53 protein-coding genes (2 of these 53 only partly in view) are annotated in these 56974 nt (G+C 61.5%); 32 read left to right on the top strand and 21 right to left on the bottom strand.

The window, feature by feature from the left end:
* A protein-coding gene (locus H7995_RS09115; protein ID WP_185818261.1) for a valine--tRNA ligase crosses the window boundary here: on the bottom strand, positions 1 to 205 show its 5' end (the start). It extends 2642 nt beyond the left edge of the window; 205 of the gene's 2847 nt are visible here — the first part of the coding sequence; it begins with the start codon at positions 203 to 205; its stop codon lies beyond the left edge, outside the window.
* Positions 206 to 564: 359 nt separating this feature from the next.
* Between H7995_RS09115 and H7995_RS09120 the strand changes: the two genes are divergently transcribed.
* On the top strand, positions 565 to 1005 hold the full coding sequence (locus H7995_RS09120) for a DUF3757 domain-containing protein (protein WP_166588645.1): 441 nt from the start codon (positions 565 to 567) through the stop codon (positions 1003 to 1005).
* A gap of 140 nt (positions 1006 to 1145) precedes the next feature.
* Here the strand turns inward: H7995_RS09120 and H7995_RS09125 are convergent, their stop codons facing one another.
* Genes H7995_RS09125 through H7995_RS09135 form a run of 3 tightly spaced genes read right to left on the bottom strand, consistent with a single transcriptional unit; the run spans position 1146 to position 3560 of the window.
* Positions 1146 to 1574, bottom strand: coding sequence for a DNA polymerase III subunit chi (locus H7995_RS09125; RefSeq protein WP_185818262.1), 429 nt, complete (start codon positions 1572 to 1574; stop codon positions 1146 to 1148).
* A gap of 7 nt (positions 1575 to 1581) precedes the next feature.
* Positions 1582 to 2010 (bottom strand): DNA polymerase III subunit chi, encoded by a 429-nt coding sequence (locus H7995_RS09130; RefSeq protein WP_166588643.1) that lies wholly within the window; start codon positions 2008 to 2010, stop codon positions 1582 to 1584.
* A 59-nt stretch (positions 2011 to 2069) separates the two neighbouring features.
* Positions 2070 to 3560, bottom strand: coding sequence for a leucyl aminopeptidase (locus H7995_RS09135; protein ID WP_166588642.1), 1491 nt, complete (start codon positions 3558 to 3560; stop codon positions 2070 to 2072).
* Between the two features lie 310 nt (positions 3561 to 3870).
* Between H7995_RS09135 and lptF the strand changes: the two genes are divergently transcribed.
* The 8 genes from lptF (at position 3871) to pdxJ (ending at position 12287) form a co-directional block, all read left to right on the top strand.
* Positions 3871 to 4989: an LPS export ABC transporter permease LptF gene (lptF, locus tag H7995_RS09140; protein WP_182343621.1), complete on the top strand. Its 1119-nt coding sequence runs from the start codon at positions 3871 to 3873 to the stop codon at positions 4987 to 4989.
* Complete coding sequence (lptG, locus tag H7995_RS09145; RefSeq protein ID WP_166588640.1) at positions 4982 to 6043, top strand: LPS export ABC transporter permease LptG; 1062 nt, start codon at positions 4982 to 4984, stop codon at positions 6041 to 6043. The genes lptF and lptG overlap by 8 nt, the downstream gene beginning before the upstream one ends.
* Before the next feature lie 171 nt (positions 6044 to 6214).
* A complete protein-coding gene (gene lepA, locus H7995_RS09150; RefSeq protein ID WP_166588639.1) occupies positions 6215 to 8014 on the top strand; it encodes a translation elongation factor 4 in 1800 nt (599 codons plus the stop codon).
* Between the two features lie 5 nt (positions 8015 to 8019).
* On the top strand, positions 8020 to 8874 hold the full coding sequence (gene lepB, locus H7995_RS09155; protein ID WP_166588638.1) for a signal peptidase I: 855 nt from the start codon (positions 8020 to 8022) through the stop codon (positions 8872 to 8874).
* Positions 8875 to 9053: 179 nt separating this feature from the next.
* On the top strand, positions 9054 to 9743 hold the full coding sequence (rnc, locus tag H7995_RS09160; protein WP_095171185.1) for a ribonuclease III: 690 nt from the start codon (positions 9054 to 9056) through the stop codon (positions 9741 to 9743).
* A complete protein-coding gene (gene era / locus H7995_RS09165; protein WP_007944847.1) occupies positions 9736 to 10638 on the top strand; it encodes a GTPase Era in 903 nt (300 codons plus the stop codon). Before rnc ends, era begins: the two co-directional genes overlap by 8 nt.
* 165 nt (positions 10639 to 10803) lie before the next feature.
* Positions 10804 to 11490, top strand: a complete 687-nt coding sequence (recO, locus tag H7995_RS09170) for a DNA repair protein RecO (RefSeq protein WP_166588637.1) — start codon at positions 10804 to 10806, stop codon at positions 11488 to 11490.
* Positions 11491 to 11540: 50 nt separating this feature from the next.
* A complete protein-coding gene (gene pdxJ, locus H7995_RS09175) occupies positions 11541 to 12287 on the top strand; it encodes a pyridoxine 5'-phosphate synthase (protein WP_182343625.1) in 747 nt (248 codons plus the stop codon).
* Positions 12288 to 12338: 51 nt separating this feature from the next.
* On the opposite strand, the gene mltF is transcribed toward pdxJ, so the two are convergent.
* Positions 12339 to 13799 carry a membrane-bound lytic murein transglycosylase MltF gene (gene mltF / locus H7995_RS09180; protein ID WP_166588635.1) on the bottom strand — a complete coding sequence of 487 codons (1461 nt, stop codon included), beginning with the start codon at positions 13797 to 13799 and terminating at the stop codon, positions 12339 to 12341.
* Between the two features lie 286 nt (positions 13800 to 14085).
* On the opposite strand from mltF, the gene purL reads away from it, so the two are divergent.
* On the top strand, positions 14086 to 17982 hold the full coding sequence (gene purL / locus H7995_RS09185; RefSeq protein ID WP_166588634.1) for a phosphoribosylformylglycinamidine synthase: 3897 nt from the start codon (positions 14086 to 14088) through the stop codon (positions 17980 to 17982).
* 5 nt (positions 17983 to 17987) lie between these two features.
* Positions 17988 to 18299 carry a YqfO family protein gene (locus tag H7995_RS09190; RefSeq protein ID WP_182343627.1) on the top strand — a complete coding sequence of 104 codons (312 nt, stop codon included), beginning with the start codon at positions 17988 to 17990 and terminating at the stop codon, positions 18297 to 18299.
* Positions 18300 to 18419: 120 nt separating this feature from the next.
* Here H7995_RS09190 and H7995_RS09195 read toward each other — a convergent pair whose 3' ends face one another.
* Positions 18420 to 18923 (bottom strand): L,D-transpeptidase family protein, encoded by a 504-nt coding sequence (locus H7995_RS09195; protein WP_166588632.1) that lies wholly within the window; start codon positions 18921 to 18923, stop codon positions 18420 to 18422.
* A gap of 40 nt (positions 18924 to 18963) precedes the next feature.
* The gene (locus tag H7995_RS09200) at positions 18964 to 19515 is read right to left on the bottom strand and encodes an NUDIX hydrolase (RefSeq protein WP_166588631.1); all 552 of its coding nucleotides are present in this window, start codon (positions 19513 to 19515) and stop codon (positions 18964 to 18966) included.
* Between the two features lie 148 nt (positions 19516 to 19663).
* On the opposite strand from H7995_RS09200, the gene H7995_RS09205 reads away from it, so the two are divergent.
* The 5 genes from H7995_RS09205 to purT all read left to right on the top strand — a co-directional run bounded on the left by H7995_RS09205 (position 19664) and on the right by purT (position 22992).
* Positions 19664 to 20263 (top strand): CoA pyrophosphatase, encoded by a 600-nt coding sequence (locus H7995_RS09205; RefSeq protein ID WP_166588630.1) that lies wholly within the window; start codon positions 19664 to 19666, stop codon positions 20261 to 20263.
* A gap of 49 nt (positions 20264 to 20312) precedes the next feature.
* Positions 20313 to 20837, top strand: a complete 525-nt coding sequence (locus H7995_RS09210; protein ID WP_166588629.1) for a gamma carbonic anhydrase family protein — start codon at positions 20313 to 20315, stop codon at positions 20835 to 20837.
* A complete protein-coding gene (locus H7995_RS09215) occupies positions 20834 to 21049 on the top strand; it encodes a DUF1289 domain-containing protein (protein ID WP_166588628.1) in 216 nt (71 codons plus the stop codon). Before H7995_RS09210 ends, H7995_RS09215 begins: the two co-directional genes overlap by 4 nt.
* Before the next feature lie 192 nt (positions 21050 to 21241).
* Complete coding sequence (locus H7995_RS09220) at positions 21242 to 21709, top strand: VUT family protein (protein WP_166588627.1); 468 nt, start codon at positions 21242 to 21244, stop codon at positions 21707 to 21709.
* Positions 21710 to 21810: 101 nt separating this feature from the next.
* Complete coding sequence (purT, locus tag H7995_RS09225; protein WP_166588626.1) at positions 21811 to 22992, top strand: formate-dependent phosphoribosylglycinamide formyltransferase; 1182 nt, start codon at positions 21811 to 21813, stop codon at positions 22990 to 22992.
* Positions 22993 to 23172: 180 nt separating this feature from the next.
* Here the strand turns inward: purT and H7995_RS09230 are convergent, their stop codons facing one another.
* Both H7995_RS09230 and H7995_RS09235 read right to left on the bottom strand, forming a co-directional pair.
* Positions 23173 to 24414: a transporter associated domain-containing protein gene (locus tag H7995_RS09230; protein ID WP_166588625.1), complete on the bottom strand. Its 1242-nt coding sequence runs from the start codon at positions 24412 to 24414 to the stop codon at positions 23173 to 23175.
* A gap of 12 nt (positions 24415 to 24426) precedes the next feature.
* Positions 24427 to 25239, bottom strand: a complete 813-nt coding sequence (locus tag H7995_RS09235) for a cytochrome C assembly family protein (protein WP_166588624.1) — start codon at positions 25237 to 25239, stop codon at positions 24427 to 24429.
* Between the two features lie 208 nt (positions 25240 to 25447).
* Here H7995_RS09235 and ffh point away from each other — a divergent pair, with 208 nt between their 5' ends.
* From ffh to rplS, 5 genes are all read left to right on the top strand, one after another.
* Positions 25448 to 26824 (top strand): signal recognition particle protein, encoded by a 1377-nt coding sequence (gene ffh / locus H7995_RS09240; protein ID WP_095166644.1) that lies wholly within the window; start codon positions 25448 to 25450, stop codon positions 26822 to 26824.
* 249 nt (positions 26825 to 27073) lie between these two features.
* Positions 27074 to 27325, top strand: a complete 252-nt coding sequence (rpsP, locus tag H7995_RS09245; RefSeq protein ID WP_003198088.1) for a 30S ribosomal protein S16 — start codon at positions 27074 to 27076, stop codon at positions 27323 to 27325.
* Between the two features lie 5 nt (positions 27326 to 27330).
* Positions 27331 to 27867 (top strand): ribosome maturation factor RimM, encoded by a 537-nt coding sequence (gene rimM / locus H7995_RS09250; RefSeq protein ID WP_185818263.1) that lies wholly within the window; start codon positions 27331 to 27333, stop codon positions 27865 to 27867.
* Positions 27849 to 28622, top strand: coding sequence for a tRNA (guanosine(37)-N1)-methyltransferase TrmD (trmD, locus tag H7995_RS09255; RefSeq protein ID WP_174244565.1), 774 nt, complete (start codon positions 27849 to 27851; stop codon positions 28620 to 28622). Before rimM ends, trmD begins: the two co-directional genes overlap by 19 nt.
* 45 nt (positions 28623 to 28667) lie before the next feature.
* Positions 28668 to 29018, top strand: a complete 351-nt coding sequence (gene rplS, locus H7995_RS09260; protein WP_003175895.1) for a 50S ribosomal protein L19 — start codon at positions 28668 to 28670, stop codon at positions 29016 to 29018.
* A 73-nt stretch (positions 29019 to 29091) separates the two neighbouring features.
* Here rplS and H7995_RS09265 read toward each other — a convergent pair whose 3' ends face one another.
* On the bottom strand, positions 29092 to 30900 hold the full coding sequence (locus H7995_RS09265; protein ID WP_166588623.1) for a cation:proton antiporter: 1809 nt from the start codon (positions 30898 to 30900) through the stop codon (positions 29092 to 29094).
* A 107-nt stretch (positions 30901 to 31007) separates the two neighbouring features.
* Between H7995_RS09265 and xerD the strand changes: the two genes are divergently transcribed.
* From xerD to H7995_RS09295, 6 genes are all read left to right on the top strand, one after another.
* Entirely contained in the window at positions 31008 to 31904 is an 897-nt protein-coding gene (xerD, locus tag H7995_RS09270) for a site-specific tyrosine recombinase XerD (protein WP_185818264.1), read from the top strand.
* A gap of 163 nt (positions 31905 to 32067) precedes the next feature.
* Positions 32068 to 32799: a DsbC family protein gene (locus H7995_RS09275; protein WP_166588621.1), complete on the top strand. Its 732-nt coding sequence runs from the start codon at positions 32068 to 32070 to the stop codon at positions 32797 to 32799.
* A 136-nt stretch (positions 32800 to 32935) separates the two neighbouring features.
* Positions 32936 to 34240 carry a homoserine dehydrogenase gene (locus H7995_RS09280; protein ID WP_166588620.1) on the top strand — a complete coding sequence of 435 codons (1305 nt, stop codon included), beginning with the start codon at positions 32936 to 32938 and terminating at the stop codon, positions 34238 to 34240.
* Between the two features lie 104 nt (positions 34241 to 34344).
* Positions 34345 to 35754 (top strand): threonine synthase, encoded by a 1410-nt coding sequence (thrC, locus tag H7995_RS09285; protein ID WP_166588619.1) that lies wholly within the window; start codon positions 34345 to 34347, stop codon positions 35752 to 35754.
* A gap of 110 nt (positions 35755 to 35864) precedes the next feature.
* Positions 35865 to 37226 carry a transporter substrate-binding domain-containing protein gene (locus H7995_RS09290; protein WP_185818265.1) on the top strand — a complete coding sequence of 454 codons (1362 nt, stop codon included), beginning with the start codon at positions 35865 to 35867 and terminating at the stop codon, positions 37224 to 37226.
* Positions 37227 to 37393: 167 nt separating this feature from the next.
* Complete coding sequence (locus H7995_RS09295) at positions 37394 to 37681, top strand: DUF3509 domain-containing protein (protein WP_166588617.1); 288 nt, start codon at positions 37394 to 37396, stop codon at positions 37679 to 37681.
* A 168-nt stretch (positions 37682 to 37849) separates the two neighbouring features.
* Here the strand turns inward: H7995_RS09295 and H7995_RS09300 are convergent, their stop codons facing one another.
* Together H7995_RS09300 and H7995_RS09305 are read right to left on the bottom strand one after the other, a co-directional pair.
* A complete protein-coding gene (locus H7995_RS09300; RefSeq protein ID WP_166588616.1) occupies positions 37850 to 38803 on the bottom strand; it encodes a TIGR02285 family protein in 954 nt (317 codons plus the stop codon).
* The gene (locus H7995_RS09305; RefSeq protein WP_166588615.1) at positions 38757 to 39956 is read right to left on the bottom strand and encodes a CaiB/BaiF CoA transferase family protein; all 1200 of its coding nucleotides are present in this window, start codon (positions 39954 to 39956) and stop codon (positions 38757 to 38759) included. Before H7995_RS09305 ends, H7995_RS09300 begins: the two co-directional genes overlap by 47 nt.
* A 149-nt stretch (positions 39957 to 40105) precedes the next feature.
* Between H7995_RS09305 and H7995_RS09310 the strand changes: the two genes are divergently transcribed.
* The 3 genes from H7995_RS09310 to H7995_RS09320 all read left to right on the top strand — a co-directional run bounded on the left by H7995_RS09310 (position 40106) and on the right by H7995_RS09320 (position 43712).
* Positions 40106 to 40648: a YaeQ family protein gene (locus H7995_RS09310; protein ID WP_095166662.1), complete on the top strand. Its 543-nt coding sequence runs from the start codon at positions 40106 to 40108 to the stop codon at positions 40646 to 40648.
* Between the two features lie 79 nt (positions 40649 to 40727).
* On the top strand, positions 40728 to 42437 hold the full coding sequence (gene recJ / locus H7995_RS09315; RefSeq protein ID WP_166588614.1) for a single-stranded-DNA-specific exonuclease RecJ: 1710 nt from the start codon (positions 40728 to 40730) through the stop codon (positions 42435 to 42437).
* Positions 42438 to 42605: 168 nt separating this feature from the next.
* A complete protein-coding gene (locus H7995_RS09320) occupies positions 42606 to 43712 on the top strand; it encodes an NADH:flavin oxidoreductase/NADH oxidase (RefSeq protein WP_185818266.1) in 1107 nt (368 codons plus the stop codon).
* A gap of 82 nt (positions 43713 to 43794) precedes the next feature.
* Here the strand turns inward: H7995_RS09320 and H7995_RS09325 are convergent, their stop codons facing one another.
* Entirely contained in the window at positions 43795 to 45429 is a 1635-nt protein-coding gene (locus H7995_RS09325; RefSeq protein ID WP_166588612.1) for a glucan biosynthesis protein D, read from the bottom strand.
* A 394-nt stretch (positions 45430 to 45823) separates the two neighbouring features.
* Between H7995_RS09325 and H7995_RS09330 the strand changes: the two genes are divergently transcribed.
* Entirely contained in the window at positions 45824 to 46009 is a 186-nt protein-coding gene (locus H7995_RS09330; RefSeq protein WP_166588611.1) for a hypothetical protein, read from the top strand.
* A gap of 54 nt (positions 46010 to 46063) precedes the next feature.
* On the opposite strand, the gene H7995_RS09335 is transcribed toward H7995_RS09330, so the two are convergent.
* The 8 genes from H7995_RS09335 to H7995_RS09370 form a co-directional block, all read right to left on the bottom strand.
* A complete protein-coding gene (locus H7995_RS09335) occupies positions 46064 to 47926 on the bottom strand; it encodes an NAD(P)-binding protein (protein WP_185818267.1) in 1863 nt (620 codons plus the stop codon).
* A gap of 193 nt (positions 47927 to 48119) precedes the next feature.
* Entirely contained in the window at positions 48120 to 49544 is a 1425-nt protein-coding gene (locus tag H7995_RS09340) for a gamma-aminobutyraldehyde dehydrogenase (protein ID WP_166588609.1), read from the bottom strand.
* A 94-nt stretch (positions 49545 to 49638) separates the two neighbouring features.
* Positions 49639 to 50448: an ABC transporter permease gene (locus tag H7995_RS09345; RefSeq protein ID WP_166588608.1), complete on the bottom strand. Its 810-nt coding sequence runs from the start codon at positions 50446 to 50448 to the stop codon at positions 49639 to 49641.
* A complete protein-coding gene (locus H7995_RS09350) occupies positions 50438 to 51385 on the bottom strand; it encodes an ABC transporter permease (RefSeq protein WP_166588607.1) in 948 nt (315 codons plus the stop codon). The genes H7995_RS09345 and H7995_RS09350 overlap by 11 nt, the downstream gene beginning before the upstream one ends.
* A 1-nt stretch (position 51386) precedes the next feature.
* On the bottom strand, positions 51387 to 52424 hold the full coding sequence (locus H7995_RS09355) for an ABC transporter ATP-binding protein (RefSeq protein WP_166588606.1): 1038 nt from the start codon (positions 52422 to 52424) through the stop codon (positions 51387 to 51389).
* A gap of 249 nt (positions 52425 to 52673) precedes the next feature.
* Positions 52674 to 53825: a putative ABC transporter substrate-binding protein YdcS gene (ydcS, locus tag H7995_RS09360; protein WP_095166687.1), complete on the bottom strand. Its 1152-nt coding sequence runs from the start codon at positions 53823 to 53825 to the stop codon at positions 52674 to 52676.
* Between the two features lie 87 nt (positions 53826 to 53912).
* The gene (locus H7995_RS09365; protein WP_166588605.1) at positions 53913 to 55403 is read right to left on the bottom strand and encodes a gamma-aminobutyraldehyde dehydrogenase; all 1491 of its coding nucleotides are present in this window, start codon (positions 55401 to 55403) and stop codon (positions 53913 to 53915) included.
* Positions 55404 to 55504: 101 nt separating this feature from the next.
* A complete protein-coding gene (locus H7995_RS09370) occupies positions 55505 to 56419 on the bottom strand; it encodes a LysR family transcriptional regulator (RefSeq protein WP_166588604.1) in 915 nt (304 codons plus the stop codon).
* A gap of 198 nt (positions 56420 to 56617) precedes the next feature.
* Here H7995_RS09370 and H7995_RS09375 point away from each other — a divergent pair, with 198 nt between their 5' ends.
* Positions 56618 to 56974, top strand: partial view of a tellurite resistance TerB family protein gene (locus H7995_RS09375; protein WP_166588603.1) — the 5' portion only. It continues 318 nt past the right edge of the window; the window shows 357 of its 675 coding nt (coding positions 1-357); the start codon lies at positions 56618 to 56620; its stop codon lies beyond the right edge, outside the window.

The following is a 56974-nucleotide window of genomic DNA, read 5'->3' on the forward strand; positions in this document are numbered from 1 at the left end:
GGCCCTGCATGCGGCGGAAACGGATCAGCGCGTCCATGATCGCGTTGTTGAAACCGTGACCCATGTGCAGGCTGCCGGTGACGTTCGGCGGCGGAATCATGATGGTGTAGGAATCGCCCGCGCCTTGCGGGGCGAAGTAGTTCTCGGACTCCCAGGTGTTGTACCAGGAAGTTTCAATGGCGTGCGGCTGGTAGGTCTTATCCATGCGCGGCGGGACCCTATTGGCATTTATTCAGGAAAAGCCGGCAAGTATAGCGGGGATGTCGCCTGGGGCGTAGAGCGAGCTGATGGCAGGAGGGAGAAATCTCCGTTTTTTTCCAGGGGCGGTCGAGGTGCGCCGCGTTCATGCGCAGAGACTAATGGCCATTTTGCGTGAGTGTTCAGTGAGCGTTCAGTGAGTGTCAGATATAGGAAGAAGTTTCCGTTGTAGATAAGGAAATTCCCTACACGCTTGCCTGTTTTAGTCGGGGCGGCATGTAAGTAGTATCCGCGCAGGTTCACGGAAGTTGGTTGTTGTGTACCTCGGTTGTAATCTCTAAGTTTATATAGCCACATGGAGTGTTTATGTTTATTAAACAAATTTCGTTGTTGATCCCTCTATTGATGTCGGCCAACGCGTGGGCCGGAACAATGGAGCACTGTCCGAAGGTTGCAGATATCAAGGAGGTCGGTAGTACGGGTAGCTATACCGCAGCGACGCTCAGCGGCGAAGGTGAGTGGAGCGGCACCTCGCAGACTGGGCGCGGCCCGGTGGGTGGGTTCGATGAGGCGATATTCAAGGCTCGCGGGGAGGTGGTCGAGGGAGTTGTGGTGGGTGAACTCCTGCGTTGCGGCTATAGCTTGCGCGACGGTGGGAAACTGGACATGCGCTTCAAGCGTGAAGGCACTGTTGTCAGCATCCAGGCAGGTGGAGTATGGGAACCGTGGTATGACCAGTATTACTGCGAAGATAAAACCGACGGGGCTTGCACCTTCAAGGAGCTGTCTCGTCCAAGTAAGGGTTAGTTGAAAGGCGTGTTGCCCTCCAAGTAAGGAGTAGTGGCTGAAGTTGCTGCTCTTGATGGGGGAGTTGTTGTTCGAAATACTCGGTCGCCAACTTCACGGGCGACCGATCCTTCTTTCAGCGGTGGCTCAGGAACAGCGGCTCAATTGTCGTACTGACTCAATAACCGTTCCATTCGCGCGTCGAGGCGGCGCTTGATTTCCGTCTCGATGTGCGGAGCAAAGTCATCGATCACGTCTTGCATGATCAACTGCGCGGCGGCGCGCAACTCGCCGTCCAGATGCAGCATGACGTCGGCCGCTTGCTGGGCGGTTGTCGTGGCGGCGGGTGCAGGTGCAGGTGCTGGTGCAGGTGCAGGCGCTGGAGTAGGGGCAGGTTGTTCGACGGCTGCGACCAGGGGTTTACCGCTGACCTGGTCGAACAGCAAGGGAATCTGGCCTTCATCACTTGCGGTCTCGACGGTGTCGGTCAGCAGTGGTGGTTGCAGGTTGTCATCGCCGAGCAACTGGCGGATCGACTCAAGGTCATCCAGCAGGTGTGCGGCCTTTTGCAGCGGTTTTGGCGTGTCCATCTTGTACTCAGAGTCGCTGTAGCCGGTGATCTTGCAGAGGATAGCCCTGTTCGCGGTAGAAGCGGAAACTCTCCCGCGCGGCCTGACGAATAGCGGGGTCTTCGACGACCACTTCCGCCACGCGGGCAAACCGTTGGGCAAACGGTGGGACCTTGACGTCGAGGTTGACCAGCAGGTCCTGGTGTTCACCGGGATCATCACCCAGGCCCAACACAATCAAGCCATCCGGTTCGCTCTCGGCTGGGCCGTGGGGCACGAAACTTTCGCCCTTGAACGCCCACAGGCGAGCATCAAGGTCGTCGCGTTGGGCGGCATCGCTGCAATGCAGGTAGATGCGGTGGCCCATGCGCCAGGCCTTTTCGCTGAGCTTGCAGGCGAAATCCAGCCGCGCCTGAGGGTCGGCGCTGGGCAGGATGTAGAAATCGACTTTGGTCATTGCGGTTCCTGAGCCTGAGGCGGGGCCACCGAGGGTGGCGCCGCCTCAGGTCATCGGTTTCAGGCCTTGGCGCGATCCAGCAGGTATTGGGTCAGCAACGGTACCGGGCGGCCAGTGGCGCCTTTGTCCTTGCCGCCGCTGGTCCAGGCGGTACCTGCGATGTCCAGGTGGGCCCAGTTGAGGTTCTTGGTAAAGCGCGACAGGAAGCACGCAGCCGTGATGGTGCCGGCTTTCGGCCCACCGATGTTGGCGATGTCGGCGAACGGGCTGTCCAGTTGCTCCTGGTACTCATCGAACAGCGGCAGTTGCCAGGCGCGGTCGTCGGCAGCCTTGCCGGCGCTCAGCAGTTGTTCGATCAGTTCGTCGTTGTTGCCCAGCAGGCCGGAGGTGTGGGAACCCAGTGCGACGATGCAGGCGCCAGTCAGCGTGGCGATGTCGATCACTGCCTGCGGCTTGAAGCGCTCGGCGTAGGTCAGGGCGTCACACAGCACCAGGCGGCCTTCGGCGTCGGTGTTGAGGATTTCCACGGTCTGGCCGCTCATGGTGGTGACGATGTCGCCCGGGCGCGCAGCGTTGCCGCTTGGCATGTTTTCGGCGCAGGCCAGGATGCACACCAGGTTGATCGGCAGCTTCAGCTCGAGCACCGCGCGCAGGGTGCCGAACACACTGGCCGCACCGCCCATGTCGTACTTCATTTCATCCATGCCGGCGCCCGGCTTGAGGCTGATGCCGCCGGTGTCGAAGGTGATGCCCTTGCCGACCAGGGCGTACGGCTTCTCGGATTTCTTGCCGCCGTTGTATTGCATGACGATCAGGCGCGGCGGCTGGGCGCTGCCCTGGCCGACGGCGTAGAACGAGCCCATGCCCAGTTCCTTGATCTTTTTCTCATCCAGGACTTCGACCTTCAGGCTCTTGAAGGTTTTGCCCAGGTTTTTCGCTTGTTCGCCGAGGAAGGTCGGGTGGCAGATGTTCGGCGGCAGGTTGCCCAGGTCGCGGGTGAAGGCCATGCCATTGGCAATTGCGCTAGCGTGGGCCACCGCGCGTTGCACTTCGGCCTGGGCGGCCTTGATGGTCAACAGGGTGATTTTCTTCAGGGCGCGCGGTTCGGCCTTCTGGCTCTTGAACTGGTCGAAGCTGTATTCGCCGTCCACCAGGGTTTCGGCCAGCAAGCGGGTCTTGCCATAGCTGTCACGACCCTTGACCACCACTTCGTCCAGCGCCAGTGCGGCATCGCTGCCACCCAGGCCCTTGAGGGTGTTGAGGATGCCGGCGACGATTTTGCGGAACGGACGGTCGCCCAGTTCGGCGTCCTTGCCCACGCCCACCAGCAGCACACGCTCGGCCTTGAGGTTCGGCAGGCTGTGCAGCAACAGGCTCTGGCCAACTTTGCCGGCCAGGTCGCCACGCTTGAGGATGGCGCTGATGGCACCGCCGCTGAGCTCATCGACCTGCTTGGCGACGTTGCCGAGTGTCCGGCCTTCGCCGACTGCGATGACCAGCGTGGCGGTTTTCAAGGTTTCTGGGCTAACGCTTTTTACAACCAGTTCCATGTCCGGGTCCTTGAATAAATGGTCAAAGTACAGCGTGCCGCACCCTGTGCGCACACGTTTGCCTTCTATATAGAAAAGGTGCGGGCCAGGCCCGCGACAAAGGCCGCAGTTTGAACCTCGCTGGCTGCGCCTGACAACCCTTGCGCAAGTGATCTTTAATGCATTGCATAGCGGCGTGAGCATGCGCAGTGACAGGCGCGGTCAATCACAGGATAATGCCGCATCTTTTGCGGTGGCTCATGGTTCCACGAGTCACCCGACCTGTTTGCTTGTTTGGCCGCCTTAGCCTGACAACCCTGGAGTGTCTGGTTTGATTGTCTTCCGTTATCTGTCCCGTGAAGTCCTGGTGACCCTGAGCGCCGTCAGTGCCGTGCTGCTGGTCATCATCATGAGTGGGCGCTTTATCAAGTACCTCGCCCAAGCCGCTGCCGGCCTACTGGATCCGGGCTCGCTGTTCCTGATCATGGGCTTCCGCCTGCCGGGCTTCTTGCAGTTGATCCTGCCACTGGGGTTGTTCCTGGGGATTCTGCTGGCTTATGGCCGGCTCTATCTCGAAAGCGAAATGACCGTGCTGTCGGCCACCGGCATGAGCCAGCAACGCCTGTTCGTCTACACCTTGTTCCCGGCCACGCTGGTGGCGTTGCTGGTGGCCTGGTTGAGCCTGGGCCTGGCCCCGCAAGGTGCCAACCAGTTCCAGTTGCTGCTGAACAAGCAGGATGCCCTGACCGAGTTCGACACCCTGGAGCCAGGACGCTTCCAGTCGTTGCGCGACGGCACGCGGGTGACCTACACCGAGAAACTTTCGGACGATCGCGTCAACCTGGCCGGCGTGTTCATCTCGCAGAAGAACGAAGCCACGGGAAACAAGGATCGCGGCATTTCTGTGCTGGTGGCCGAGAAGGGCCGCCAGGAGATCAAGCCGGATGGCAACCGCTACCTGATTCTCGACAATGGCTATCGTTATGACGGCAACCCGGGGCAGGCCAACTATCGGATCATCAAGTACGACACCTATGGCGTGCTGTTGCCCAAGCCTGACGTCAGCGACGAAGTGACCGATCGCGACGCCATCAGTACCGCCAATCTGATGGGCAGCGATGACGTGCGTTCCCATGCCGAGCTGCAATGGCGTTTGTCCCTGCCGTTGCTGGTGTTCATCGTGACCCTGATGGCCGTGCCGCTGTCGCGGGTCAATCCGCGTCAGGGCCGATTCCTCAAGCTGTTGCCGGCGATCCTGCTGTACATGGCCTACCTGACCATCCTGATCGCTGCCCGCGGTGCCCTGGAGAAGGGCAAGTTGCCGCCAGCGCTGGGGCTGTGGTGGGTCCACGGGATTTTCCTGGCCATTGGCCTGGGGTTGCTCTACTGGGAGCCGTTGCGCTTGAAGATGGCGAGTCGCCGCTATGCGTTGGAGGTGACCCGTGGTTAAGCTCGATCGCTACATTGGTAGCAGTGTATTCATGGCAATCCTGGCCGTGCTGGGGATCATCCTCGGCCTGGCGACCCTGTTCGCCTTCATCGATGAAATGGGCGATGCCAGCGATACCTACACGGTGATGGATGTCCTGGGCTACGTGCTCCTGACCGCGCCGCGCCGCCTGTACGACATGCTGCCCATGGCCGCTCTGATCGGTTGCCTGATCGGCCTCGGCAGCCTGGCCAGCAACAGCGAATTGACCATCATGCGCGCGGCCGGTGTATCCATTGGGCGCATCGTCTGGGCGGTGATGAAGCCGATGCTGTTCCTGATGGTGGCCGGGGTGCTGATTGGCGAGTATGTGGCGCCCGCCACGGAAAACATCGCTCAGGCCAACCGTTCGCTGGCCCAGGGCAGTGGCGATTCGCAAAGCGCCAAGCACGGCTTGTGGCATCGCCAGGGGGACGAGTTCATTCACGTCAACTCGGTGCAGCCCAATGGCCGCCTGTATGGCGTGACCCGTTATCGCTTCGATAATGACCACCACCTGCTGTCCGCAAGCTTCGCCAAACGCGCCGAGTTCGACACCGATCACTGGCAGTTGAGTGACGTCACCACCACCCTGTTCCACGGCAAGAGCACCGAAGTGGTGAACGCGCCGGTCGAGCGCTGGGATGTGGCCCTCAGCCCGCAACTGCTGAGCACCGTGGTGATGGCCCCGGAATCGCTGTCCATCAGCGGCCTGTGGGGTTATATCCATTACCTGGCTGATCAGGGCCTGAACAACGGCCGCTACTGGCTGGCATTTTGGGTCAAAGTGTTGCAGCCGCTGGTCACCGCCGCCCTGGTGCTGATGGCGATCTCCTTCATCTTTGGTCCGCTGCGTTCGGTAACCCTCGGTCAGCGGGTGTTCACCGGCGTGCTGGTGGGCTTCACCTTCCGCATCGTCCAGGATTTGCTCGGGCCATCGAGCCTGGTGTTCGGTTTCTCGCCGCTGTTTGCGGTGCTGATCCCGGCTGCGGTCTGTGCTTTGGCAGGCCTCTGGCTGATGCGTCGAGCCGGCTGATCAGCGGTATTTGAACTCGCGTTTGCCCCCGAAAACGCCCCGTTCGCCAGAGCGGGGCGTTTTTGCAGGTGATGGCTTTACCTGCAAACGTGACGCTTGCCTGGTGTTTCAGGTACAATTCCCGGCTATTTTTCGGCGGGCTATGCCTGCAGCCTTTTTGAGTGTTGATCCGTGAGTGATTTGAGTCATATCCGCAATTTCTCCATCATCGCCCACATTGACCATGGCAAGTCGACGCTGGCCGATCGCTTCATCCAGATGTGCGGCGGCCTGGCCGAGCGTGAAATGGAAGCCCAGGTACTGGACTCCATGGACCTTGAGCGCGAACGCGGGATCACCATCAAGGCCCACAGCGTTACCCTGTATTACACCGCCAAAGACGGCATCAAGTACCAGCTGAACTTCATCGACACCCCCGGCCACGTTGACTTCACCTATGAAGTCAGCCGCTCGTTGGCGGCCTGTGAAGGTGCGTTGCTGGTGGTCGATGCTGGCCAGGGCGTGGAAGCGCAGTCGGTTGCCAACTGCTACACGGCGATCGAGCAGGGCCTGGAAGTCATGCCGGTGCTGAACAAGATCGACCTGCCGCAGGCCGATCCGGACCGCGTGAAAGAAGAAATCGAGAAAATCATCGGCATCGACGCTACCGATGCAGTCGAGTGCAGTGCCAAGACTGGCCTGGGCGTCGATGAGGTGCTCGAGCGCCTGGTCAAGACCATTCCCGCGCCTACCGGCAATATCGAAGATCCGCTGCAAGCGTTGATCATCGACTCCTGGTTCGACAACTACCTGGGCGTTGTCTCCCTGGTTCGCGTGCGCCATGGCCGCGTGAAGAAGGGCGACAAGATCCTGGTCAAATCCACCGGCAAGATCCACCTGGTGGACAGCGTCGGTGTGTTCAACCCGAAACACACTGCCACCGTCGATCTGAAAGCCGGTGAAGTAGGCTTCATCATTGCCGGTATCAAGGACATTCACGGTGCGCCAGTGGGCGACACCCTGACCTTGAGTTCGACCCCGGACGTCGACGTGCTGCCAGGCTTCAAGCGCATTCAGCCGCAGGTGTACGCCGGTCTGTTCCCGGTCAGCTCCGACGACTTCGAAGATTTCCGTGAAGCCCTGCAAAAGCTCACCCTCAACGACTCGTCCCTGCAGTACACCCCGGAAAGCTCCGACGCCCTGGGCTTCGGCTTCCGTTGCGGGTTCCTTGGCATGCTGCACATGGAAATCATCCAGGAGCGCCTGGAGCGCGAGTACGACCTGGACCTGATCACCACGGCGCCAACGGTAATTTTCGAGCTGCAGCTGAAAACCGGTGAAACGATTTACGTCGACAACCCGTCCAAGCTCCCGGACCTGTCTTCGATCGAAGACATGCGTGAGCCGATCGTGCGGGCCAATATTCTTGTGCCGCAAGAGCACCTGGGCAACGTCATTACCCTGTGTATCGAAAAGCGTGGCGTGCAGCACGACATGCTGTTCCTGGGTACCCAGGTCCAGGTGACCTACGATTTGCCGATGAACGAAGTGGTCCTGGACTTCTTCGATCGCCTGAAGTCCACCAGTCGCGGCTATGCTTCGCTGGATTACCACTTCGATCGCTACCAGTCGGCTAATCTGGTCAAGTTGGACGTGCTGATCAACGGCGACAAGGTCGATGCCCTGGCGCTGATCGTGCACAAGGACAACGCGCACTACAAAGGTCGCCAGTTGACCGAGAAGATGAAGGAACTGATTCCGCGCCAGATGTTCGACGTTGCGATCCAGGCCGCCATTGGCGGGCAGATCATCGCGCGGACCTCCGTCAAGGCACTCAGAAAGAACGTATTGGCCAAATGCTACGGCGGTGACGTTAGCCGTAAGCGCAAGCTGTTGGAAAAGCAGAAGGCCGGTAAAAAACGCATGAAGCAGGTCGGCAACGTGGAAATTCCACAGGAAGCCTTCCTTGCTGTGCTCAGGTTGGATAGTTAGGTCCTATGTCACTAAATTTCCCGCTGTTGCTGGTCATCGCTGTCTTCGTCTGCGGTCTGCTGGCGTTGCTCGATCTGGTGTTTCTGGCGCCGCGTCGGCGTGCTGCCATTGCCTCGTATCAGGGCACTGTCAGCGAACCCGACATGGTCGTCGTGGAGAAACTGAACAAAGAACCGTTGCTGGTGGAATACGGCAAGTCGTTCTTTCCGGTGCTGTTCATCGTACTGGTGCTGCGTTCGTTTCTGGTGGAGCCGTTCCAGATTCCGTCTGGTTCGATGAAACCGACCCTGGACGTGGGCGACTTCATTCTGGTGAACAAGTTTTCCTACGGGATCCGTTTGCCAGTGCTCGACAAGAAAGTCATCGAGGTCGGTGATCCGCAACGCGGCGATGTGATGGTGTTCCGCTACCCAAGCGACCCGAACGTCAACTACATCAAGCGTGTGGTCGGCCTGCCGGGCGACCAGATCCGCTACACCGCCGACAAGCGCCTGTTCGTCAACGGTGAGTCGATTGCCGAGCAACTGGTGGGTACCGAGCCGGGTACCTTGGGCAGCGCCGAGCTGTACAAGGAAAAACTCGGTGTGGCCGAGCACATGATCCGCAAGGAAATGAGCCGCTACCGGGCCACTCCGGACCGTCAATGGACTGTGCCTGCGGGCCACTACTTCATGATGGGCGACAACCGCGACAACTCCAACGACAGTCGCTACTGGGATGACCCAAGCATTCCCAAGAACCTGCTGGGCATGGTTCCCGACCAGAACATCGTCGGCAAGGCCTTTGCGGTCTGGATGAGCTGGCCTGAACCGAAACTCAGCCACCTGCCGAATTTCTCGCGGGTTGGCCTGATCAAGTAATCCCACACGGCGCTGTTGAACACAGCGCCGAATGCATTTCTGGAGCCTGCAGAAGGTTGCCGCACTGCATTGAAGCCAACGATATTCAGGAAGTAATTTTTGAACACAGCGTTATTTGTCCCAGGCCTTCGCAGCGATGCTGTGGGGGAAGTCGACCACGAACTCAGCGTGGGTAAACCGTGAGCGTCTCCTTAAGTCGTCTCGAGCGTCAGCTCGGCTACACCTTCAAGGATCAGGAACTGATGGTCCTGGCCCTGACTCACCGCAGCTTTGCCGGGCGCAACAACGAGCGCCTGGAATTTCTCGGTGACGCCATTCTCAACTTCGTGGCCGGTGAAGCGCTGTTCGATCGCTTTCCGCTGGCCCGCGAAGGTCAGTTGTCGCGTTTGCGCGCACGCCTGGTCAAAGGCGAGACCCTGGCGGTGCTGGCCCGTGGTTTTGACCTGGGTGACTACCTGCGCCTGGGCTCCGGTGAGTTGAAGAGCGGCGGTTTCCGGCGCGAGTCGATTCTGGCCGATGCCCTGGAAGCGCTGATCGGCGCGATCTACCTGGATGCCGGCATGGACATGGCGCGCGAGCGCGTGCTGGCCTGGCTGGCTTCCGAGTTCGAGAGCCTGACGCTGGTCGATACCAATAAAGATCCAAAGACCCGCCTGCAGGAGTTCCTGCAGTCGCGTGCCTGTGAGCTGCCGCGTTACGAAGTGGTGGATATCCAGGGTGAGCCGCATTGCCGGACGTTCTTCGTCGAATGTGAAATCACCTTACTGAATGAAAAAAGCCGAGGTCAGGGTGTGAGCCGTCGTATTGCCGAACAGGTAGCGGCCGCCGCAGCACTGATAGCCCTGGGCGTGGAGAATGGCCATGACTGATTCAACTGCAACTCGCTGTGGCTATGTCGCCATCGTCGGCCGCCCGAACGTGGGCAAATCCACGTTGCTGAACCACATCCTGGGTCAGAAGCTGGCAATCACCTCGCGTAAACCGCAGACCACTCGCCACAACATGCTCGGGATCAAGACCGAAGGCGCGGTGCAGGCGATCTACGTCGACACCCCCGGCATGCACAAGGGCGGCGAGAAGGCCCTGAACCGCTACATGAACAAGACCGCCTCGGCGGCGTTGAAAGACGTCGACGTGGTGATCTTCGTGGTCGATCGCACCAAGTGGACCGACGAAGACCAGATGGTCCTCGAGCGTGTGCAGTACGTGACCGGTCCTTTGATCGTGGCGCTGAACAAGACCGACCGCATCGAAGACAAAGCCGAGCTGATGCCGCACCTGACCTGGTTGCAAGAGCAACTGCCGAACGCGCAGATCATGCCGATCTCGGCCCAGCACGGGCATAACCTCGAAGCGCTGGAGCGTGTGATTGCCGGTTACCTGCCGGAAAACGATCACTTCTTCCCGGAAGATCAGATCACCGACCGCAGCAGCCGCTTCCTTGCCGCTGAACTGGTGCGCGAGAAGATCATGCGCCAGATGGGGGCGGAGCTGCCGTACCAGATCACCGTGGAAATCGAAGAGTTCAAGCAGCAGGGCAAGACCCTGCACATCCACGCCCTGATCCTCGTTGAGCGTGACGGTCAGAAGAAGATCATCATTGGTGACAAGGGCGAGCGGATCAAGCGCATCGGCACCGAGGCGCGCAAGGACATGGAGCTGCTGTTCGACTCCAAGATCATGCTCAACCTGTGGGTGAAGGTCAAAGGCGGCTGGTCCGACGACGAGCGCGCCCTGCGTTCGCTGGGTTACGGCGACCTGTAAACCCGGTTGGCGCTGTATCGTAGAACCCTGTGGGAGCGGGCTTGCCCGCGATGAGGATGGAGCATTCAGCAGCGATGTTGACTGTAAGTCCGCCATCGCGGGCAAGCCCGCTCCCACATTTGGTTTGTGTTGATTTCAAAACAGCACTCCTTCAGTGAGACACCCATGTCCTCTCCGCCACCCAGCCAACCCGCCTACGTCCTGCATTCGCGCGCCTACCGCGAGAACAGTGCATTGGTCGACTTTCTCACGCCGCAAGGGCGTTTGCGGGCGGTGTTGCGCAGTGCGCGAGGCAAGGCCGGGACACTGGCGCGGCCATTCGTGCCTCTGGACGTGGAGTTTCGCGGGCGCGGTGAGCTGAAGAACGTTGGGCGCATGGAAAGTGCCGGCGTCTCGACCTGGCTCAGTGGCGAGGCGCTGTTCAGCGGCCTGTACCTCAATGAGTTGCTGATCCGCCTGTTACCTGCCGAAGATCCCCATCCCGCCGTATTCGAACACTACGCCGCGACCTTGCTGGCCCTCGCTGAAGGTCGTGCGCTGGAACCGTTGCTGCGTTCATTCGAATGGCGCTTGCTGGATGACCTGGGCTATGGCTTTGCATTGACCCAGGATGTCCACGCCGAGCCGATTGCCGCCGACGGTCTGTACCGCCTGCAGGTGGATGCCGGGTTGGAGCGGGTGTATCTGTTGCAGCCGGGGTTATTCAATGGCGCCGAACTGTTGGCCATGGCCGAAGCGGACTGGAGCGCCCCCGGTGCGTTGTCCGCTGCCAAGCGCCTGATGCGCCAGGCATTGGCCGTTCACCTGGGCGGTCGTCCCCTGGTCAGTCGCGAGCTGTTTCGCAAGCCCTGATCACCCCGTATGCTGTGCACCGAACTTTCTCTTCTTCTGGAGCGCTTTCCGTGACCACCAGCACCCGCATTCTTCTTGGCGTGAACATCGACCACGTTGCCACCCTGCGTCAGGCCCGGGGCACCCGTTACCCTGACCCCGTCAAGGCCGCGCTGGACGCTGAAGAGGCGGGGGCCGATGGCATCACCGTGCATTTGCGCGAAGACCGCCGGCACATCCAGGAGCGCGATGTGCTGCTGCTCAAGGATGTGCTGCAGACCCGCATGAACTTCGAGATGGGCGTGACCGAGGAAATGATGGCGTTCGCCGAACACATCCGCCCGGCGCACATCTGCCTGGTTCCGGAAACCCGTCAGGAGCTGACCACCGAAGGCGGTCTGGACGTGGCAGGGCAGGAGGCGCGGATCAAGGCTGCGGTCGAGCGCCTGGCCAGGATCGGCTGTGAAGTGTCGTTGTTCATCGACGCCGATGAGCGGCAGATCGAGGCCTCCAAGCGCGTCGGCGCCCCGGCCATCGAATTGCACACTGGCCGTTATGCCGATGCCCAGACCCCCACCGAAGTCGCCGAAGAGCTGCAGCGCGTGGCCGACGGCGTAGCCTGTGGCTTGGCTCAGGGCCTGATCGTCAATGCCGGTCACGGCCTGCATTACCACAACGTCGAAGCCGTGGCAGCGATCAAGGGCATCAATGAACTGAACATCGGCCACGCGCTGGTGGCGCACGCCTTGTTCGTCGGCTTCAAGTCGGCGGTGTCGGAGATGAAGGCGCTGATTCTGGCGGCAGCGGCAAAGGCCTGATATCCAGAAATCGCAGCCTGCGGGCTGCGATTTCTTGGCAGCCCCGGGGATTTAAAGCGGTGGGTTGTCTTCCGGCGGCTTGGTCTTGTCGATGCCCGGCACGTGCAGGTTGCCCTCGGCCACCTGGTCGCCTTCCAGTTGCGGCTGCGTGACCCAGGTCAGGATGTCGTAGTAACGACGGATGTTCGCCACGAAGTGCACCGGCTCGCCGCCGCGGGCATAGCCATAGCGGGTCTTGCTGTACCACTGTTTCTGCGACAGGCGGGGCAGGATCTTCTTCACGTCCAGCCACTTGTCCGGATTCAACCCTTCCTTGGCCGCCAGCTTGCGTGCGTCATCCAGGTGGCCGCTGCCGACGTTGTAGGCGGCGAGGGCGAACCAGGTGCGATCCGGCTCCTGGATTGAACTGTCCAGTTGCTCCTTCATGTACGCCAGGTACTTGGCGCCGCCCATGATGCTCTGGCGGGCATCCAGGCGGTTGGACACGCCCATGGCCTGGGCGGTGTTCTGGGTCAGCATCATCAGCCCGCGCACGCCGGTCTTGGAGGTGACTGTCGGCTGCCACAGTGACTCTTGATAGCCGATCGCTGCCAGCAGGCGCCAATCGACTTTTTCTTTCTTGGCGTAGTTCTTGAAGTGCTGTTCGTACTTGGGCAGGCGCTGCTGCAGGTGCTGGGCAAAGGTGTAGGCGCCGACATAGCCGAGCACGTCGACGTGCCCGTAGTAGCGGTCCTTGAGGCGCTGCAAGGTGCCGTTTTTCTCGACCTTGTCGAGGAAGTCATTGATCTCGTTGAGCAGGCTGTTGTCTTCACCGGCGGCCACCGCCCAGCTTTGGTTGCTGGCGTCACCGAGGTCGAAGGCCACCCGGACGTTGGGGAAATACACCTGGTTCATGGCCACTTCGTTGGAGTCGACCAGGGTCAGGTCAATTTGCCCTTCGTCGACCATGCGCAGCAGGTCGACCACCTCGACTGCGTCAGACTCTTCGTACTCGATGCGCGGATTTTTCTGTTTCAGAACTGCCAATTGCTCGGCATGGGTGCTGCCCTTGAGCACCATGATCTTCTTGCCCACCAGGTCCGCCGCGTTGGTTGGGCGTGACTGGCCATTGCGGTAGATGATTTGCGGGGTGACTTCCAGATAGGAGTGGGAGAACCGGACCTGCGCCTTGCGTTTCTCGCTGCTGACCAGACCGGCAGCAGCGAGCACGGGGCCGTTGGGCTTGCCCACCTGATCAAAGAGGTCGTCGAGGTTGTCCGCGGTTTCGATCTTCAGTTTCACCCCCAGATCGTCGGCAAAGCGCTTCACCAGCTCGTATTCGAAGCCGGTTTCACCGTTGCGATCCTGGAAGTAGGTGGCGGGGCTGTTACGCGTGACCACGCGCAGCACGCCATCCTCCTTTACGCGCTCCAGGGTGTTGGGTTTATCAACACAGCCGCTGAGCATCAGGAAGAGTCCGGTGGCGAGAAGCCATTTGGCCAATCGCGGACGCAAAACCATTGGGGAAAACATCTGCGCAGTATACGCAAAGGACCACGGCCGCCATATCTCGACAGCGAAGGGCTTGTCTGCTAGATGTTTGGAAACTGGCCCCAAGCCCTCAGGAATGGGCACTTGAAGCCGATTTAGCGCCCTAAAATAACCGCCGGTACTGACCTTAATGAGCATTGGTTATAGGCCCGCCAGCCCTGGCCGACGTTCGGGCGATACCGGGTGTAGCGTTTCGGGTGCTGTCGCGGGCGGTTTAGGCTAGAATGCACGGCCTCAAAGCACACCCCCTTCCGAGGCTGTCCCGAAGATGTTGATCCTGCGCGGCGCTCCTGCCCTTTCTGCCTTTCGCCACAGCAAACTCCTTGAGCAACTGAGCCAAAAGGTTCCAGCTGTCACTGGCCTGTATGCTGAATTCGCTCACTTCGCCGAAGTCACCGGCGTCCTGACCGGCGACGAACAGCAGGTGCTTGCGCGCCTTCTGAAGTACGGTCCTAGCGTTCCGGTACAAGAGCCGACCGGTCGTCTGTTCCTGGTGTTGCCGCGGTTCGGCACCATCTCTCCCTGGTCGAGCAAGGCCAGCGACATTGCCCGTAACTGTGGCCTGGCGAAAATCCAGCGCCTGGAGCGCGGTATCGCCTTCTATGTCGCCGGTGAGTTCACCGACGCCCAGGCCCAGTTGATTGCCGACGGCCTGCACGACCGCATGACCCAGATCGTCCTGGAGAACCTTGAGCAGGCTGCCGGTCTGTTCAGTCACTCCGAGCCTAAGCCGCTGACGGCGATCGATGTCCTGGGTGGCGGTCGCGCCGCGCTGGAAACCGCCAACGTCGAGCTGGGCCTGGCCCTGGCCGAAGACGAGATCGACTACCTGGTCAACGCCTTCGTCGGCCTCAAGCGCAACCCCCATGACATCGAGCTGATGATGTTCGCCCAGGCGAACTCCGAGCACTGCCGCCACAAAATCTTCAACGCCAGTTGGGATATTGACGGTGAAAGCCAGGAAAAAAGCCTGTTCGGCATGATCAAGAACACCTACGTGATGCACAGCGAAGGTGTCCTGTCGGCCTACAAGGACAACGCCTCGGTGATCGTCGGTTCCGTTGCCGGGCGTTTTTTCCCGGACCCTGAGACCCGCCAGTACGGCGCGGTGCAGGAACCGGTACACATCCTGATGAAAGTCGAGACGCACAACCACCCGACGGCGATTGCCCCGTTCCCGGGCGCGTCCACCGGCTCCGGTGGCGAGATCCGCGACGAAGGTGCAACCGGTCGCGGCGCCAAGCCGAAGGCTGGCCTGACCGGCTTTACCGTATCCAATCTGCAGATCCCGGGCTTCGAACAGCCGTGGGAAGTGCCCTACGGCAAGCCTGAGCGCATCGTCACCGCCCTCGACATCATGATCGAAGGCCCATTGGGCGGCGCTGCGTTCAACAACGAATTCGGCCGCCCGGCCCTGACCGGTTACTTCCGTACCTTCGAACAATCCATCACCACGCCGCACGGTGATGAAGTGCGTGGTTACCACAAGCCGATCATGTTGGCCGGCGGGATGGGCAACATTCGTGAAGAGCACGTACAAAAAGGCGAGATCCTTGTCGGCTCCAAGCTGATCGTGCTGGGTGGCCCGGCGATGCTGATCGGCCTGGGCGGCGGTGCCGCTTCCTCGATGGCCACCGGCACCAGCTCGGCGGACCTGGACTTCGCTTCGGTACAACGCGAAAACCCGGAAATGGAACGCCGTTGCCAGGAAGTCATCGACCGTTGCTGGCAGTTGGGTGAACACAACCCGATCAGCTTCATCCACGACGTGGGTGCGGGCGGCCTGTCCAACGCCTTCCCGGAACTGGTCAACGACGGCGACCGCGGTGGCCGTTTCGAACTGCGTAACATTCCAAACGACGAGCCGGGCATGGCCCCGCACGAAATCTGGAGCAACGAATCCCAGGAGCGTTACGTCCTGGCAGTCGGCCCGGCCGACTTCGAGCGCTTCAAGGCGATCTGCGAACGTGAGCGCTGCCCGTTTGCCGTGGTCGGCGAAGCCACTGCCGAACCACAACTGACCGTGACCGACAGCCACTTCGGCAACAGCCCGGTGGACATGCCGCTGGAAGTGCTGCTGGGCAAGGCTCCGCGCATGCACCGCTCCGTGGTTCGGGAAAACGAACTGGGCGACGACTTCGATCCGTCGACCCTGAACATCGCCGACTGCGTCGAGCGTGTTCTGCATCACCCGGCCGTGGCCAGCAAGAGCTTCCTGATCACCATCGGCGACCGCACCATCACCGGCCTCGTGGCCCGTGACCAGATGGTTGGCCCATGGCAGGTACCCGTGGCTGACGTGGCCGTGACCGCCACCAGCTTCGACGTCTACACCGGTGAAGCCATGGCGATGGGCGAGCGTACTCCGCTGGCCCTGCTGGACGCTCCGGCGTCGGGCCGCATGGCCATCGGCGAAACCCTGACCAACATCGCCGCTTCGCGCATCGCCAAGCTCTCCGACATCAAGTTGTCGGCGAACTGGATGTCGGCCGCTGGTCACCCGGGCGAAGACGCGCGTCTGTACGACACCGTGAAAGCGGTCGGTATGGAACTGTGCCCTGAGCTGGGCATCACCATCCCGGTGGGCAAGGACTCGATGTCCATGGCCACTCGCTGGAATGACGAGGGCGTCGACAAGACCGTGACCTCGCCGATGTCGCTGATCGTCACCGGCTTTGCCCCAGTGACCGACATCCGTCAGACCCTGACCCCGCAACTGCGCATGGACAAGGGCACCACCGACCTGATCCTGATCGACCTGGGTCGTGGCCAGAACCGCATGGGCGCCTCGATTCTCGCCCAGGTGCACGGCAAGCTCGGCAGCCAGGCTCCGGACGTCGACGACGCCGAAGACCTGAAGGCCTTCTTCGCCGTGATCCAGGGCCTCAACGCCGACGGTCACCTGCTGGCTTACCACGACCGTTCCGACGGTGGTCTGTTGACCAGCACCGTGGAAATGGCTTTTGCCGGCCACTGCGGTCTGAGCCTGAACCTCGACGGCCTGGCGGAAACCTCGGCCGACATCGCCGCGATCCTGTTCAACGAAGAGCTGGGCGCAGTGATCCAGGTACGCCAGGACGCCACCCCGGACATCCTCGCGCAGTTCAGCGCTGCGGGCCTGGGCGACTGCGTGTCGGTGATCGGCCAGCCAATGAACAACGGCGAGATCAACATCACCTTCAACGGTGACACCGTGTTCGAAGGCCAGCGTCGTCTGCTGCAACGCCAGTGGGCCGAGACCAGCTACCAGATCCAGCGCCTGCGTGACAACGCCGACTGCGCCGAGCAAGAGTTCGACGTGTTGCTGGAAGAAGACAACCCGGGCCTGAGCGTCAAGCTCAGCTTCGACGTCAACCAGGACATCGCCGCGCCTTACATCAAGAAAGGCATTCGCCCACAGGTTGCCGTGCTGCGTGAGCAGGGCGTCAACGGTCAGGTGGAAATGGCCGCAGCGTTCGACCGTGCCGGTTTCAGCGCGATCGACGTGCACATGAGCGACATTCTGGCGGGTCGCGTCGACCTGAACGAGTTCAAGGGTCTGGTGGCTTGCGGTGGTTTCTCCTACGGCGATGTCTTGGGTGCCGGTGAAGGCTGGGCCAAGTCGGCCCTGTTCAACAGCCGTGCCCGCGATGCGTTCCAGGGCTTCTTCGAGCGTAACGACAGCTTCACCCTCGGGGTGTGCAACGGTTGCCAGATGATGTCCAACCTGCACGAGCTGATCCCGGGCAGCGAATTCTGGCCGCACTTCGTGCGTAACCGCTCCGAGCAGTTCGAAGCCCGCGTGGCCATGGTCCAGGTGCAGGAGTCGAACTCGATCTTCCTGCAGGGCATGGCCGGTTCGCGTATGCCGATCGCCATTGCCCACGGCGAAGGTCATGCCGAGTTCTCCAGCGAAGAGGCGTTGCTGGAAGCCGATCTGTCGGGTTGCGTGGCGATGCGTTTCGTCGACAACCACGGCAAGGTGACCGAGAGCTACCCGGCCAACCCGAACGGTTCGCCGCGCGGGATTACCGGACTGACCAGTCGTGACGGTCGCGTGACCATCATGATGCCGCACCCGGAGCGGGTCTTCCGCGCAGTGCAGAACTCGTGGCGCTCGGAAGAGTGGAGCGAGGACGCACCGTGGATGCGCATGTTCCGTAATGCGCGCGTGTGGGTGAACTAACAGCCGTGTACAAGCTCAGCTTTTTTGTTCCGGCCAGTCACGTCGAGGTGGTCAAGAGTGCGGTGTTCGCTGCCGGTGGCGGGCGGATCGGCACTTATGACCAGTGCTCGTGGCAGGTGCTTGGCCTGGGTCAGTTTCGCCCGTTGGACGGCAGCCAGCCGTTCCTCGGGCAGACCGGTCAGGTGGAGCAGGTCGAGGAATGGAAGGTTGAGCTGGTGGTGGCTGATGAGTTGATTCGTTCGGTGGTGATGGCCCTGAAGCAGAGCCATCCCTACGAGACGCCGGCTTATGAGGTATGGCGGTTGGAGGTGTTCTGAGCTTCCCGTCGCTCAAACAAAAAACCCGCTGAAAGCGATTTCAGCGGGTTTTTTGTTGCCCGGCAGGAGATGCCGTAGGCTGCGATCTTTTGATCTTGGCTTTGTGGGCATATAGGCCCTTCAGGGCCGGATTTCGATCATCGTGCCATCGGGCACCAGGCCCCAGACTTCGCGCATGTCGACGTTACGCATGGCGATGCAGCCGTCGGTCCAGTCCAGGGTGTGGAACAGGTCTTCGGGGTTTTCTTCGGTGTCCGGGGTGCCGTGAATCATGATCATGCCGCCTGGGGCCACGCCCTCGCGGCGCGAGCGCGCAGCGTCGCTGATGTTCGGGTAGGAGATGTGCATGGCCAGGTTGAAGCGCTCGCTGACCTTGCGCCAGTCCAGCCAGTACAGGCCTTCGGGGGTGCGTCGGTCGCCTTCCATGAGCTTCTGGCCCTTGGGGTTGCGGCCGAGTGAAATGCGGTAGGTCTTGATGGGCTTGCCGTCATTGATCAGTTGCAACTGACGGGCGGATTTGAGCACCAGGACTTTTTCGACGATTTTGCCGTCCAGGGTTTCCACGCTGGAAGCCTGGGAAACGACGGCGAATGACAGACAGAGGAACGCGAGCAACCAGCGCATTAAAACGATATCCCTGAGAGTACGGCGTACTTTTTGTTGTTTAAGTGATCGCAGGCTGAGCAAGCGGAGGAATGGATTCGCTACGCACCGGGTAAGCCCCGCGCAGGCGGTCAGCGAAGAAGCATTCTAGGGTACGGCCCACTGTGCGGAAAGCCAGCTCTGACCAAGGGATGTCTGCTTCCTCGAAAAGCTGCACTTCCAGGCTTTCCGGGCCGGCGGCAAAGTCCAGGTCGGCCATTTCGGCGCGAAAGAATACGTGGACCTGGCTGATGTGCGGTACATCGATCAGCGTGTAGATACTCAGGTTGCGTACCCGAGCGCAGGCTTCCTCGGCGGTTTCACGCACGGCGGCCTGTTCGACGGTCTCGCCGTTCTCCATGAAACCGGCTGGCAGGGTCCAGTAACCCCGGCGCGGTTCGATGGCGCGACGGCACAGCAGCACCTGGGTGCCCCAGGTTGGCAGGCAGCCGGCGACGATGTTGGGGTTCTGGTAGTGAATGGTCTGACAGCTGTCGCAGACAAAACGCAGGCGCGAATCGCCTTCGGGAATACGTTGCGTGACCGGGTTACCGCACTGGCTACAGAATTTCATGCTGGGTTTTCCGAATAGGCCGCGCCTATCTTCGCGTGCCGCGGTGTCTGTCGGCAAGTTGTCGTTTAGCGACATGCCGCAGCCCGGGGGTTGGGCGGCCTCCAGGATTGGTGCATGATGCAAGGTAGCCAACAGATCGAGAGCACTCATGCTGGACGAGCTACTGTACCGGGTAAGTAATCACACACCACGTACGCTGGAAACTGACCGACGTTTCCCCGAAGCCGCGGTGCTCGTGCCCATCACCCGCAGTGACGAACCGGAACTGGTTCTGACTCTGCGCGCCAGCGGGCTCTCGACCCATGGCGGTGAGGTCGCCTTCCCTGGCGGGCGACGCGACCCCGAAGACCCTGACCTGGTGTTCACCGCGCTGCGCGAGGCCGAAGAGGAAATCGGCCTGCCGCCGGGGCTGGTGGAAGTGATCGGGCCCCTGAGTCCGCTGATCTCGCTGCACGGGATCAAGGTCACGCCTTATGTGGCGGTGATCCCGGACTTCGTCGAGTACCGCGCCAACGACGCGGAAATTGCCGCAGTGTTCAGTGTGCCGCTGGAGTTTTTCCGCACGGACCCGCGTGAACACACGCACCGCATCGATTATCAGGGCCGCAGCTGGTATGTGCCGAGCTACCGTTATGGCGAATACAAGATTTGGGGCCTGACCGCGATCATGGTTGTCGAGTTGATCAATCTGCTCTATGACGCGAAGATCAGCCTGCACCAACCTCCCAAGAGCTTTATCAATACCTGAAGCCATCCGGCATTTACCCGCGGCTGCCTGAGCCATGAGGATAACAACGATGAAATACCGCCTGGGCGACGCCCGTGTCGAGACCCACCCGCAGAGCTGGGTTGCACCGAACGCCGTGCTGATTGGCAAGGTCAAGCTGGAAGAGGGCGCCAGTGTCTGGTTCAACGCGGTCCTGCGCGGGGACAACGAACTGATCCTGATCGGCAAGAACAGCAATGTGCAGGACGGCACCGTGATGCACACCGACATGGGCTACCCGTTGACCATTGGTACCGGAGTGACCATCGGCCACAACGCCATGCTCCACGGCTGCACGGTGGGCGATAACAGCCTGATCGGGATTAATGCGGTGATCCTCAATGGGGCGAAGATCGGCAAGAACTGCATTATCGGCGCCAACTCGCTGATTGGTGAAAACAAGCAGATCCCCGACGGCTCGCTGGTCATGGGGTCGCCCGGTAAAGTGGTGCGCGAGCTGACCGAGCCGCAGATCAAGATGCTCGAAGCCTCTGCCGCACACTATGTGCATCGCTCCCAGCGATACGCCGTGGACCTGGTCGAGCAGGAGCCATGACTACCCCTGAAAGACCCGTGTTGTCGCCCTGCGTGAATATTTGTGCGCTGGACGAGCAGGACATCTGTACCGGATGCCAGCGTACCGTCGGGGAAATTACCCGCTGGAGCCGAATGGACAACGACGAGCGCCGCCAGGTGCTGGGGTTGTGCCATGAGCGCGCCAAGGCCAGCGGGCTGGTGTGGATGCTGGGCAAAACCCCGGCACCCTGAGCGCAGCACGTTGTAGGCGCGTGCTCGCGATGGATGCTGACGATGACGCGTGTCACCAGAGTCACCGCGTTGTTTTTGAGTTCGTCGCGAGCCCGCTCGCGCCTTCAGATAGCAGATAGCCGCATCGGGATTTGGCGGCTTCGCGCCGCTGCAGTACCCTATGCGCCAATCTGCCAGGTATCCCCGCGCCCCATGCTCTTCCTGATCGCCTACATCAGCAGCGTCGTGCTGATCAACTACGCCTTTTCTACTGCCCCGCACCTGGACATCATCTGGTCGGCCTGGGGTGGCCTGGTGTTCGTGCTGCGTGACATGGTGCAGATCCGCTTCGGCCATGGCGCGATCATTGCCATGCTGGCGGCGCTGGTGCTGTCGTACCTGACGTCCGACCCCTCCATCGCCCTGGCCAGCGCCACCGCGTTTGCGGTGTCGGAGTGCATCGACTGGCTGGTGTTCAGCATCACCAAGCGGCCCTTGCATGACCGGTTGTGGATCAGTTCGGCACTGAGCATTCCCCTGGATACCTTCATTTTCTTCGGCATGATCGACGCCCTGACCCCGGGCGTGTTGCTGACCGCCCTGGGCTCGAAGTTCGCCGGCGTGACGGCCGTGTGGCTGATTATGGCCTGGCGCTTGCGCAAACAGGCGGTCGCCAGCTAAGGCCAAAGCCGCTGGTTCATGTAAAATGCCGCGCTTTCTCCCCATGGGAAGTGCGCGCTGCGCCATATCCCTCGATGATCCGCTCCTTTGAGGAACTTCAGATGACTCGTATCGGAACTCCATTGTCGCCAACCGCGACCCGCGTATTGCTGTGTGGCTGTGGTGAGTTGGGCAAGGAGGTGGTGATCGAACTGCAACGCCTGGGCGTTGAAGTGATTGCCGTGGATCGTTACGCCAACGCGCCGGCGATGCAGGTGGCGCACCGCAGCCACGTGATCAACATGCTCGACGGCGCTGCACTGCGGGCCGTGATCGAAGCCGAGAAACCGCACTTCATCGTGCCGGAAATCGAAGCCATCGCCACCGCCACCCTGGTGGAGCTGGAGGCTGAAGGTTTCACCGTGATCCCTACCGCCCGTGCCGCGCAACTGACCATGAACCGTGAGGGCATCCGTCGCCTGGCCGCCGAAGAGCTGGACCTGCCGACGTCCCCGTACCACTTCGCCGATACCGTCGAAGACTACCGCAAGGCAGTCGAAGACCTGGGCTTCCCGTGTGTGGTCAAGCCGGTGATGAGTTCCTCGGGCAAGGGCCAGAGCCTGCTGCGCAGCGCCGATGACGTGCAGAGCGCCTGGGACTACGCGCAGGAAGGCGGGCGTGCCGGTAAAGGTCGGGTGATCGTCGAGGGGTTCATCGATTTCGACTACGAAATCACCCTGCTGACCGTGCGCCATGTGGGCGGCACCACCTTCTGTGCACCTGTCGGTCACCGTCAGGAGAAGGGCGATTATCAGGAATCCTGGCAGCCACAAGCCATGAGCCCGATTGCCCTGGCGGAATCCGAGCGGGTGGCCAAGGCCGTGACCGAGGCCCTGGGTGGTCGTGGTCTGTTTGGCGTCGAGTTGTTCATCAAGGGTGATCAGGTGTGGTTCAGCGAAGTCTCGCCGCGCCCCCATGACACCGGCCTGGTGACCCTGATTTCCCAGGATCTGTCGCAGTTCGCGCTGCATGCCCGGGCAATTCTCGGCCTGCCGATCCCGTTGATCCGTCAGTTCGGTCCTTCGGCTTCGGCAGTGATTCTGGTGGAAGGGCAGTCGACCCAGACGGCGTTCGCCAACCTGGGAGCTGCGTTGAGCGAGCCGGATACCGCGCTGCGTTTGTTCGGCAAGCCAGAGGTGAACGGTCAGCGTCGCATGGGTGTGGCGCTGGCGCGGGATGAGTCGATTGAGTTGGCCCGGGCTAAAGCGACCCGTGCTTCTCAGGCCGTGGTTGTAGAGCTGTAACCGAGGCGCGGCCTTCGCGAGCAGGCTCGCTCCCACAGGATCTTCGGTTGATTACACCGGTTGTGTACAGCCCAATCCAATGTGGGAGCGAGCCTGCTCGCGATGGCGATCTATCACGCCACCGACGCTCAGCACCGGGGCTTGGTCGAGCGATTTTACAAGGGGCTGCGCGGTGCTCTTTCAGCCAATTGCAGGCACGGACGTGGTGTGCCAGATCAGCACCTGGCTGACGCGGTTGTCCTCGGTTTCGAGGATTTCCAGCCGATAACGACCGATTTTCAGGCACACCGGGCAATCCGGGATGGTTTCCAGGGCCTCGGTGACCAGGCCGTTCAGGGTTTTCGGGCCATCGCTGGGCAGGTGCCAGCCCAGGCTCTTGTTCAGTTCGCGGATGGAAGCTGCGCCGTCGATCACCAGGCGCCCATCGGCTTGCGGGTGAATGTGCGGGTTGTCGAGGCTGTGCTGGCTTTCGAACTCGCCGACGATTTCTTCGAGGATGTCCTCCAGGGTCACGATGCCCTGCACTTCGCCGTACTCGTCGACCACCATGCCCAGGCGACGCTGCTGTTTGTGGAAGTTCAGCAGCTGCAGTTGCAGGGGAGTGCTTTCCGGCACGAAGTAGGGTTCGTGGCAGGCGGCCAGCAGGGCTTCTTTGGTCAGGCTGGCATCGGGCAGCAAGTGGCGGATCTGCCGGGTGTTGAGTACGGCTTCGACCTGGTTGATATCGCTGTGGAACACCGGCAGGCGCGTGCGCTTGTTGGTGCGCAGCTGTTGGATGATGTCCTCCAGCGGATCGTCGAGGTTGATCCCGTCCACTTCACTGCGCGGTACCAGGATGTCGTTGACGGTAATGTTGTCCAGCGCATGAATGCCGGCCAGGGCATGGGGGCGACAAGCGGCATGTTCGTGTTCGTTGTCGGTTATCGGTGTCGGCAGTGGCTCATCTTCGCTCTGTTGCACCACCTTGGGCTTGCGTGCCAGGGGCTTGAGCAGCAGCAGGCTGATGCTGCTGAGCAGCCAGGCGAGCGGGTAGAGGAGCTTCAATGGCACGCCAAGCAGGGTGTTGCCCAGCGCCAGGATGGTATCCGGATAGCGGCTGGCTAGGGTGCGCGGCAGGTAATCGGCGAATATCAGCAAGGCCGCCGTGGCGCTCAGGCAGGCGAGCCAGGGGCCATTGTCGGCCCAGCCGAATACCGCGAGCAGGGTGCTGATAACCACCACCAGTGCCCGGCACAAGGTATTGCAGAGAATCAGGCTGCTGAGCGGGAAGTTGAGTCTGGCCACCGGCTTGTCGCTCGCACGTGAGGCCGTACGTTGGGCCAGCAGTTGCTGTTGCGCCGCCTCGATGGCGGTGAACAGGCCCGACCAGAGGATCAGCAGGGCCAGGACGGCGAGCAAGGGCCCGATGGGCAGGTTATCCATAACGAATGCCCGTCAGATGTGCAGGATGAATTCGCGGACCAGCTTGCTGCCGAAATAGGCCAGCATCAGCAGGCAGAAGCCGGCCAGGGTCCAGCGAATGGCCTTGTGCCCGCGCCAGCCGAGGCGATTGCGGCCCCACAGCAACACGCTGAAGACAATCCAGGCCAGGCACGCCAGCAGGGTCTTGTGTACCAGGTGCTGGGCAAACAGGTTCTCGACGAACAGCCAGCCAGAGATCAGTGACAGCGACAGCAGGGTCCAGCCGGCCCAGAGGAAACCGAACAGCAGGCTTTCCATGGTTTGCAGCGGCGGGAAGTTCTTGATCAGCCCCGAGGGGTGCTTGTGCTTGAGCTGGTGGTCTTGCACCAGCACCAGCAGCGCCTGGAACACGGCAATGGTGAACATGCCGTAGGCCAGGATCGACAGCAGGATATGGGCGAGAATCCCGGGCTCCTCGTCGATCACCTGCACCGTGCCCGTCGGCGCGAACTGCGCCAGCAGCACGGTGGCCAGTCCCAGTGGGAACAGCAGCAACAGCAGGTTTTCCACCGGGATGCGTGAACACGCCAGCAGGGTCAGGGCGATTACCGCGGCGGCAATCAGGCTGGCGGCGCTGAAAAAATCCAGGCCCAGGCCGATCGGCGTCACCAGGTGGGTGAACAGGCTCGCGCTGTGGGCCAGGACGGCAAAGATGCCGAGCGTGACCAGCAGGCGTTTGTTCGCCTTGGCGCCTGTGGCCAGGCGAGAGCCTTGGTAGAAAGTCGCAGCGGCGTATAAGCAGGCGGCGGCGAGTGTCGTGAGCAAACTGGGTGACAAGGGGAGCATAAATCCTGTTAGGCAAGCCCGAAAGAGAATGAGTTTGGCATACAACCCTTGTCGCATGAAAGACCGCACAACCAGACGGCGGGTGTGCGCCAGACGCAGTCTTCGCTATAATCCGCGACCTGCCCACGCCGCAGGCTCGCCGAGCACATGTTTTTCACGGTCTGGGCCGCCATTACCTCGGTCTCCTTAGGGCCTGAAAGGATCGCGCATGTTTGAAAACTTAACCGACCGTCTATCGCAGACGCTGCGCCATGTCACCGGCAAAGCCAAGCTGACCGAAGACAATATCAAAGACACCCTGCGTGAAGTGCGCATGGCGTTGCTCGAAGCCGACGTCGCCCTGCCGGTGGTCAAGGACTTCGTCAATTCGGTCAAGGAGCGCGCTGTCGGCACCGAGGTGTCGCGCAGCCTGACGCCGGGCCAGGCCTTCGTGAAGATCGTCCAGGCCGAACTCGAAAGCCTGATGGGCGAGGCCAACGAAGACCTGAACCTGAGTGCCGTGCCGCCAGCCGTCATCCTGATGGCCGGTCTGCAGGGTGCCGGTAAAACCACCACGGCCGGCAAACTGGCGCGCTTCCTCAAGGAGCGCAAGAAGAAGTCGGTGATGGTGGTGTCCGCGGACGTCTACCGTCCGGCGGCGATTAAACAGCTGGAAACCCTGGCCAACGACATCGGCGTGACGTTCTTCCCGTCCGACCTGAGCCAGAAGCCGGTCGATATCGCCGAAGCCGCTATTAAAGAAGCACGCCTGAAATTCATCGACGTGGTCATCGTCGATACCGCCGGTCGCCTGCACATCGACGAAGAGATGATGGGCGAGATCAAGGCCCTTCATGCCGCGATCAAGCCGGTCGAGACCCTGTTCGTGGTCGACGCCATGACCGGCCAGGACGCCGCCAACACGGCCAAGGCCTTTGGCGATGCGCTGCCGCTGACCGGGGTGATCCTGACCAAGGTCGACGGTGATGCCCGTGGCGGTGCCGCGTTGTCGGTACGTTCCATCACCGGCAAGCCGATCAAGTTCATCGGTATGGGCGAGAAGACCGAAGCCCTCGAGCCGTTCCACCCCGAGCGTATTGCTTCGCGCATCCTCGGCATGGGCGACGTGCTCAGCCTGATCGAACAGGCTGAACAGACCCTCGACAAGGACAAGGCCGACAAACTGGCGAAAAAGCTGAAGAAGGGCAAAGGCTTCGACCTCGAAGACTTCCGCGATCAGCTGCAACAGATGAAAAACATGGGCGGCCTCGGCGGCCTGATGGACAAGCTGCCGAATATCGGCGGTGTCAACCTGGCGCAAATGGGCAATGCCCAGGGCGCGGCAGAGAAACAGTTCAAGCAGATGGAAGCCATCATCAACTCCATGACCCCGGCCGAGCGCCGCGACCCTGAGCTGATCAGCGGTTCGCGCAAGCGTCGGATCGCCATGGGTTCCGGCACCCAGGTGCAGGACATCGGCCGCTTGATCAAGCAGCACAAGCAGATGCAGAAGATGATGAAGAAATTCTCCGCCAAGGGCGGCATGGCAAAAATGATGCGCGGCATGGGCGGTATGTTGCCCGGCGGCGGTATGCCAAAAATGTAAAGAATTCGCGCCGACAGTCTTGTCGGCGCGGTCCCCACACGGACGTGGGGCCAGCAGTAGCCCGCCTTGGCGGGCGCTGACTCGCCGTTGGAGACAACGGCTCTACCGCAAATCTGGATGGCACGCCGATAGGCGCCAGAAAAAGACATTTGCAAAAGTCCGGATATTCCTTAGAATATGCGGCCTTTCGGGCACCTATGCCCGCTGTGCATTTAGATTTGCAGCACCGACTACAGGAACTATGTTCACATGCTAACAATCCGTCTTGCCCTTGGCGGCTCCAAAAAGCGCCCGTTCTACCACTTGACCGTAACCGACAGCCGCAACCCGCGCGACGGTTCGCACAAAGAACAGGTTGGTTTCTTCAACCCTGTTGCTCGTGGTCAAGAAGTCCGTCTGTCCGTGAACCAAGAGCGCGTAGCCTACTGGCTGAGCGTTGGTGCACAACCTTCTGAGCGTGTTGCTCAGTTGCTGAAGGAATCTGCTAAGGCTGCGGCCTGAGCAATATGAACGCGACGCCAGCCAATGCTGATGATTTGATCGTTATCGGCAAAATTTATTCTGTTCATGGCGTTCGCGGCGAAGTGAAGGTGTATTCCTTTACTGATCCGACTGAAAACCTCTTGCAGTACAAAACCTGGACGCTCAAGCGCGAAGGCAGCGTAAAGCAGGTTGAGCTGGTCAGCGGACGTGGGAACGACAAGTTCCTGGTCGCAAAGCTCAAGGGTCTTGATGATCGTGAAGAAGCCCGTCTTCTGGCCGGTTATGAGATCTGCGTGCCGCGCAACCTGTTCCCTGAACTGACCGACGGCGAGTACTACTGGTACCAGCTCGAAGGTCTGAAGGTCATTGACCAACTCGGGCAATTGCTCGGGAAGATCGATCATCTTCTGGAAACCGGCGCCAATGATGTAATGGTGGTCAAGTCTTGCGCTGGCAGCCTGGATGATCGCGAACGCCTCTTGCCCTATACGGAGCAATGTGTGTTGGCAGTCGACCTGGCAGCAGGCGAGATGAAGGTGGAATGGGATGCGGACTTCTAAGCGTGGCTAACTTGCGCGTAGAAGTGATCAGTTTGTTTCCCGAGATGTTCTCCGCCATCAGCGAGTACGGCATCACCAGTCGGGCGGTGAAACAGGGGCTCTTGCAGCTGACCTGTTGGAATCCGCGAGACTACACGACGGATCGACATCACACTGTGGACGATCGCCCATTTGGCGGTGGCCCGGGCATGGTGATGAAGATCAAGCCCCTGGAAGATGCTCTGGTTCAGGCCAAGGCAGCAGCCGGGGAGGCGGCGAAGGTCATTTACCTGTCGCCCCAAGGCCGTCAACTGACTCAGTCGGCGGTACGCGAGTTGGCGAATGAGGAAGCATTAATCCTGATTGCCGGCCGCTATGAAGGCATTGACGAGCGATTTATTGAAGCTCATGTCGATGAAGAGTGGTCGATTGGTGACTATGTACTGTCTGGCGGCGAGCTGCCGGCGATGGTCCTGATTGACGCGGTTACGCGACTGCTGCCTGGAGCTTTAGGGCATGCGGACTCCGCCGAGGAAGATTCCTTTACGGATGGTCTGCTGGATTGCCCGCACTACACCCGACCGGAGGTGTATGCGGATCAGCGTGTTCCCGACGTGTTGCTAAGTGGCAATCACGCGCATATCCGGCGTTGGCGTTTACAGCAGTCCCTTGGTAGGACCTTTGAACGACGCGCCGATCTTCTGGAAAGCCGCTCGCTTTCTGGAGAAGAGAAGAAGCTGCTCGAGGAATACATCCGCGAGCGGGACGATAGTTAACAACGTATCGATGGTAGATCCGACGATTTACCTTAGGAGCACAGCATGACTAACAAAATCATCCTTGCACTCGAAGCAGAGCAGATGACCAAAGAGATCCCTACCTTTGCCCCGGGCGACACCATTGTCGTTCAGGTGAAAGTGAAGGAAGGCGACCGTTCGCGTCTGCAAGCGTTCGAAGGTGTTGTTATCGCCAAGCGTAACCGCGGCGTAAACAGTGCTTTCACCGTACGTAAGATCTCCAACGGTGTTGGCGTAGAGCGTACTTTCCAGACCTACAGCCCGCAAATCGACAGCATGGCTGTCAAGCGTCGCGGTGACGTACGTAAAGCCAAGCTGTACTACCTGCGTGACCTGTCGGGTAAAGCAGCTCGCATCAAGGAAAAACTGGCTTAAGTCCAGCTTCCGATGCAGAAAAAAGCAGCCTACGGGCTGCTTTTTTGTGCCTGGAATTTAACCCTGGCGCTGGTCAGGCGTCATTGGCCCCGGGCTGGATCAGCGCCACCAGGGTCCAGCCAGCGGCGGGTTTGATCACGCTGTCGGGTGTCAGCACGTAGACCCAGCCACTGGGGTCCTGGGCAAACAGCAGCGTCGCACGATCACCGTGCAGCGCCTGATAGTCCTCCCAGCCAAAACCGTCGGTCAGGTGAGTGGTATAGAGTTCGGCGCCCTGGCTGAGCAGGCTGGCCAGCTTGGTGTAGGTCAGCACCTGGCTGCCCAGCAGTTGCCCACGGTGCTCGTGGCTGGCGCGGTGCTTGTCGGTGCGCCGGCTTTCCTGGCCGCTGGCCAGGGAGAACATGCGCTGATGCCCGAACTCATGGCGAAAGCGCATGGTGGCCAGGGTATTGAGCTCCCCCGAAGGGGAGAGCGCCAGCAGGTGGCCGAGGCCGACCAGGTCCAGGTGAGCGTCCGCGTGTTGCGAGGCCGGATTACCGAAGTAAGTAGGCAGCCCCTCCATGCGCGCTGCACGGATGTTTTCCCAGCTCGAATCGGTCAGCAGCACGCGGCTGCCCAGTTGCTGCAGGGCCTTGCCCAGTGCCCGTGAAGGACCGTTGGCGCCCACGATGAGGAATCCGCTGGGGGCGGGCTCGGCGACTTTCAGCAGGCGCGCCAGGGGGCGGGCAGTGGCGCTTTGCAACACCACCGTGCCGATAATGACCGCAAAGGTCAGGGGCACCAGCAGCAGCGCTCCTTCGTGACCGGCCTCATGCAGGCGGATCGCAAAGATGGCCGACACCGCCGCCGCGACGATGCCCCGTGGTGCGATCCAGGCCAGCAGCGCGCGCTCGCGCCAGTTGAGGCTGGAACCCAGGGTCGAGAGCACCACGTTCAGTGGTCGGGCAATGAACTGAATCACCAGCAATAGCAGTAGGACCAGCGGCCCGAGGGCGATCATCGCGTTCAGGTCCAGGCGGGCCGCCAGCAGAATGAACAGGCCGGAGATCAACAGCACGCTGAGGTTTTCCTTGAAGTGCAGGATGTGCCGCACATCCACCCCCTTCATGTTGGCCAGCCACATGCCCATCAGGGTCACCGCCAGCAGCCCGGACTCGTGCATCACCTGGTTGGCGGCGATGAAGATCGCCAGTACGGCGGCCAGTGACGCCAGGTTGTGCAGGTATTCCGGCAGCCATTGGCGCCGAATCAGGGTGCCGAGCGCCCAGCCACCGGCGATGCCGAACAGGCTGCCGCAGAGGATGACCCCAGCGAATGTCAGCAGGCTGTGCTTGATGCCGTGGCCTTCGGCGCTGGCGATGATGAAGCTGTAGACAACCACCGCGAGCAACGCGCCAATCGGGTCAATGACAATGCCTTCCCAGCGCAGGATATTGGCAATCGAGGCCTTCGGGCGCACCACCCGCAGCATGGGCACGATGACCGTGGGGCCGGTGACCAGGGTCAGGCTGCCAAACAGAATCGCCAGCAGCCAGTCGAAACCCAGTAGCCAGTGGGTGGCGACCGCGATCACCACCCAGGTCGCCAGGGCGCCGATGGTCACGAGGCGATGCACCACGCTGCCGATCTCGCGCCATTCGGACAGGTGCAAGGTCAGGCTGCCCTCGAACAGGATCAGCGCCACGGCCAGTGACACCAGGGGCATCAGCAGCGGGCCGAACATTTCCTGCGGGTCGAGCCAGCCCAGTACCGGCCCCACCACAATCCCGGTCAGCAGCAGAAACAAAATCGCGGGCAACTTCAGGCGCCAGGCCAGCCATTGGCAGCCTAAAGCTGCCGCACCAATGCCACCGAAGGCCAAGAGGATTTGCTGTTCGTTCATCGATGCTCCCTGTTCCTTGAAATAGCTGGCTATGAAAGACTAGCGGGCATCCTTACCGTTCCCTGTTTTTTTACGCGCAGCGCCTGGCCTGCGTGTCTTGAGTATCCATGCCTGCTATCGAACATCCTCTGATCGACCAGTTTCTCGACGCCTTGTGGTTGGAAAAAGGCCTCGCGGACAATACGCGCGACGCCTACCGCAGTGATCTGGCGCTGTTCAACGGCTGGCTCCAGGAGCAGGGGCTGGAGTTGCTCAACGCCGGTCGCGAGCTGATCCTCGACCACCTGGCCTGGCGCCTGGAGCAGAATTACAAACCACGCTCCACTGCTCGGTTTCTCTCGGGTGTGCGTGGGTTCTATCGTTATCTGCTGCGGGAAAAGCTGATCAGCGTCGACCCAACGCTGCGGGTCGACATGCCGCAATTGGGTCGGCCGTTGCCTAAATCCTTGTCGGAAGCCGACGTCGAGGCCTTGCTGGCGGCGCCGGACCTCAGTGAGGCCATCGGCCAGCGGGACCGGGCGATGCTCGAGGTGTTGTACGCCTGCGGTCTGCGGGTCACCGAGCTGATCAGCCTGACCCTGGAGCAGGTCAACCTGCGCCAGGGGGTGCTGCGGGTCATGGGCAAGGGCAGCAAGGAACGCCTGGTGCCGATGGGGGAGGAGGCGATTGTCTGGGTCGAACGCTATATGCGTGATGCCCGTGGCGAACTGTTGGGCGGACGACCCAGTGATGTGCTGTTCCCCAGCCAGCGCGGTGAGCAGATGACCCGCCAGACGTTCTGGCACCGGATCAAGCACCAGGCCAAGGTCGCCGGTATCGGCAAGTCCCTGTCGCCCCACACCTTGCGCCACGCCTTCGCCACCCATTTGCTCAACCACGGCGCTGACCTGCGGGTGGTGCAGATGTTGCTCGGCCATAGCGACCTGTCGACCACCCAGATCTACACCCACGTGGCCCGGGCCCGCCTGCAGGACTTGCATGCCAAGCACCACCCAAGAGGCTGAATCGAAGGCCCGTGGGTAGGCGCTTCGTTGCCTCGCGTTACCGGGAGTCGGCCACAGGGACCTTATGTGATAGGCTTTGCCGGTTTGCACGATGGACGGTTATGACCCGGTGTTTCGGTACGGGCGTTCTGGCCGATCCATTTGTCCGCCTTCAGGAGTTCTCATGCGTCTGACCCAGATTTTCGCCGCCGCAGCCATTGCGTTGGTCAGCACTTTCGCCGTCGCCGATGATGCGGCTGACAAAGCCATCCGCAAGAGCCTGGAAACCCTCCAGCTCGACACGCCGATCGAAACCATCAGCGCCAGCCCGCTGGCCGGTCTTTACGAAGTCAAGCTCAAGGGCAGCCGCGTGCTGTACGCCAGCGCCGACGGTCAGTACATCGTCCAGGGCTATCTGTTTCAGCTCAAGGACGGCAAGCCGGTCAACCTGACCGAGAAAACCGAGCGCCTGGGCGTTGCCAAGCTGGTCAACGGTATCCCGGTCGCCGAGACCGTGGTCTACCCGGCCATCGGCGAAACCAAGACCCACATCACCGTATTCACCGACACCACGTGCCCGTATTGCCATAAATTGCACGCTGAAGTGCCGGCCTTGAACAAAATGGGGGTCGAAGTGCGGTATGTTGCTTTCCCACGCCAGGGCCTCGGCTCGCCGGGTGATGAGCAACTGCAGAACGTGTGGTGCTCCACCGACAAGAAAGCAGCCATGGACAAGATGGTCGATGGCAAGGAAATCAAGGCGGCGAAGTGTGCCAACCCGGTTGCCAAACAGTTCGCCCTGGGTCAGTCGATCGGTGTGAACGGTACGCCGGCCATCGTTTTGGCCGACGGCCAAGTGATTCCGGGCTACCAGCCGGCGCCACAAGTCGCCAAACTGGCGTTGGGTGCGAAATAATCCTGTGTCGTCACGGTAAGCCTTTGACGATCATGGAGCGACGACAGCCGTCGGCGTTCCATTAATAGAGAGCCGCACAGGTTGTGGCTGTTTTTCACGGCCGACCTTGTGTCGGCCGTTTTATGGGGAGTTCAAAGTGAATCCGGTCAAAGTAGGCATCTGTGGGTTAGGTACCGTCGGTGGCGGCACCTTCAACGTACTTCAGCGCAACGCCGAGGAAATTGCTCGTCGTGCCGGGCGTGGAATCGAAGTGGCACAAATTGCCATGCGCACGCCAAAGCCTCAGTTCCAGACGACCGGCATTACGATTACCAACGATGTCTTCGAAGTGGCCACGAACCCTGAGATCGACATCGTCATAGAGCTGATGGGCGGCTATACCGTTGCCCGCGAGCTGGTACTCAAAGCGATCGAAAACGGAAAACATGTGGTTACCGCGAACAAGGCGCTGATCGCCGTTCACGGTAACGAGATTTTCGCCAAGGCGCGCGAGAAAGGCGTGATCGTGGCATTCGAAGCGGCGGTAGCCGGTGGCATCCCGGTCATCAAGGCGATCCGCGAAGGCCTGTCGGCCAACCGGATCAACTGGGTCGCGGGGATCATCAACGGCACCGGCAACTTCATCCTTACCGAAATGCGCGAGAAGGGCCGTACCTTCGAAGATGTGCTCGTCGAAGCCCAGGCCCTGGGTTACGCCGAGGCCGATCCGACTTTCGACGTCGAAGGCATCGATGCTGCGCACAAGCTGACCATCCTGGCGTCCATTGCGTTCGGTATCCCGCTGCAATTCGACAAGGCCTACACCGAAGGCATCACCCAGCTGACCACCGCTGACGTGAACTATGCCGAGGCCCTGGGCTACCGGATCAAGCACCTGGGTGTGGCTCGCAGCACCTCTCGCGGCATCGAGCTGCGCGTGCACCCGACCCTGATCCCGGCGGATCGCCTGCTGGCCAACGTCAACGGGGTGATGAACGCGGTGATGGTCAACGGCGATGCTGCCGGTTCGACCCTGTTCTACGGCGCTGGCGCCGGCATGGAGCCCACCGCTTCGTCGGTAATCGCCGACCTGGTGGATGTGGTTCGCGCCATGACCAGCGACCCGGAAAACCGCGTCCCGCACCTGGCTTTCCAGCCGGATTCTCTGTCGGCCCACCCGATCCTGCCGATCGAAGCCTGCGAGAGCGCCTACTACCTGCGCATCCAGGCCAAGGACCATCCGGGCGTGCTGGCCCAGGTGGCGAGCATTCTGTCGGAGCGGGGCATCAACATCGAATCGATCATGCAAAAGGAAGTCGAAGAACACGACGGCCTGGTGCCCATGATCCTGCTGACGCACCGTGTGCTGGAGCAGCACATGAACGACGCCATTACGGCCCTGGAAGCGTTGCAAGGTGTGGACGGTCCGGTGGTACGGATCCGTGTCGAACACTTGAATTAATTCAGCGGCAAGCGGCAAGCGGCAAGCTACAGGTTAAAGCCGGAGCGTTTTTACCCTGTAGCGTGCAGCTTGGCGCTTGAAGCCCAAACCAAAGGTTTGCCCCTATGCGTTATATCAGTACTCGCGGCCAGGCACCGGCCCTGAATTTCGAAGACGTTCTGCTGGCGGGTCTGGCCAGCGACGGCGGCCTGTATGTGCCGGAAAACCTGCCACGTTTCACCCAGGAAGAAATTGCTTCCTGGGCCGGCCTGCCGTACCACGAGCTGGCGTTCCGGGTGATGCGCCCGTTTGTCGCCGGCAGCATTCCGGATGCCGATTTCAAAAAGATTCTTGAAGCCACTTATGGCGCGTTTTCCCACAGCGCAGTAGCGCCTTTGCGTCAGCTCAATGGCAACGAATGGGTGCTGGAGCTGTTCCACGGCCCGACCCTGGCGTTCAAGGACTTTGCCCTGCAACTGCTCGGCCGCCTGCTTGACTACGTGTTGGAAAAACGTGGCGAGCGTGTGGTCATTGTCGGTGCCACATCGGGTGATACCGGCTCGGCGGCGATCGAAGGCTGCAAGCACTGCGAAAACGTCGACATCTTCATCCTGCACCCGCACAACCGGGTCTCGGAAGTCCAGCGTCGGCAGATGACCACGCTGTTTGGCGACAACATCCATAACATCGCCATCGAAGGCAACTTCGATGACTGCCAGGAAATGGTCAAGGCCAGCTTCGCTGACCAGAGCTTCCTCAAGGGCACGCGCCTGGTCGCGGTGAACTCGATCAACTGGGCGCGGATCATGGCCCAGATCGTCTACTACTTCCACGCTGCCCTGCAGTTGGGTGGCCCGGCGCGTTCGGTGTCGTTCTCGGTGCCGACCGGCAACTTCGGTGATATTTTCGCCGGCTACCTGGCCCGCAACATGGGGCTGCCGATCAATCAGTTGATCGTCGCCACCAACCGCAACGACATCCTGCACCGCTTCATGAGCGGCAATCAGTACGTCAAGGAAACCCTGCACGCGACCCTGTCGCCGTCGATGGACATCATGGTCTCGTCGAACTTCGAACGCCTGCTGTTCGACCTGCACGGGCGTAACGGCGCAGCAATCGCCGGCCTGATGGACAACTTCAAGCAGGGCGGGGGTTTCAGCGTCGAACAGGAGCGTTGGACTGAAGCGCGCAAGCTCTTCGATTCCCTGGCCGTGGACGATGCGCAGACTTGCGAGACCATCGCCGAAGTGTTTGCCCAGACCGGCGAGCTGCTGGACCCGCACACCGCCATCGGCGTCAAGGCGGCCCGCGAGTGCCGTCGCAGCCTGGATATCCCGATGGTGATTCTCGGCACGGCGCACCCGGTCAAGTTCCCCGAGGCGGTTGAAAAAGCCGGTGTAGGAAAAGCGCTTGAACTGCCTGCCCATCTTTCTGACTTGTTTGAGCGAGATGAGCGTTGCACCGTTTTGCCAAATGACCTGAAAGCGGTACAGGCCTTTGTCAGTCAGCATGGCAACCGCGGCAAGCCACTCTGATCGGCAAAAACCTGACACATTTGAAGCCCGTCTCCTGACGGGCTTTCTTATTTCTGCATGTCACACTGCTGCCCCTCAGGGATGGGTGAGTGGATGTGAAGGACATGGGCATGCAGCTTTTGAGACGGTTGACGCCAGCCTTGCGCTGGCTGGTTTTGTTCAGCGTGCTGATGCTGGGCCGCGAAGGGCTGGCCAGGGCGCCGGACGCCTCGGCAGCGCAGGGCGTGGCGACGGCCAGGCCGCTGCTGCTCAGCCCGCAGGAGCGGGAGTGGATCGCCCGCAACCCGCAGGTGATCGTCGCTTCGGTGCAGTATCCGTTGTACCTGTTCAAGGACGAGCAGGGGCAGTGGACGGGCCTGAGCCACGATATCCTGCGACGACTCTCGCGGATGACGGGCTTGCAGTTTGTCCATCAGGAGTCGTTCTCCACCGAGCATCTGCTGGGCTTGCTGGAAAGCGGGCAGGCGGACATGAGCAGCACGCTGGCAGTGAACGATGAGCGCAAGGGCTTCCTCGACTTCAGTCACGCCTTTGGCGGGTCGGGCTGGGTCTTCGTCGGGCTGGCAGCGGGCGAGCCTGTGCAGTCGCTGGAGGCGCTCTCAGGCAAGGTCCTGGCATTGCCGGCCCGGCATGCCCTGGAAGCCGCTATCCGGCGCGACTACCCACAGATCCAGTTGCGCGCGGTGAAAACCTACGCCGAGGCGCGTGCCCTTGTCGAGAGCGGCGAAGCCGACGCCACCATCGAGAACGAAAATGGCACCTATCAGTTTCCGGCGGGACGACTGACCCTTGGTGCGAGCATCGAGGGCCACTGGGTGACCGACCATCTGGCCGTGCGCAAGGGCCAGCCGCAACTGTTGAGCATCCTCAACAAGGCACTCGAGGCATTTCCTCCCGCCGAATTACGCGCGATCCGCGCCAAGTGGCTCAGTGGCGTGGTGCCCGTGCAGCCACCATCGCCGTGGCAGCGGTTGATTCAATGGGCGTGCTGGGGGGGCGTGTTCGCGGGCGTGTTCGGCCTGCTCTCGGTGGTGTGGAATCGCCGGCTCAATCGCCAGGTCGAGTGCCGACTCAAAGCCGAAGAGGCGTTGAACGACCAGTTGGCATTCGAACAATGCCTGATCAACGCCATGCCTGATCCGGTGTTCGTCAGGGATCTGGAGGGGCGCCTGATCCAGTGCAACAAGAGCTATGAAGAGTACCTGTCGACGCGCTTTGACCGGGTCCAGGGCAAACGCCTGACCGAGGTCGATACGCTGCCGGCTGCCACGGGCCAATTGCTGCACGCTGAGTTCATGGCGCAACTGGGCAGCCGCAAAGGTCGTTTCATCGAACGCCAGCTGACGTTCAACAACGGCACCCGCTGCATCTACCAGTGGACGGTGCCCTTCTATAGCGCCAACGGCGTGCTGCGTGGCGTGCTTGGCGGCTGGACCGCGCCCCGTGGGCCGCGCCAGCAGGAGCCGCGCTGAGGTTTGGTGCGGTGTTTTTATCCTGTCATCTTTTCCCGGCATGCTCTGCCAACTAGGGTGTTGCGATATGCCTTCAGTCGAGATCTAGAACTTTCTTCTCGGGCCAGTGGTCATTTACAGTGAACACGCCTTGGCACTTTGTTTCGGACTATTGAGTGGTGATCGAGATGGAAAGTATCAGCCTATTGTTGGGTGAAGCACTGAGCCCCTACCAGGTAACGCTGACCCCATCGGGTGTTTCTGGAGAGTGCCTGGTGACCTTGAAGAATGCCGTGGGCGCGATTGTGGTCGAGCGTGAGTTCAGTCAGGCGCAACTGTGCGACAAGCGCCAGCTCACCGACGTGGTCGACGGCTTGCATCGTGATGTGCTGATTGCTGAAGGACGGCTGCAACCCTGTGTAATCGCAGCCTTGCGCAATGCCGCGCAAGACAAGCCGGTAACGCTCGGCCACTGATTGAGTTTTTTTCGGGAACCTTCCGGGCATCCCGTCAGTCAGACCCTGTACCAACAAGAGCAGGCATTGTGCTCCGGTGCTTGTTGCTTGTGGTACGGGTCCTTGTTGACCACGTTTAACCCCGAGTCGTCTCCCCACTTCTCGGGGTTTCTTTTGTCTGGCGTTTGTTCAGGGTGCCTGATCCTGGAAAAAACGTCGGGTGTCCTCCCGGTATTCCTCGCGTATCTGCGGGTCGAGCCACCGTGTATAAAACTCGATCAAGCGATTGTCCCGCAGCCTGAGTACCGTGGCGTTGATCGCTTTGATGGCCTGGTGCCCCTGGGCCGTATCCGAACAGGCGATATGGATCGACTGGTACTTGTCCGCGCCACGAATCCCGTAGAACTCCAGCTCCTCGGGCGCTATGCCCTGTTGCTGCGCCTGATAGCGAACTTCTGGCCAGTAGCCCAGCAATGCCACCAGGCGCCCCGCACGCTGCATCTGCAGAAGGCTGCCCAGGGCGTCGTTGCCGTAGTGGGCCGACAGGCTGCTGGCGGGCGCCTGTTGCAGGATGCGATCGACCACCTGGCCGTAACTGCGTTCGGCGACCACGCCGAGCTTGCTGTTGTCGCGCGCCAGCAGTAACCCCAGGTCAACCTGGTTGTCGATGATGTAGGGCGCCAGTGCGCCACGGTCCTTGTGGCGGATGGTGATGCCGTTACTGAGGATGCGAAAGGCCGGGATCGAATAGACGAGGCGTTTTGCCCGTTGCGGGTTCCACAGCAGCGAAGGGTCGCAGGTGAAGCTTGGCTCCAGGAGCATTTGCATGGCGCGCGCGCGATTGACCCGCATCAGGCTGTGCTGGTACTCGGGCATGCTGGCGATCAACAGCGGCATGAACTGATCGACCGCCCCCTGGTTTTTCTGTGTCCCCTCGAGAATCGTCAGCGGCGGCAAATCGCGCAGCAGCCAGACCAGGGTGCCCTTGTCATAGGCGGCGGCCGGCATTGCCCCAAGGGCAGCCATGGCCGCGCCGACCAGCGCCAGGCGCAGCTGTCGGCGGAGTGGCCGGCCCAGTGCAGACAGTCTGTTCAGCTTAGATCGCCCCATCTTCACGCAGGCGCGTGATCTGTGCCGCGTCATACCCCAGGGCACCCAGCACCTGAGCGTTGTGTTCGCCCAGTTCGGCACCCACCCACTCGCAGCTGCCGGGGGTTTGCGAGAGTTTGGGCACGATGCCCGGCATCTTGAATGCCTTGCCGTCGGGCAGCTTGGCCTGGAGGAACATCTCCCGGGCGAGGAATTGCGGGTCGCTGAACATGTCTTCGGCGCTGAAGATCCGACTGGCGGGCACCTCAGCGGCGTTCAGGCGTTCGATCACGGTATCCAGCGGTAGCGAGCTGACCCACCGATCAATCACCCCGTACAGCTCGTCACGGCGGCTGTCGCGGCCATCGTTGCTGGCCAGGATCGGGTCGCCGGCCAGATCGTCGCGGCCGATGGTCTGCATGAACCGCTTGAAGATCGCATCGCCATTGGCGCCGATCTGCACATGCTTGCCGTCGGCACTGGTGTGAATGGAGGAGGGTGTGATGCCGGGCATGATGTTGCCGGTGCGCTCGCGGATAAAGCCGAACACATCGAACTCCGGCACCATGCTTTCCATCATGGCGAAGATCGCTTCGTACAGCGCCACGTCCACCACTTGCCCCTGGCCGCCATTGACTTCGCGATGGCGCAGAGCCATGAGCGCGCCGATCACCCCCCACAGCGCGGCAATCGAGTCACCGATGGAAATTCCGGTGCGTACCGGCGGACGGTCCTCGAAGCCGGTGATGTAGCGCAAGCCACCCATGGACTCACCCACCGCACCAAAGCCGGGCTGGTCCTTCATCGGGCCGGTCTGGCCAAAGCCGGACAAGCGCACCATCACCAGTTTTGGATTCAAGGCATGCAGCACATCCCAACCCAGGCCGAGCTTCTCCAGCACCCCGGGACGGAAGTTTTCGATGAGGATGTCGGCTTCGCTCAGCAGCTTTTTCAGAATGGCCAGGCCGTCGGGGTGCTTGAGGTTGAGGGTCAGGGACTTCTTGTTACGTGCCTGGACGAACCACCACAGCGAGGTGCCTTCGTAGAGTTTGCGCCACTTGCGTAACGGGTCACCGCCATCCGGAGATTCGATCTTGGTCACATCGGCGCCGAACTCGGCACAGATGCGCGAGGCGAATGGCCCGGCGATCAAGGTGCCGAGCTCGATGACTTTCAGGCCGGAAAGCGGTTTGGCAGTAAGCGGCATGGGCGATCCTGTAGGACAAAAGCGGAGTCAATGCAGCCTTTTATCATAGCCGGGCGATCATCGCCCAAGCTTGATGGTCGTCATGATTCGTTGAATGGCCCCGGCATCGGTTAGACTTGCCGCCTTTCCTCGTATCAAGAAGCCCGTTCATGGCCCAGCCGTCCACGACCTACAAGTTTGAACTGAACCTTACCGACCTCGACCGCAGCGTGTACGAGAACGTCAAGCAGACCATCGCCCGTCACCCTTCGGAAACCGAAGAGCGCATGACCGTGCGGTTGCTGGCGTATGCCTTCTGGTACAACGAGCAGTTGTCTTTTGGTCGCGGGTTGTCGGACGTGGATGAGCCGGCGCTGTGGGAAAAAAGCCTGGATGATCGCGTGCTGCACTGGATCGAAGTCGGCCAGCCAGACGCCGACCGCCTGACCTGGTGCTCGCGTCGCACCGAGCGCACCAGCCTGCTGGCCTACGGCAGCCTGCGTGTCTGGGAAGGCAAAGTGATCCCGGCGATCAGGAACCTGAAAAACGTCAACATCGCCGCCGTGCCCCAGGAAGTCCTGGAGACCCTGGCCAAGGACATGCCCCGTGTCATCAAGTGGGACGTGATGATCAGCGAAGGCACGATCTTCGTTACCGACGACCGTGGCCAGCATGAAGTCCAGCTGCAATGGCTGGCAGGCGAGCGCGGCTAAGGCCGACTGTCGATGGGGGAGCCTTCGCCCGTAGCCACCGCATTTAACCTGTGAATTGAAGAGAAACCACTGTCATCCCATGCGCATAGAACCTCGCCAGCTTCCCGCCACCCTGCCATTTCTCGGTGATCTGCCGCCGCTGCTGACCCGCTTGTACGCGGCGCGCGGGGTGCAGTCGGAGGCTGAGCTGGACAAGAGTCTGGCGCGCTTGATCCCGTTTCAGCAGCTCAAGGGGATTGAGGCCGCAGTCGACCTGCTGGTGGTGGCGTTGGAGCAGCGCCAGCGGATCCTGATCGTCGGCGATTTCGATGCCGACGGCGCGACGGCCAGTACGGTCGGGGTGCTGGGGTTGCGCCTGCTGGGGGCGGCCCATGTCGATTACCTGGTGCCGAACCGCTTTGAATACGGCTACGGCCTGACCCCGGAAATCGTCGAGGTGGCGTTGACCCGCACCCCGCAACTGCTGATCACCGTGGACAACGGTATTTCCAGCGTCGAGGGCGTGGCGGCGGCGAAACAGGCTGGACTCAAGGTACTGGTCACCGATCACCACTTGCCGGGCGACGAACTGCCGCTGGCTGATGCCATCGTCAATCCGAACCAGCCCGGCTGCAACTTTCCGAGCAAGGCGCTGGCCGGTGTCGGGGTGATTTTCTACGTGCTGATGGCATTGCGGGCACGCCTGCGCAGCCTGGGCTGGTACGCCAGCACGGCGCAACCGAACATCGGTGAGTTGCTGGACCTGGTAGCGCTGGGCAGCGTGGCCGACGTGGTGCCCCTGGATGCCAACAACCGGATCCTGGTGCACCAGGGCCTGGAGCGGATTCGCGCCGGGCGCGCACGCCCTGGGATCAAGGCGATCCTCGAAGTGGCCAAGCGTGACCACGGGCGCATCACCTCCACCGACCTGGGCTTCATCCTCGGCCCGCGCCTGAACGCGGCAGGACGCCTGGATGACATGAGCCTGGGCATCGAGTGCCTGCTCACCGATAGCGTCGAGCAGGCCCGGGAAATGGCCGCGCAACTGGACGGCATGAACCAGGACCGCAAATCCATCGAGCAGGGCATGCAGCGTGAAGCACTGGCCCAGCTCAAGGACCTGCCGGTGGAGTCGATGCCGTTCGGCTTGTGCCTGTTTGATCCGGAGTGGCACCAAGGGGTGATCGGCATCCTCGCCTCGCGGATGAAAGAGCGTTATTTCCGTCCCACCATTGCCTTCGCCGATGCGGGCGACGGCATGCTCAAAGGCTCCGGGCGGTCGGTGCAGGGCTTCCACATTCGCGACGCCTTGAGCGTGGTCGCGGCGCAGCACCCGGACCTGATCAGCAAGTACGGTGGTCACGCCATGGCTGCGGGCCTGACCTTGCCAGAAGCGAACTTTCCGCTGTTCGCGCAGGCGTTCGACGCCGAAGTGCGCCGCCAGTTGCGTGAAGAAGACCTGACCGGAAGGCTGTTGTCGGACGGCACCCTGGCCGTAGAAGAGTTCCACCTGGAACTGGCCCGCGCCTTGCGCCACGCCGGCCCGTGGGGGCAGCATTTCCCGGAGCCGCTGTTTCATGGCGTGTTCCAACTGGTCGAGCAGCGGGTGGTGGGTGAGCGGCACCTCAAAGTGGTCCTGAAAAGTGAATGCGGTTCGGTAAAACTCGACGGCATTGCCTTTGGTATCGATCGCGAAGTGTGGCCGAACCCGACCATCCGCTGGGTCGAACTGGCCTACAAGCTCGATGTGAACGAGTTTCGTGGCCAGGAAACCGTGCAGTTGATGATTGCCCATATCGAACCGCGTTAAACCCTGCTGGCTGCGCCGATGTCGACTAGGCTCTAAGCACTGCTTGATTGGCCTTGTGACGTATCGTCCATTTTTTGCCCGCGGGGGCGGGTGCCGCATCCTTTCCTGTCACTCGTCGACTATTCAAACAGAACCCTGGAGCCTGCCCACTGATTCGAGAGGTGCCCCATGAGTCTGCTGCTTGAACCCTATACCCTTCGTCAATTGACCCTGCTCAACCGCATCGCCGTGTCGCCGATGTGCCAATACTCCAGCGTCAATGGACTGGCCAATGACTGGCACCTCGTACACCTCGGCAGTCGCGCCGTGGGCGGGGCCGGCCTGGTGTTCACCGAAGCCACCGCCGTGACCGCCGATGGTCGCATCACCGCCCAGGACCTGGGCCTGTGGAACGACGCGCAGATCGAACCGCTGCAACGCATCACCCGCTTCATTACCGCCCAAGGGGCGGTGGCCGGCATCCAGTTGGCGCACGCCGGGCGCAAGGCCAGCACTCATCGGCCCTGGTTGGGCAAACATGGCAGCGTCAAGCCGGCCGACGGCGGCTGGACCCCGGTCGGTCCTTCGCCGATCGCCTTCGATCCGGAGCATACCCAGCCCACCCAACTGAGCGAATCGCAGATCAGCGAAGTCATCCAGGCGTTTGTCGAGGCCGCCAAGCGCGCGCTGGAGGCAGGTTTCAAGGTGGTCGAGGTGCACGCGGCCCATGGTTACCTGCTGCACCAGTTTCTTTCGCCCCTGAGTAACCAGCGGCGTGACCAGTACGGTGGTTCGTTCGAAAACCGCATTCGCCTGGTGCTGCAAGTCACCGAGGCGGTGCGTGCCGTATGGCCGGAGGAATTGCCGTTGTTCGTGCGGGTATCGGCCACTGACTGGGTGGAGGACGGCTGGAATCCGGACGAAACCGTGGAGCTGGCGCGGCGCCTGAAAGCCTTGGGGGTCGACCTGATCGATGTGTCCTCGGGCGGAACCGCGGCAAATGCCGAGATCCCCACAGGACCGGGTTATCAGACGCGATTTGCCGAACGGGTACGCAAGGAGTCCGGGATTGCCACCGGCACCGTAGGCCTGATTACCGAGCCGGCCCAGGCCGAACACATTTTGCGTACCTGTCAGGCCGACATCATCCTGCTGGCCCGTGAACTGCTGCGTGACCCTTACTGGCCGCTGCACGCCGATGACGACCTGGGCGGACGCAAGGCGATCTGGCCGTCACAGTACCAACGGGCAACTCACCGCGATCAGCCAATCCATGAGTCGGATCTGCGGGATTGACCGACGTGTAGGGGCAGGCTTGCCGACCTGCCCCTACACGGGACCGTTCAAAACGTAGGGGCTGGCCTACAAGGCAGGGATTTTACGCTGCCGGCCAATCCGGATAGTTGCGCTTGTCCGGCGCTGGCGGGAAGTACTGGTACAGCCAGGTCTCGCTCAGCGTCCGGTCCTGGGTGCGGATGAACAGGCGCAGTTCGACCGGCTCCACGCTGTCGTTGGTGGGGAACCAGTCGAAGGTGATCCGGTAGCCCTTGATGTCGTCGAGCACCAGCACGTTGAAATCCTTGACCTCACCGTTCGAGGCGGTCACCACCGGCTCGATGCCGGTGCCCGGTGGCAGGCGATCCAGTCCGCCGCCATTGAAGTCGACGGCAAAGCGCCGCGCCCAGACCTTCGGATAATGCTCGCCCGGGGCCCAGCCTTCGGTGAAACCGCCCATGCCTGAACGGGTGGCATTGACCCGTGCCAATGGCGTACCAACAGGGGGCAGGGCGCTCCAGTAGAGTTTGTACCCGTAGTTCAGGGAGTCGCCCGCCGCCACCGGCTTTTTCGGGGTCCAGAAGGCCACGATGTTGTCCAGAGTTTCGCCCGTGGTCGGGATTTCCAGCAGGTCGATGGAGCCCTCGCCCCAGGCGGTGGTCGGCTCGACCCACAGGCTTGGACGCTTGCTGTACCAGTCGACGGTGTCCTGATAGCTGGCAAATTCGTGGTCGGTCTGGACCAGGCCGAAACCTTTCGGGTCCTTGTCGGCGAAGGCGTTGAACTGCAACGTCGCCGGGTTGTTCAGCGGGCGGCAGATCCACTCGCCGTTGCCGCGCCACATGGCGAGGCGGTCCGAGTCGTGGATTTGCGGGTGAATGGTGTCGCACATGCGCCGCTCATGGGTGCCGCAACTGAACATGCTGGTCATCGGTGCAATGCCCAGTTGTTCAATGGCGGTGCGGGCGTTGACGTGGGCATCGACGGCCATCACCACCTGCGTGGCCTGGCAATCGATGTCGAAGCGGTAGGCCCCCGTGGCGCTCGGCGAGTCGAGCAGGGCGTAGACCACAAACCGGGTGCTGTCCTTGTCCGGGGTTTCGAACCAGAACTTGGTGAAATCAGGGAATTCTTCGCGTTTTTTCCCGTAGGTGTCGATGGCCAGGCCACGGGCCGACAAGCCGTACTGGCCGGTGTTGTCCACCGCGCGGAAGTAGCTGGCGCCGAGGAACGACACCACGTCGTGCCGATCCAGCTCCGGGGCCTTGAACAGCTTGAACCCGGAGAACCCCAGGTCACCCTTGAGCTGCGCCGTATCGACTTTGGAATTCTGGTAGTTGAACAGCGCCGGGCGGAAGTGCACTTCTCGCGCCTGCCGGGTTTTCGGGTCGACGCTGTACATGCGCACTGGCTGCTTGAAGCCCATGCCGACATGGAAAAACTGCACGTCCAGCTGGCCGTTCAGTTCATTCCACAGGGAATGCTTGGCATCGTATTGAATGGCATTGAAGTTCTGCGGCGTCATGCTGGCCAATGTCGGCGGCAGCACTTGCTTGGTGTCCACGTAGCGGGTGCTGGCCAGTTGTTTGGCCTGCACCTTCAGCGCCTCGAAATCGAAGGCTTGCGCCTCACCATCAGCCGTGCCGGCCCAGGCACGGGCAGCCAGCAGGCCGGTGGCCGAGAGGCCGGTGTAGGCGGCGATGGCCATGGAGGCCTTGAGCAAATTCCTGCGGTGCATAGGACAACCTGTCTTGGACGATCCCGCGGCGTTCCTGGCTGCGTTACGGATCAGAAATAGAGGTTCGGACAAGCCTTCGGCCAAACGCATGGGAGTTTAAACAGATGGCAAACAAGTTAAAGGGTTCGAAATAACTCGCAAACTGATTGGCTTGCACTTTGCGCAAAACTGCGACGTGGGAGATCGCGGTTGGGGTTCAACGTCTGTCCGACGCAGTGTTTAAAATAAGCGTTTTCATTTTTTTGACTAATTACTCTAAAAATACCTCGCAACGGATTTTTTGTTTCTATTCTTAGGTTCATGACCGGCCCTTGCCCATGGGTTGGCGCAGGTTGAAGCAACAGCAGGGCGATGGAGTAACCAGGGTTTCATCACATGCAGAGGGACATCGTCCATGGCTAGAGCGCAAGGCATTATCGGTTGGCTGGGTTGTTTTGCAGGCATGAACCTTTCGCGGCGATCGCGCCGGTTGAGTTCAGAGGAGATAAAACTGCTGGAGCGTTATCGCGAGCTCTCGGAGAGTGACCGGATCGCCATGCGCTATCTGGTGGAGGCGATGCGCAGTGTGTCGCGGTTCTGAAGCAGGGGAGAGCGTCACCCATGCAGGTGACGCTCGGTTCGCTGATGCAGGACCTCAGCCCACTTCACCTACCGCCCTGTACGCCTCATCGATCGCGGCATGGGCATAGGCACTCCAGGCTGCGTCGGAGTTGGCGATGCTGACCTTGCCCACGGGCTGACGTGCCAGGTTCATCAACTTTTCACTTTCGTCGGAATCGTCGTACAGGCTATTGGAGAAGTACGCGTAGCCGTGTGACCAGCGATTGACGGTGATGCCCAGGATATCGGTCTGGTGGTTGAAGCCGCCCGGGCCGAGCATGCGTTGCAACTGATCGCGCAGTTGCGCTTCGAGCACCTCGAACGTCTGTCCGTACAGCCGGCCGCGACCGGCACGGGCCTGGTCGCGGGCGTTCATGCCACTGTTGGGGCTGGTGGGCACATAAACCATGTGCAGGCCAATGGGCTGTGTCGGGTCCTTGGGATGATCGTAGCCGCCCATGCTCACCGGGTAGTCGAGCTTGATCCGGCTGTAGGGCTGGGTCGCGGCATAGATTTCGTGGACCCCCAGTTTCTGGAACGACTGCCAGTTGCGGATCACCACCTTGGTGTACACCAGCGGGAATTTCACGTTCTGGCTCAGGGCGTGGGATTGTTCGGCCGAGAGGTCGCGCAGCAGGTAGGGAATCATCATGTTGTAGCAAGCCATGATGCAGTGTTTGCCACGCACCTGGCTTAGTTGTCCGCCTCGGCTGTAACCGATGTTCACCCCGTTGCCGACGTTGCGCACGCTGACTGCGGTGCTGTTGAGGCGAATGCGTACCGGGGTTTTTGCCTGGTCGAGTTTGCTGTAGTCGAACGGGGCCAGGACGATATCGTCCATGGTGTGACCGGGGGCCACGGCCGGGATCAGGCTACGCACCAGCAAGCGGGCCAGCGAGGCGTTGCCGTCGGGGAAGTGGTAGATGTAGGGCTCTTCCATTTCCGCCTGGGCTTCTTCGCTGATCGGCTCCAGGTTCATTGCCGCGAAGCCTGGGAAGCCGACGTTGTAGGCGTCATACGCTGCCACGGCATCGATGCTCAGGGCCATGAAGTCGTTGGTGCGGCTCTGGAAATACTTCACCGCCTGTTCCGAAAGTCCGACGTCCTTGAGCAGGAAGTCGCGATAGCTGGTGCGCTCCAGGTGGGCGGTTTTGTCTTCGGTGGATTGGCCTGCCAGGTAGTCCTTGGGGGCGCTGTGTACGGCGATCAGCGCGTCACGGTCGGCCTGCGGCAGGGGGAAGTCGTTGATGAAGTCTTCAATGCGGCGGGCGTGCAACTGGTCCGGGGCGATGTCGTCGGCCACCATGGGGGTCGGGTCGCCGGTCACCAGTTTGTCTTCGCCGAAGTTTTCCTTGTCGAAGAACACCGCGCGTGACAGGCCCAGGCCCGGGTAGAACTGGCGATCGAACGCGCTTTCAAAGCGCTTGATGTCGACCCCGAGTTTCTTCAGCAGGCCATTCACTTCCTTGCTGTAGAGGTGGTTGGGCGACTGGAAGGCTTCACTGCCGCCATAGCCGAGGATCATCCGCCCGCCGGCGGAGAACTCGTTGCGCTTGGCGTGGCCGCCGAAGTCGTCGTGGTTTTCCAGGATCAGGATGCGTGCCTTGGGATGTTTCTCGCGGTAGAACCAGGCGGCGGACAACCCGCTCAGGCCACCGCCGACGACCACCAGGTCGTAGTCTTCGCTGATGGGCAGCGGGTCGGTGTCGAAGACTTTTTTCTCCCAGCCCATCTGGTGTGCCAGTTCGAAGGAGCCGACGTGGCTGCCGCGCAGGCCGGTGAGGGCGGGTGGGTAGTAGCGGCCGTCAGGGGCGGCCTGGAGCAGCTGCAGCGGGGTCATTCCGGCGGCAATGCTGATGGCGACGCCGTTGAGGAAGTCGCGGCGGGTGATTTCCATGTTCAATCCTTGGTGGTTTTTTAGTCGCCCCGAGCCGCGTGCACGGGTCAGGGCGTGGTCGTGACCGGCTGACTTTCCAGGCATCGCCTGCCGTGGCGGGCAGGAGGGCTCAAACAGGACCGCAGGAGAGTGTTCCTGGGGGGACGCCTGGGTGGAACGTACTGCCGGTCTCTGCCTTCAAGCCATTAGAACCTTAATGCTTGAACATTACATGCCGCACGGTGGTGTAGTCCTCCAGCCCGTACATTGACATGTCCTTGCCATACCCAGACAGTTTCTGACCACCATGGGGCATTTCACTGACCAACATGAAGTGGGTATTGACCCAGGTGCAGCCGTACTGCAAGCGCGCGGCGAGACGGTGGGCGCGGCCGACGTCGGCCGTCCACAGCGAAGATGCCAGCCCGTAGTCCGAATCGTTGGCCCAGCCCAGTACCTGGGCCTCATCGTCGAAACGGGTCACCGAGACCACTGGCCCGAACACTTCACGCCGGACGATTTCGTCGTCCTGCTGGGCGTCGGCCAGTACCGTTGGCTCGAAGAAGAAACCCTCGCCTTCCACGGCCTTGCCGCCGGTGATCAAGCGAATGTGCGGTTGCGCCACGGCGCGCTCGACAAAGCCGGCGACGCGGTCGCGATGCTGGGCAGTGATCAGCGGGCCCAGTTCGGTGGCCGGATCATCCTGCAGGCCGTATTTGATGCTACTGACCGCTGCACCCAGTTTCTCCACGAACTGCTCGTAGATCCCGGCCTGGGCATAGATACGGCAGGCCGCGGTGCAGTCTTGCCCGGCGTTGTAGAAGCCGAACGTGCGGATACCTTCCACGGCCGCGTCGATGTCGGCGTCGTCGAAGATGATCACCGGCGCCTTGCCGCCCAGTTCCATGTGCATGCGCTTGACGCTGTCGGCGGTGCTGGAAATGATGTTCGAGCCAGTGGCGATCGAACCGGTCAGCGACACCATGCGTACTTTCGGGTGGGTGACCAGTGGGCTGCCCACCGTTGGCCCGCGACCGAATACCAGGTTGAGCACACCGGCCGGGAAAATATCCGACGCCAGCTCGGCTAGGCGCAAGGCGGTCAGCGGAGTCTGTTCCGACGGCTTGAGCACCACGGTATTACCGGCCGCCAGGGCGGGAGCGATTTTCCAGGCGACCATCATCAGCGGGTAGTTCCACGGCGCGATGGAGGCAATCACACCGACGGGGTCGCGGCGGATCATCGAGGTGTGGCCCGGCAGGTATTCACCCCCGGCCATGCCGCTCATGCAACGGCTGGCGCCGGCAAAGAAGCGGAACACATCGGCAATCGCCGGGATCTCGTCGTTCAACGCCGCGCTCAGGGGCTTGCCGCAGTTATCCGATTCCAGCCGGGCCAGTTCTTCGCCGTGGGCTTCGATGGCATCGGCCAGCTTGAGCAGCAACAGCGAACGGTCCTTGGGCGGGGTCTGCGACCAACTGTCGAAGGCGGCATCGGCGGCGCGTACGGCGGCGTCGACCTGGGCTTCGCTGGCTTCGTTGATCTGCACCAGTACACGGCCCAGCGACGGGTTGAAGACGGCTTGGGCCGGGCCTTCGCCCTCCACCAGTTGGCCGTTGATCAGCAGTTTGGTTTGCATGTTCATGTCCTCTTTGGCGCTTTTATTGTTCTGCAGAAACCGGATCACTGTAGGAGCGAGCAGGCTCGCTCCTACAGCAGATGTTGGTCGTCAGTTACTTCCCACCGCTACCGGCCACGCTTTCACCGCCGCGTGTCAGGTAATAGGCACCGAGAATCGGCAACATGGTCACGATCATCACCAGCATCGCTACCACGTTGGTCACCGGCACGTCCCGTGGGCGGCTGAGCTGGTTGAGCAGCCACAGCGGCAAGGTGCGTTCATGGCCGGCGGTGAAGGTGGTGACGATGATTTCGTCGAACGACAGGGCAAACGCCAGCATGCCGCCAGCCAGCAACGCCGAGCCGAGGTTCGGCAGGATGATGTAGCGGAAGGTCTGCCAGCCATCGGCGCCCAGGTCCATCGAGGCCTCGATCAGGCTGTGGGAGGTGCGGCGCAGGCGGGCGATGACGTTGTTGTAGACGATCACCACACAGAAGGTCGCGTGACCGACGATGATGGTGAACATGCCCGGCTCGATGCCCAGGGTCTTGAAGGTCGCCAGCAACGCGATACCAGTGATGATCCCCGGCAGGGCGATCGGCAGGATCAGCATCAGCGAGATGCCTTGCTTGCCGAAGAAGTCGCGCCGGTACAGTGCCGCCGAGGCCAGGGTGCCGAGGACCATGGCGATCAGGGTCGCGATGGCGGCGATCTGGGCCGACAGCTTGATGGCTTCCAGTACGTCAGGCCGTGAGAACGCCACGCCGATCCACTTCAGGGTGAAACCCTTGGGCGGAAAACTGAACGCTGCGTCTTCGGTGTTGAAGGCGTACAGGAAGATGATCAGGATCGGGAAGTGCAGGAACACCAGCCCGCCCCAGGCGGCAATGCGCAGACCTAAAGAAGCTTTTTCAGAGTGCATCGAAGGCCCCCAGGCGTTTGACGATGGACAGGTAGATGGCAATCAGCACGATGGGCACCAGGGTGAAGGCCGCGGCCATCGGCATGTTGCCGATCGCGCCTTGCTGGGCGTAGACCATGCTGCCGACGAAGTAACCCGGCGGGCCCACCAGTTGCGGCACGATGAAGTCGCCCAGGGTCAGGGAGAAGGTGAAGATCGAGCCTGCGGCAATGCCCGGCACCGACAGCGGCAGGATCACCTGCATGAAGGTCTGGCGAGGCTTGGCGCCGAGGTCGGCGGAGGCTTGCAGCAGGGACGGCGGCAGGCGCTCCAGCGAAGCCTGGATCGGCAGGATCATGAACGGCAGCCAGATGTACACGAACACCATGAAGCGGCCCAGGTGCGAGGTGGACAAGGTGCTGCCACCGACCCCGGGAATCCCCAGGATGAACTGCAGCACGGGCTCCAGCCCCAGGTGCTGGACGAACCACTGTGCGACGCCGCCCTTGGCCAGCAGCAGGGTCCAGGCATAGGCCTTGACGATGTAGCTGGCCCACATCGGCATCATCACCGCGATGTAGAAGAACGCCTTGGTCTTGCCGGTGGTGTAGCGCGCCATGTAGTAGGCGATCGGAAACGCCACGATGGCGCTGGCGATCGAGACCACGATGGCCATGCTCAGGGTGCGCAGGATGATGTCGAAGTTCGACGGCTGGAACAGCGCGGCGAAGTTGCCCAGGGTCAGGTCAGGGGTGACCGCCATGGTGAAGTCGTCAAAGGTGTAGAAGCCCTGCCACAACAGGGTCAGGAGCGAGCCGAGATAGATCGCGCCGAACCAGATCAGCGGCGGCACCAGCAACATCGACAGGTACAGGTTGGGCCGGCGGTACAGCAGGTTGGAGAACCGGCGCAGCGGCGAGCCCCCGGGGGGTGTTTGGGTCATGGCCACGGTGTTCATCTCACACCCCGCTCGTGACGGTGTCGTGCAGCGGGGTCATCGCCTCGCGGGCCCAGCGCGCGCTGATGCGTTGGCCGGTCTGGTGCTGGGCGCTGGTGTCCAGCCACTGGTTGTTGGCCTTGCTGATGTTGAGGGTCTGGCCGTTTTCCAGCTTCAACTCGTAACGGGTGGCGCTGCCCTGGTACTGGATGTCGTGCAGCAGGCCGCTGACTTCGATCTCATGGCTGGCCAGCGGGCCTTCGGCGAAACGCACGTGCTCCGGACGAATCGAGAAGGGCTGCGGGTTGCCGCTCAGTTGTTGTGCCAGTTCGCCGCGGATCACGTTGGAGGTGCCGACGAATTCGGCGACGAAGGTGGTGGCCGGTTTCATGTACAGGTTGCGCGGGGTGTCCACTTGCTCGATGCGACCCTTGTTGAACACTGCCACGCGGTCGGACATCGACAGGGCTTCGGTCTGGTCGTGGGTGACGAAAATGAAGGTGATGCCGAGCTGGCGCTGCAGCTTCTTCAGCTCGCTCTGCATCTGCTCACGCAGTTTCAGGTCCAGCGCCCCCAGGGGTTCGTCGAGCAACAGCACCCGCGGGCGATTGACCAGTGCGCGGGCCAGGGCCACACGCTGGCGCTGGCCGCCGGACAATTGCACCGGCTTGCGCTCGCCGTAGCCGCCCAGGGCCACCATGGCGAGGGATTCTTCGGCACGTTCCAGGCGTTCTTTCTTGGCCACGCCCTTGACCTTCAAGCCGTAGGCGACGTTGTCGCGGACATTCATGTGGGGGAACAGGGCGTAATCCTGGAAGACGGTGTTGACGTCACGCTGATAGGGCGGCAGGCCGGCGGCTTCTTCGCCGTGAATGCGGATCGACCCCGCGCTCGGCTGTTCGAAGCCGGCGATCAGCCGCAGGCAGGTGGTTTTACCCGAGCCGGAAGGGCCGAGCATGGAAAAGAACTCGCCGTCCTGGATGTCGATGGAAACCCGGTCTACGGCTTTCACTTCGCCGAATAGACGGGAAACGTTGGTGAATTGGACTGCAAGCGTCATGGTGCGGTGCTCCAAAAAGGCGCGGGCCGTCGCAGCGGCCCTGCCTGGACTTCTGAAAAATCTATCAATCGAAAATCAATTCTGCTGCTGGCAAAGCGATGGCGCTGGAAAAGTCGTTCAGGCAGCGTCGCGAGCGGCGATTAGCCGTGTCCGGCCAGCGCACAGCCCCCGCAGCGTACGTCAGTACGTGAGGATGCGAGCACTGCCCGGGCGCGGATAATCGACGCGCAGCAACTCCCTGAATGACTTTTAGCGGCCGCCCATGATCGCGATGTAGTCCTGGGTCCAGCGGCTGTACGGCACGAACTTGCCACCTTCAGCCTGTGGGGTTTTCCAGAAGGCGATCTTCTCGAACTGGTCGAAGCCGTTGGTCTTGCAGCCTTCGGCGCCCAGCAGTTCGCTGCCCTGACAGGCCGCCGGGACCGCTGGCAACGAGCCAAACCAGGCCGCGACATCACCCTGGACCTTGGGTTGCAGCGACCAGTCCATCCACTTGTAGGCGCAGTTCGGGTGCTTGGCCTCGGCGTGCAGCATGGTGGTATCGGCCCAGCCGGTGGCGCCTTCTTTCGGGATGGTCGAGGCGATGGGCTGCTTCTCGTTCATCAGGCCGTTGACCTGATAGGGCCAGGCGCTGGACGCCACGACACCTTCGTTCTTGAAGTCACTCATTTGCACGGTGGTGTCGTGCCAGTAGCGGTGGATCAGCGGCTGTTGGGCGCGCAGCAGGTCGAGCACGGCCTTGTACTGCGCTTCGGTCAGTTCGTAGGGGCTCTGGATGCCCAGTTCCGGTTTGGTGGATTTCAGGTACAGCGCCGCGTCGGCGATGTAGATCGGACCGTCATAGGCCTGCACGCGGCCCTTGTTCGGCTTGCCGTCTGGCAGGTTCTGCGCATCGAACACCACGTTCCAGCTGGTGGGCGCGGTCTTGAACACGTTGGTGTTGTACATCAGCACGTTCGGCCCCCATTGATAGGGGGTGCCGTATGTCTGTTGGTTGACCACGTACCAGGGGGCATCCTTGAGGCGCGGATCAAGGTTCTTCCAGTTGGGGATCAGTGCAGTATTGATCGGCTGCACACGCTTGCCGACGATCAACCGCAGCGAGGCGTCGCCGGAGGCGGTCACCAGGTCGTAACCGCCCTTGGCCATCAGGCTGACCATCTCATCGGAAGTGGCGGCGGTCTTGACGTTGACCTTGCAGCCGGTCTCCTTCTCGAAGCCGGTCACCCAGTCATAGGCTTTGTCGCTTTCACCCCGTTCGATGTAGCCAGGCCAGGCCACGATGTCCAGTTGGCCCTCGCCGGCACCAACGGCTTTCAGCGGTTCGGCGGCCTGGAGGCTGGCACTGGCCAGCAGCGCGGTGGTGATTGCACTGAGCAGTGCGGTCTTGTGCACGAACATGGGGTTTCCCTCTTCTTTAAATTATGGTCGGGGCAGTATTGAACGTGATGCAGCTGGCCTTTTCGGCTTGTTGTTAGCTTAGTAGCGTTATTTCAGGTCATTGCCGTGGCGGGCCATGATGTGCCGCACCACGCTGTAGTCCTGCAGCGAATCGCTGGACAGGTCCTTGCCGTAGCCGGAGCGTTTCAAACCGCCGTGGGGCATTTCACTGACCAGCATGAAGTGGCTGTTGATCCAGGTGCAGCCGTACTGCAAGCGCGCCGCGACCTGCATCGCCTTGTCGAGGTTCTGCGTCCAGACCGACGAGGCCAGGCCGTACTCCGAGTCGTTGGCCCAGTCCACCGCTTGCTCCAGCTCGTCGAAGCGGGTCACGGTGACCACCGGGCCGAACACTTCGCGCTGGACGATTTCATCGCTTTGCTTGCAGCCAGCGAGCAGGGTGGGCTGGTAATAGAAGCCGGCACCGGAATGCACCGCCGCGCCGGTCACCCGTTCGATGTGCGGCTGGCCGAGGGCGCGTTCGACAAAGCTGGCCACGCGGTCGCGCTGGCGGGTGCTGATCAGCGGGCCGATCTCGTTGTCGGCGTCACGCTTGCCGGCGAACCGCAGGCTGCTGACAGCCGCGCCCAACTCCGCCACCAGCTTGTCGTGAATCCCGGCCTGGGCGTAGATGCGGCAGGCCGCGGTGCAGTCCTGTCCAGCGTTGTAGTAACCGTAGCTGCGCACGCCGGCGACCACGGCTTGCAGGTCGGCATCGTTGCAGACGATCACCGGCGCCTTGCCGCCCAGTTCCAAGTGGGTGCGCTTGAGGGTCTTGGCGGCGGCCTGGAGGATTTTCTGCCCGGTGACGATGTCGCCAGTGAGCGAGACCATACGGACTTTGGGATGGCTGACCAGGTGGCTGCCGACCCCTTCACCGCCACCGCAGACGATGTTGATCACCCCGCGCGGCAGGATCTCGGCCAGCGCCGGCGCCAGGGCCAGGATCGACAGCGGGGTATGTTCGGAGGGCTTGAACACCAGGGTATTGCCGGCGGCGAGGGCCGGGGCGATTTTCCAGGCGGCCATCATGATCGGGTAGTTCCACGGCGCAATCGAGGCCACCACGCCAATGGGGTCGCGGCGCACCATGCTGGTGTAGCCCGGCAGGTATTCACCGCTGAGCTGGCCGGTCTGGCAGCGCACGGCGCCAGCGAAGAAGCGGAACACGTCCACCGTCGCACTGAGGTCATCCTGGCGCGCCAGGTGCAGTGGTTTGCCGCAGTTCAGCGATTCCAGGCGGGCCAGCAGGTCAGCGTGTTTCTCGATGGCGTTGGCGATGTCCAGCAGGATGTTCGAGCGCTGTTGCGGCGTGGTTCGCGACCAGCCGGCAAAGGCCCGGTGGGCGGCGAGGATCGCGGCTTCGACCTGTTCGGTGCTGGCTTCGGCAATGTGGGTCAGCACTTCGCCGGTGGCCGGGTTGAGAATCGGCTCGACAAAGCCCTGGCCGGCGACCAATTCACCATCGATCAGTAAGGCGGTGAACAAAGGGGTCTGCGCGCCGGGCATTTTTCGGGTTCTCTTTTCTTGTGTGGCCATGGTGCTCCCTGTGACTGGGGGCCCGACCGTCTTATAGATGTACAAAGACTAGTGGCGGGGCTTGAGGACGACAAATACTAAATACTGAATGCTGCGTTCGATTAAATAGATGGCTTGCGTCCGCCGGGCGGCTGCTCGCGGGCCACTGTCAGGAATGGGTCGACCAGTGCCGGGCGGGCGGTGCCACGGCGCCAGGCCAGGCCGACATCGAGGGTCTGGCTGAGGTCGGCGATGGGCCGGGCTTCGATGATGTCGCCTTCCAGGGACCATGGGCGGTAGGTCATGTCGGGCTGGATCGATACCCCCAGGCCCGCTGCCACCAGGCTACGCACGGCCTCGGTCGAGGCGGTGCGCAAGGTGATGCGTGGTTGCAGCGAGGCGGCTCGCCACATGCGCTGGGCGTTGCGGTCCATCTCGTCGACGTTCAACTGGATCAATGGCTCGCGAGCGACGTCCGCCAGGTTGATGCTGTCGTGCTCCAGCAACGGGTGCTGGGCCGGTAGCCACAGGCGGTGGGGCGAGTGGGTCAGCACTTCGGTTTGCAGGGCGTGGCGATCCTCGAGGTTGGACAGGATCAGCACCCCGACATCGATTTCGCCACTGACCAGCAAGTGCTCGATGTACGGGCGCTCATCTTCCATGACCCGGATCTCGACATTGGGGTAGGCCCGTTGAAAGCGGGTCAGCAGGTCCGCCAGGTAGTAGCCCGCGACCAGGCTGGTGACCCCTATGGTCAATTGCCCGGCCACTTGGTCGGTGCTTTGTTGCAGGCTGCGCTTGGCGTTGTCCACGGTGGCCAGAATCAAGTGCGCCTGACGCAGGAACTGGTGTCCCTGGTGGGTCAGGGTCATGCCCTTGGCGTGGCGGTTGAACAGGTTGACCCCAATCTCCTGCTCCAGTTGCTGGATGGCCAGGGTCAGGGTGGACTGGGAGATATACACCGCTTGCGCGGCGGCCGAGATCGAGCCGGTTTCGGCGACGGCGATGAAGTGACGGATCTGACGCAGGGTCATCATGGGAAAAGTACCCGGTGGGCGGTTTTTATAGATTTTTCCCAGTGTATATCTTTTTTATCGATGCCCTAGCCCAGCTAGCAGGGCCACCGCAAGGGGTGGGCAACATCTGGAAGCACACTCGCCCGCAGGCCTCGGGCACTTTAGATCTAGGCTGGTGGCCTTATTTATCGGTTAAACGTGATTTTCTGGAGGCTATCTATGATTACCCGTGGTTTGCTCGATCAGTTACTCAAGTCCGGCCAGGACCTGTTGCAGAAAAAGGCCGGCGGGACCCAGAACAAAGCGGCCAGCGGCGGGCTGGGCAGCCTGCTCTCCGGTGCGGGCGGCGGGGCCTTGGCCGCTGGCGCGATGGGCCTGCTGCTGGGTAACAAGAAGGCGCGCAAAGTCGGTGGCAAGGTGGCGGTCTATGGCGGCCTCGCGGCACTGGGCGTGATTGCCTACAAGGCCTACGGCAACTGGCAGGCCCAGCAGGGCACGGCGCCGCAGACCGAGCCACAAACCCTCGATCGCCTGCCGCCGGCGCAGGTCGAGCAGCACAGCCAGGCCATCCTCAAG

Source organism: Pseudomonas kielensis, assembly GCF_014236655.1.
GTDB classification, from domain to species: Bacteria; Pseudomonadota; Gammaproteobacteria; order Pseudomonadales; family Pseudomonadaceae; genus Aquipseudomonas; species Aquipseudomonas kielensis.

Excerpts from the sequence above, each read along its gene's own strand:
- H7995_RS09120 (WP_166588645.1), top strand. The coding sequence starts at position 565 with ATGTTTATTAAACAAATTTCGTTGTTGATCCCTCTATTGATGTCGGCC.
- H7995_RS09125 (WP_185818262.1), bottom strand. The coding sequence starts at position 1,574 with ATGGACACGCCAAAACCGCTGCAAAAGGCCGCACACCTGCTGGATGAC.
- H7995_RS09130 (WP_166588643.1), bottom strand. The coding sequence starts at position 2,010 with ATGACCAAAGTCGATTTCTACATCCTGCCCAGCGCCGACCCTCAGGCG.
- H7995_RS09135 (WP_166588642.1), bottom strand. The coding sequence starts at position 3,560 with ATGGAACTGGTTGTAAAAAGCGTTAGCCCAGAAACCTTGAAAACCGCC.
- lepB (WP_166588638.1), top strand. The coding sequence starts at position 8,020 with ATGTCACTAAATTTCCCGCTGTTGCTGGTCATCGCTGTCTTCGTCTGC.
- era (WP_007944847.1), top strand. The coding sequence starts at position 9,736 with ATGACTGATTCAACTGCAACTCGCTGTGGCTATGTCGCCATCGTCGGC.
- recO (WP_166588637.1), top strand. The coding sequence starts at position 10,804 with ATGTCCTCTCCGCCACCCAGCCAACCCGCCTACGTCCTGCATTCGCGC.
- mltF (WP_166588635.1), bottom strand. The coding sequence starts at position 13,799 with ATGTTTTCCCCAATGGTTTTGCGTCCGCGATTGGCCAAATGGCTTCTC.
- purL (WP_166588634.1), top strand. The coding sequence starts at position 14,086 with ATGTTGATCCTGCGCGGCGCTCCTGCCCTTTCTGCCTTTCGCCACAGC.
- H7995_RS09195 (WP_166588632.1), bottom strand. The coding sequence starts at position 18,923 with ATGCGCTGGTTGCTCGCGTTCCTCTGTCTGTCATTCGCCGTCGTTTCC.
- H7995_RS09200 (WP_166588631.1), bottom strand. The coding sequence starts at position 19,515 with ATGAAATTCTGTAGCCAGTGCGGTAACCCGGTCACGCAACGTATTCCC.
- H7995_RS09205 (WP_166588630.1), top strand. The coding sequence starts at position 19,664 with ATGCTGGACGAGCTACTGTACCGGGTAAGTAATCACACACCACGTACG.
- H7995_RS09210 (WP_166588629.1), top strand. The coding sequence starts at position 20,313 with ATGAAATACCGCCTGGGCGACGCCCGTGTCGAGACCCACCCGCAGAGC.
- H7995_RS09215 (WP_166588628.1), top strand. The coding sequence starts at position 20,834 with ATGACTACCCCTGAAAGACCCGTGTTGTCGCCCTGCGTGAATATTTGT.
- H7995_RS09220 (WP_166588627.1), top strand. The coding sequence starts at position 21,242 with ATGCTCTTCCTGATCGCCTACATCAGCAGCGTCGTGCTGATCAACTAC.
- purT (WP_166588626.1), top strand. The coding sequence starts at position 21,811 with ATGACTCGTATCGGAACTCCATTGTCGCCAACCGCGACCCGCGTATTG.
- H7995_RS09230 (WP_166588625.1), bottom strand. The coding sequence starts at position 24,414 with ATGGATAACCTGCCCATCGGGCCCTTGCTCGCCGTCCTGGCCCTGCTG.
- H7995_RS09235 (WP_166588624.1), bottom strand. The coding sequence starts at position 25,239 with ATGCTCCCCTTGTCACCCAGTTTGCTCACGACACTCGCCGCCGCCTGC.
- ffh (WP_095166644.1), top strand. The coding sequence starts at position 25,448 with ATGTTTGAAAACTTAACCGACCGTCTATCGCAGACGCTGCGCCATGTC.
- rpsP (WP_003198088.1), top strand. The coding sequence starts at position 27,074 with ATGCTAACAATCCGTCTTGCCCTTGGCGGCTCCAAAAAGCGCCCGTTC.
- rimM (WP_185818263.1), top strand. The coding sequence starts at position 27,331 with ATGAACGCGACGCCAGCCAATGCTGATGATTTGATCGTTATCGGCAAA.
- trmD (WP_174244565.1), top strand. The coding sequence starts at position 27,849 with ATGGGATGCGGACTTCTAAGCGTGGCTAACTTGCGCGTAGAAGTGATC.
- rplS (WP_003175895.1), top strand. The coding sequence starts at position 28,668 with ATGACTAACAAAATCATCCTTGCACTCGAAGCAGAGCAGATGACCAAA.
- H7995_RS09265 (WP_166588623.1), bottom strand. The coding sequence starts at position 30,900 with ATGAACGAACAGCAAATCCTCTTGGCCTTCGGTGGCATTGGTGCGGCA.
- xerD (WP_185818264.1), top strand. The coding sequence starts at position 31,008 with ATGCCTGCTATCGAACATCCTCTGATCGACCAGTTTCTCGACGCCTTG.
- H7995_RS09275 (WP_166588621.1), top strand. The coding sequence starts at position 32,068 with ATGCGTCTGACCCAGATTTTCGCCGCCGCAGCCATTGCGTTGGTCAGC.
- thrC (WP_166588619.1), top strand. The coding sequence starts at position 34,345 with ATGCGTTATATCAGTACTCGCGGCCAGGCACCGGCCCTGAATTTCGAA.
- H7995_RS09290 (WP_185818265.1), top strand. The coding sequence starts at position 35,865 with ATGCAGCTTTTGAGACGGTTGACGCCAGCCTTGCGCTGGCTGGTTTTG.
- H7995_RS09295 (WP_166588617.1), top strand. The coding sequence starts at position 37,394 with ATGGAAAGTATCAGCCTATTGTTGGGTGAAGCACTGAGCCCCTACCAG.
- H7995_RS09300 (WP_166588616.1), bottom strand. The coding sequence starts at position 38,803 with ATGACGCGGCACAGATCACGCGCCTGCGTGAAGATGGGGCGATCTAAG.
- H7995_RS09305 (WP_166588615.1), bottom strand. The coding sequence starts at position 39,956 with ATGCCGCTTACTGCCAAACCGCTTTCCGGCCTGAAAGTCATCGAGCTC.
- H7995_RS09310 (WP_095166662.1), top strand. The coding sequence starts at position 40,106 with ATGGCCCAGCCGTCCACGACCTACAAGTTTGAACTGAACCTTACCGAC.
- recJ (WP_166588614.1), top strand. The coding sequence starts at position 40,728 with ATGCGCATAGAACCTCGCCAGCTTCCCGCCACCCTGCCATTTCTCGGT.
- H7995_RS09320 (WP_185818266.1), top strand. The coding sequence starts at position 42,606 with ATGAGTCTGCTGCTTGAACCCTATACCCTTCGTCAATTGACCCTGCTC.
- H7995_RS09325 (WP_166588612.1), bottom strand. The coding sequence starts at position 45,429 with ATGCACCGCAGGAATTTGCTCAAGGCCTCCATGGCCATCGCCGCCTAC.
- H7995_RS09330 (WP_166588611.1), top strand. The coding sequence starts at position 45,824 with ATGGCTAGAGCGCAAGGCATTATCGGTTGGCTGGGTTGTTTTGCAGGC.
- H7995_RS09335 (WP_185818267.1), bottom strand. The coding sequence starts at position 47,926 with ATGGAAATCACCCGCCGCGACTTCCTCAACGGCGTCGCCATCAGCATT.
- H7995_RS09340 (WP_166588609.1), bottom strand. The coding sequence starts at position 49,544 with ATGCAAACCAAACTGCTGATCAACGGCCAACTGGTGGAGGGCGAAGGC.
- H7995_RS09345 (WP_166588608.1), bottom strand. The coding sequence starts at position 50,448 with ATGCACTCTGAAAAAGCTTCTTTAGGTCTGCGCATTGCCGCCTGGGGC.
- H7995_RS09350 (WP_166588607.1), bottom strand. The coding sequence starts at position 51,385 with ATGAACACCGTGGCCATGACCCAAACACCCCCCGGGGGCTCGCCGCTG.
- H7995_RS09355 (WP_166588606.1), bottom strand. The coding sequence starts at position 52,424 with ATGACGCTTGCAGTCCAATTCACCAACGTTTCCCGTCTATTCGGCGAA.
- ydcS (WP_095166687.1), bottom strand. The coding sequence starts at position 53,825 with ATGTTCGTGCACAAGACCGCACTGCTCAGTGCAATCACCACCGCGCTG.
- H7995_RS09365 (WP_166588605.1), bottom strand. The coding sequence starts at position 55,403 with ATGGCCACACAAGAAAAGAGAACCCGAAAAATGCCCGGCGCGCAGACC.
- H7995_RS09370 (WP_166588604.1), bottom strand. The coding sequence starts at position 56,419 with ATGATGACCCTGCGTCAGATCCGTCACTTCATCGCCGTCGCCGAAACC.